The organism is Zhongshania sp. (assembly GCF_047636175.1).
GTDB lineage: Bacteria > Pseudomonadota > Gammaproteobacteria > Pseudomonadales > Spongiibacteraceae > Spongiibacter.
On record NZ_JBLIKC010000016.1, the window covers coordinates 57,672 to 103,374 of the forward strand.

At 48.2% G+C, this 45,703-nt stretch carries 38 protein-coding genes (1 of these 38 running past the window's edge); 18 read left to right on the forward strand and 20 right to left on the reverse strand.

The features are described from left to right. Together ACI955_RS10940 and ACI955_RS10945 are read right to left on the reverse strand one after the other, a co-directional pair. Window positions 1–551: the start of a Na/Pi symporter gene (locus tag ACI955_RS10940; protein ID WP_415243769.1), read on the reverse strand. The gene continues 619 nt to the left of window position 1, outside the view; the window shows 551 of its 1,170 coding nt (coding positions 1–551); its start codon is at window positions 549–551; its stop codon lies beyond the left edge, outside the window. A 342-nt stretch (window positions 552–893) separates the two neighbouring features. Further along, window positions 894–1,160 (reverse strand): FAD-dependent oxidoreductase, encoded by a 267-nt coding sequence (locus tag ACI955_RS10945; RefSeq protein WP_415243770.1) that lies wholly within the window; start codon window positions 1,158–1,160, stop codon window positions 894–896. Window positions 1,161–1,458: 298 nt separating this feature from the next. Here ACI955_RS10945 and ACI955_RS10950 point away from each other — a divergent pair, with 298 nt between their 5' ends. Continuing rightward, window positions 1,459–2,850, forward strand: coding sequence for an alkaline phosphatase PhoX (locus ACI955_RS10950; protein ID WP_415243771.1), 1,392 nt, complete (start codon window positions 1,459–1,461; stop codon window positions 2,848–2,850). Window positions 2,851–3,294: 444 nt separating this feature from the next. Here the strand turns inward: ACI955_RS10950 and ACI955_RS10955 are convergent, their stop codons facing one another. Next, the gene (locus ACI955_RS10955; RefSeq protein ID WP_415243772.1) at window positions 3,295–3,876 is read right to left on the reverse strand and encodes a TetR/AcrR family transcriptional regulator; all 582 of its coding nucleotides are present in this window, start codon (window positions 3,874–3,876) and stop codon (window positions 3,295–3,297) included. Between the two features lie 259 nt (window positions 3,877–4,135). Here ACI955_RS10955 and ACI955_RS10960 point away from each other — a divergent pair, with 259 nt between their 5' ends. The 3 genes from ACI955_RS10960 (at window position 4,136) to ACI955_RS10970 (ending at window position 6,978) form a co-directional block, all read left to right on the forward strand. Next, window positions 4,136–4,690 carry a carboxymuconolactone decarboxylase family protein gene (locus ACI955_RS10960; RefSeq protein ID WP_415243773.1) on the forward strand — a complete coding sequence of 185 codons (555 nt, stop codon included), beginning with the start codon at window positions 4,136–4,138 and terminating at the stop codon, window positions 4,688–4,690. Between the two features lie 227 nt (window positions 4,691–4,917). Then, entirely contained in the window at window positions 4,918–5,337 is a 420-nt protein-coding gene (locus tag ACI955_RS10965; protein WP_415243774.1) for a hypothetical protein, read from the forward strand. A gap of 324 nt (window positions 5,338–5,661) precedes the next feature. Beyond that, on the forward strand, window positions 5,662–6,978 hold the full coding sequence (locus ACI955_RS10970; RefSeq protein ID WP_415243775.1) for an ABC1 kinase family protein: 1,317 nt from the start codon (window positions 5,662–5,664) through the stop codon (window positions 6,976–6,978). Between the two features lie 162 nt (window positions 6,979–7,140). On the opposite strand, the gene ACI955_RS10975 is transcribed toward ACI955_RS10970, so the two are convergent. Next, the gene (locus ACI955_RS10975) at window positions 7,141–9,480 is read right to left on the reverse strand and encodes a TonB-dependent receptor (RefSeq protein ID WP_415243776.1); all 2,340 of its coding nucleotides are present in this window, start codon (window positions 9,478–9,480) and stop codon (window positions 7,141–7,143) included. Between the two features lie 451 nt (window positions 9,481–9,931). On the opposite strand from ACI955_RS10975, the gene ACI955_RS10980 reads away from it, so the two are divergent. The 3 genes from ACI955_RS10980 (at window position 9,932) to ACI955_RS10990 (ending at window position 14,192) form a co-directional block, all read left to right on the forward strand. After that, window positions 9,932–11,479, forward strand: a complete 1,548-nt coding sequence (locus ACI955_RS10980; RefSeq protein ID WP_415243777.1) for an alkaline phosphatase — start codon at window positions 9,932–9,934, stop codon at window positions 11,477–11,479. A gap of 11 nt (window positions 11,480–11,490) precedes the next feature. Continuing rightward, on the forward strand, window positions 11,491–13,302 hold the full coding sequence (locus ACI955_RS10985) for an alkaline phosphatase (RefSeq protein WP_415243778.1): 1,812 nt from the start codon (window positions 11,491–11,493) through the stop codon (window positions 13,300–13,302). A gap of 116 nt (window positions 13,303–13,418) precedes the next feature. After that, the gene (locus tag ACI955_RS10990; RefSeq protein ID WP_415243779.1) at window positions 13,419–14,192 is read left to right on the forward strand and encodes a hypothetical protein; all 774 of its coding nucleotides are present in this window, start codon (window positions 13,419–13,421) and stop codon (window positions 14,190–14,192) included. A gap of 201 nt (window positions 14,193–14,393) precedes the next feature. Here the strand turns inward: ACI955_RS10990 and ACI955_RS10995 are convergent, their stop codons facing one another. Then, the gene (locus tag ACI955_RS10995; RefSeq protein ID WP_415243780.1) at window positions 14,394–15,047 is read right to left on the reverse strand and encodes a class I SAM-dependent methyltransferase; all 654 of its coding nucleotides are present in this window, start codon (window positions 15,045–15,047) and stop codon (window positions 14,394–14,396) included. 331 nt (window positions 15,048–15,378) lie between these two features. Between ACI955_RS10995 and ACI955_RS11000 the strand changes: the two genes are divergently transcribed. Further along, window positions 15,379–15,912, forward strand: a complete 534-nt coding sequence (locus tag ACI955_RS11000; protein WP_415243781.1) for a hypothetical protein — start codon at window positions 15,379–15,381, stop codon at window positions 15,910–15,912. Between the two features lie 155 nt (window positions 15,913–16,067). On the opposite strand, the gene efp is transcribed toward ACI955_RS11000, so the two are convergent. The 12 genes from efp to ACI955_RS11060 form a co-directional block, all read right to left on the reverse strand. After that, entirely contained in the window at window positions 16,068–16,640 is a 573-nt protein-coding gene (gene efp, locus ACI955_RS11005; RefSeq protein WP_415243782.1) for an elongation factor P, read from the reverse strand. Window positions 16,641–16,688: 48 nt separating this feature from the next. Further along, complete coding sequence (gene earP, locus ACI955_RS11010) at window positions 16,689–17,837, reverse strand: elongation factor P maturation arginine rhamnosyltransferase EarP (RefSeq protein ID WP_415243783.1); 1,149 nt, start codon at window positions 17,835–17,837, stop codon at window positions 16,689–16,691. 40 nt (window positions 17,838–17,877) lie between these two features. Continuing rightward, window positions 17,878–18,327, reverse strand: a complete 450-nt coding sequence (locus ACI955_RS11015; RefSeq protein WP_415243784.1) for a PaaI family thioesterase — start codon at window positions 18,325–18,327, stop codon at window positions 17,878–17,880. 219 nt (window positions 18,328–18,546) lie between these two features. Continuing rightward, window positions 18,547–19,356 (reverse strand): enoyl-CoA hydratase-related protein, encoded by an 810-nt coding sequence (locus ACI955_RS11020; RefSeq protein WP_415243785.1) that lies wholly within the window; start codon window positions 19,354–19,356, stop codon window positions 18,547–18,549. A gap of 547 nt (window positions 19,357–19,903) precedes the next feature. Further along, window positions 19,904–20,392 carry a DUF1456 family protein gene (locus tag ACI955_RS11025; RefSeq protein WP_415243786.1) on the reverse strand — a complete coding sequence of 163 codons (489 nt, stop codon included), beginning with the start codon at window positions 20,390–20,392 and terminating at the stop codon, window positions 19,904–19,906. Between the two features lie 28 nt (window positions 20,393–20,420). Then, window positions 20,421–21,374 (reverse strand): ribosome biogenesis GTPase YlqF, encoded by a 954-nt coding sequence (ylqF, locus tag ACI955_RS11030; protein WP_415243787.1) that lies wholly within the window; start codon window positions 21,372–21,374, stop codon window positions 20,421–20,423. 156 nt (window positions 21,375–21,530) lie between these two features. Next, entirely contained in the window at window positions 21,531–21,974 is a 444-nt protein-coding gene (locus ACI955_RS11035; protein ID WP_415243788.1) for a hypothetical protein, read from the reverse strand. An 87-nt stretch (window positions 21,975–22,061) separates the two neighbouring features. Continuing rightward, on the reverse strand, window positions 22,062–22,994 hold the full coding sequence (gene pbpG, locus ACI955_RS11040) for a D-alanyl-D-alanine endopeptidase (RefSeq protein WP_415243789.1): 933 nt from the start codon (window positions 22,992–22,994) through the stop codon (window positions 22,062–22,064). A gap of 75 nt (window positions 22,995–23,069) precedes the next feature. After that, a complete protein-coding gene (locus tag ACI955_RS11045) occupies window positions 23,070–23,492 on the reverse strand; it encodes a hypothetical protein (protein ID WP_415243790.1) in 423 nt (140 codons plus the stop codon). A gap of 45 nt (window positions 23,493–23,537) precedes the next feature. Further along, a complete protein-coding gene (locus tag ACI955_RS11050) occupies window positions 23,538–23,984 on the reverse strand; it encodes a GNAT family N-acetyltransferase (RefSeq protein WP_415243791.1) in 447 nt (148 codons plus the stop codon). Between the two features lie 4 nt (window positions 23,985–23,988). After that, the gene (locus ACI955_RS11055) at window positions 23,989–24,804 is read right to left on the reverse strand and encodes a hypothetical protein (RefSeq protein ID WP_415243792.1); all 816 of its coding nucleotides are present in this window, start codon (window positions 24,802–24,804) and stop codon (window positions 23,989–23,991) included. Further along, a complete protein-coding gene (locus ACI955_RS11060; protein ID WP_415243793.1) occupies window positions 24,805–26,349 on the reverse strand; it encodes a 2-isopropylmalate synthase in 1,545 nt (514 codons plus the stop codon). It lies immediately after the preceding gene. Window positions 26,350–26,719: 370 nt separating this feature from the next. Here ACI955_RS11060 and ACI955_RS11065 point away from each other — a divergent pair, with 370 nt between their 5' ends. The 3 genes from ACI955_RS11065 to ACI955_RS11075 all read left to right on the forward strand — a co-directional run bounded on the left by ACI955_RS11065 (window position 26,720) and on the right by ACI955_RS11075 (window position 32,435). Further along, the gene (locus ACI955_RS11065; RefSeq protein ID WP_415243794.1) at window positions 26,720–28,204 is read left to right on the forward strand and encodes a succinylglutamate desuccinylase/aspartoacylase family protein; all 1,485 of its coding nucleotides are present in this window, start codon (window positions 26,720–26,722) and stop codon (window positions 28,202–28,204) included. Window positions 28,205–28,536: 332 nt separating this feature from the next. Beyond that, a complete protein-coding gene (locus ACI955_RS11070; RefSeq protein WP_415243795.1) occupies window positions 28,537–31,419 on the forward strand; it encodes an EAL domain-containing protein in 2,883 nt (960 codons plus the stop codon). Between the two features lie 326 nt (window positions 31,420–31,745). Then, window positions 31,746–32,435: a pseudouridine synthase gene (locus ACI955_RS11075; RefSeq protein WP_415243796.1), complete on the forward strand. Its 690-nt coding sequence runs from the start codon at window positions 31,746–31,748 to the stop codon at window positions 32,433–32,435. A 259-nt stretch (window positions 32,436–32,694) separates the two neighbouring features. Here ACI955_RS11075 and ACI955_RS11080 read toward each other — a convergent pair whose 3' ends face one another. Then, window positions 32,695–34,170, reverse strand: coding sequence for an amidase (locus tag ACI955_RS11080; protein ID WP_415243806.1), 1,476 nt, complete (start codon window positions 34,168–34,170; stop codon window positions 32,695–32,697). Between the two features lie 229 nt (window positions 34,171–34,399). Here ACI955_RS11080 and ACI955_RS11085 point away from each other — a divergent pair, with 229 nt between their 5' ends. From ACI955_RS11085 to ACI955_RS11095, 3 genes are all read left to right on the forward strand, one after another. Continuing rightward, window positions 34,400–34,651: a TIGR02647 family protein gene (locus ACI955_RS11085; RefSeq protein WP_415243797.1), complete on the forward strand. Its 252-nt coding sequence runs from the start codon at window positions 34,400–34,402 to the stop codon at window positions 34,649–34,651. A gap of 134 nt (window positions 34,652–34,785) precedes the next feature. Beyond that, on the forward strand, window positions 34,786–35,787 hold the full coding sequence (locus ACI955_RS11090) for a metal-dependent hydrolase (RefSeq protein ID WP_415243798.1): 1,002 nt from the start codon (window positions 34,786–34,788) through the stop codon (window positions 35,785–35,787). A 43-nt stretch (window positions 35,788–35,830) separates the two neighbouring features. Beyond that, window positions 35,831–36,823: an LLM class flavin-dependent oxidoreductase gene (locus ACI955_RS11095; RefSeq protein WP_415243799.1), complete on the forward strand. Its 993-nt coding sequence runs from the start codon at window positions 35,831–35,833 to the stop codon at window positions 36,821–36,823. 45 nt (window positions 36,824–36,868) lie between these two features. On the opposite strand, the gene ACI955_RS11100 is transcribed toward ACI955_RS11095, so the two are convergent. Together ACI955_RS11100 and ACI955_RS11105 are read right to left on the reverse strand one after the other, a co-directional pair. Next, the gene (locus ACI955_RS11100) at window positions 36,869–38,167 is read right to left on the reverse strand and encodes a mechanosensitive ion channel family protein (RefSeq protein ID WP_415243800.1); all 1,299 of its coding nucleotides are present in this window, start codon (window positions 38,165–38,167) and stop codon (window positions 36,869–36,871) included. Window positions 38,168–38,566: 399 nt separating this feature from the next. Further along, a complete protein-coding gene (locus ACI955_RS11105; protein ID WP_415243801.1) occupies window positions 38,567–40,741 on the reverse strand; it encodes a glutamine synthetase III in 2,175 nt (724 codons plus the stop codon). Window positions 40,742–41,128: 387 nt separating this feature from the next. On the opposite strand from ACI955_RS11105, the gene ACI955_RS11110 reads away from it, so the two are divergent. From ACI955_RS11110 to ACI955_RS11125, 4 genes are all read left to right on the forward strand, one after another. Then, on the forward strand, window positions 41,129–42,298 hold the full coding sequence (locus tag ACI955_RS11110) for an NAD(P)/FAD-dependent oxidoreductase (RefSeq protein ID WP_415243807.1): 1,170 nt from the start codon (window positions 41,129–41,131) through the stop codon (window positions 42,296–42,298). A gap of 99 nt (window positions 42,299–42,397) precedes the next feature. Continuing rightward, window positions 42,398–43,150 (forward strand): SDR family oxidoreductase, encoded by a 753-nt coding sequence (locus tag ACI955_RS11115; protein WP_415243802.1) that lies wholly within the window; start codon window positions 42,398–42,400, stop codon window positions 43,148–43,150. Window positions 43,151–43,186: 36 nt separating this feature from the next. Beyond that, window positions 43,187–44,848, forward strand: a complete 1,662-nt coding sequence (locus tag ACI955_RS11120) for an NAD(P)/FAD-dependent oxidoreductase (RefSeq protein WP_415243803.1) — start codon at window positions 43,187–43,189, stop codon at window positions 44,846–44,848. A 272-nt stretch (window positions 44,849–45,120) separates the two neighbouring features. Beyond that, window positions 45,121–45,663 (forward strand): DUF2058 domain-containing protein, encoded by a 543-nt coding sequence (locus tag ACI955_RS11125; RefSeq protein WP_415243804.1) that lies wholly within the window; start codon window positions 45,121–45,123, stop codon window positions 45,661–45,663. Window positions 45,664–45,703: the final 40 nt, after the last annotated feature.

Genomic DNA, 45,703 nt, shown 5'->3' on the forward strand with positions numbered 1-45,703 from the left:
GTACCGCTAGTTTGAATTTTTCCGAGCCAGGTGATTACCGTACTGCTGATTTTTTCCAAGAAACCAAACGCAATCTCCAGAGGTAAAAATATCAACACACAGAGCATATTAAAAAAGTCATGGACGGTTGCCGCAGAAAAGGCCCGTTGAAATTCGTTTTTATTAGTAATATGGCCCAGGCTAACAATCGTATTAGTGATGCTGGTACCAATATTAGCTCCCATTACCATGGGGATCGCTATACCTATCGGCAAACCACCCGCGACCATAGCGACTATGATCGAGGTTACCGTACTTGAAGATTGAATAAGTGCCGTAGCCGTCATGCCAATGATAAGACCCAGTAGCGGATTCTGGGCAAATTCGAAAAGCGCAGTGGCGTGCTCGCCAGTCGCTAATTTGAATCCGTCACCAATCACACTGACGGCAAGCAGAATAATATATATCAAGAACAGTAACTGCATCCATTTTAAGAACAGATACTTACCCGGCTCTTCCTGGGATTGATCTTTCTGGGACTGTTCGTCCAAGCTAAGGTCTAAATTCGACACAGTTTGCTAATCCTAGTGACTATTCATTAAAGGCTAAACGCATACTCCCAATATAATATGTCAGTTATGTTTCAATTAAATGTCAGCTAGGCAGATTATGCAATTAGGGTTTAATAAGAGGGTAGACTTTTAAAGAGCAAAGGATTTTAAAGAGAGGTGAGATTTATTGATGTTCTCACATTTTCTTTTTGGGAAGACTAAAGATGTTATCTTTGCCATTACTAACAATAGCTTCTCGGCCGGCTTGCTCGATTAAGCGCGGAATATAAAGCAGCCTTCCGAGCAATAAAATCAAAATAATGAAAAATCATTAACGCCTATTTATATTTTTAAGATCAACGCTCACGATCTTTCTAGCAAAGCCAATACCTCAGCCGCAGCGCGTTCCCCAGAGCGCACCGCACCGTCCATATAACCATATCCTAATTCCGCGCTCTCTGTTCCAGCCCAGTGAATCCTCCCAACAGGCTCACGCAATGTTGGTCCTGCCGACGTCAAGATGCCTTCGCTTAACGGCGTAATACAGCCGATGCTCCAAGGATCTGTCGACCAATCTTTCTCAACATAGCCCATACTTGCAAGTGCCCTAGGGCCAAAATACCGACTCAACTCTTTCGGTACTCATCTAGCCCGGTCGAACTCACTCACCATGGCTGGAACTTCAGCCGCAGATAAGAATGCCGTCAAGACTCCCATTGATGCATCTTGTGGTGAGTTATCAAAAACTAATTGCAGGGGCGAGCGATCTTTAACGACACTGCCATTAAAGCCGGCATCTCGCCAAAAGGCGCTGGCAGTGCTGCAATAAAATACGTGGTTTTCACAAAGGCAACTTCCCCGGCTGTCATCATTAGTTAATATAAATCAGGCAGCATGTGTGCTCTTCACTTCACAACAGGGATTTGGAATGTCTGCTATTGTCTCGCTAGAGCACCGTTTGAGCCGAAGAAATTTACTGCGTAACGCATTTTATCTGTCCACTGCAACAGCGGCAGCACCCCTACTAGCTGCCTGTGGTGGATCAAGCCGCAGCGTGTCGGTGCCTGAGTCAGCATCCGCGGCAAGCGAATTATTTATTCCTCATGGTCCCCTCGCCAATGTTGGCGCGCTTAGTCTAGACCCGCTGACCCAAATTAGAATCCCAGCAGGTTTCACGGTGCGTGCAGTAGCAAGTTCGGGCTTGCCGGTTATCACCCCAGGCGGGTCGTCCATTAACACTTTAGGCTTCAACTGGCACACCTCGCCCGATGGCGGTGCAACGTATGCATTAGACGAAGGCGGCTGGATATACACCTCAAACTCTGAAGTTTTGGCCCCTGGTGGCGGTGGTTGCAGTGCAATCAAATTCAATGCTGACGCCGAAGTGGTGGACGCCTACCCAATATTGACCGCCACCACCCAGAATTGTGCTGGTGGTAAAACACCCTGGCAGACCTGGGTTTCTTGTGAAGAAACCACCGCTGGCTTGTGTTGGGAGTGCGATCCCTTCGCTGAGAGCCAGGGCATAGCAAAACCGTCGCTGGGACTGTTCGCCCACGAGGCCATTGCAGTAGATCAAGAGAAAGGCATTATTTATCTTACCGAAGATAATAGTAGTGGTCGTTTCTATCGCTGGCTTGCCGACCGCAACGACATAGACCCGAATACCGGTCGCATGGCTATGGAAACCGGTAGCTTACAGGTGATGAATATTGCTGGTTTTGAAAATGGTGGTTACCCAGAAAAAACCGAAGATGTCCGCGAGTTACGGGCAGTGACCTGGGTCGATGTCATCCGTCCTGCGGAGCCACAAAGCACTGTACGCAGCGAACTAACAGAGGCAGATCAAACTGTCCCTGGCACTTTGTTTAACGGTGGTGAAGGACTTTGGTATTACAGCCTGCCAAATAATGTGAATCATATCCCCAGCGCTGGCAGTGTCGCTACTCGCGGTCTGGTATTTTTTACTTGCAAGGGCGACAATCGAGTGTGGGCGCTTGATGTTGAAAACCAGTTAGTCGAGCTTATCTTTGATAACGAACAAATAGAGCCCGATTTTAATGACGTCGACAATTTAACTGTCAGCCCCTGGGGTGATGTGGTCGTCGCCGAAGATCCGCCAACTGAGCCCTATTCGCGCATCATGGTGGTACTACCTAACGCAACATGTGTGGTATTGGTGCAGTGCGAGCATCCAGGTTCAGAAATATGTGGTCCAGCGTTTTCGCCAGACGGCCGTAAACTGTACTTTAGTTCCCAGCGCCGTGGTGCCGGTGAAACCTATGAACTGACGATTCCAGAGTCACTCATACCCGCTTAAATCCTCTACATTTAACTATTAAGCAACTTGCGGAGCTGGGGCCGAAGCCGTCAGCTACCGCGCTTACGGCAAGCAGTATTCAGGGTGCGGATGTTGATAGCTCACCGCGGTGTTTATTTATTTAGATGTCGCGTGGTGTAACACGTCAAATATACGAGGGTAAAATGCGTTTGTAAGGGTGTAATAAGTTTACTAAGGATTCGCGCAGGTCAGTCTGCACTCTCGCATATCCAGAAACAGGGCCTGGGCCCGTCTGATATTAATACAGTATTTGGTGCCTCTGGTGCGGCAAAATGGCTGGCAATTTACGATCTTGATCGCGCCATTTTTTCAGATTGGTTAGCTGATGCCTGTCACCCAATAAATCAACGCCGTTAAGGCGGGCAACACCACCACGGTTTGACACTGAGAGCTTAACTAAGGGAGAGATAATCGAACTCAAGCTTAGTCGATAAGTTGTTTTGCCTCAGCAGCAATGGTGCGCAAGGCGGTCTCTGTATACGCCCCACGACCAAGAACTCTAATCGAAAGCGCCAGCGCCAGCATGGCCTTGGCCTTTGACTGCGGATCTATGTCTTTACGAATATCGCCACGCATCTGCCCCACTTCAATAGTTCGCCGAAAGAAGCCCTCAATTTCCCGAAGGCCATTGGCAACAATAGTATTGACATCTTCACCATGAGAGCCGCTGTCTAGTACGGTATTAAACAGAAAACAGCCCTTGCGCTCGGTATCAGCCACAGTATTGGCAACGGTATTATCAAAAAAATTATAAATAGCGCTGCGCGGATCATCTAGGGCTTCAAGCTGCGCCAAGGTGGCCTTGCGATTTTCCTGGTCATATTTAAGCAGTGCTTTTACAAACAAGGCCCGTTTACCGCCATAGGCATTGTAAAGGCTTCCGCGGTTGACCCCGGTCTCCGCAATAAGATTAGCCATCGAAGCCGAGTCGAAACCTTTGCTCCAAAAGACCTGCATGGCCTTTTCTAAGGCAGTGTTCTCATCAAACTTTTTTTCCCACGGCATGAACGTCAACTCCGATTTCAATACGGCCCTTTTATAGCATGTTTAGATCAGGTGATACAAACTTAACAACAGCGGCTACCCAGGATAATATGCCTTATTATATACGATAAAATAATATATTTTAGCAGGCTCCAACATAGATATTCAGCACCCAGCCGTCCAATAAAATAAAAGTATTGACCGATCGGTCTAAACAATAATATGCTGGGCCAATCGGGATAAAACTTACCCGAAGCCGAGTAAAGAATTGGAGAGTACTATGACCACATTCACCTTACATACCCCAGACACCGCCCCCGAAGCCAGCAAACCACTATTGGCTCAATCGAAAAAATCCTTTGGCATGATACCCGGCCTACACGCCGTCATGGCTGAGGCACCCGGTCTACTCGAAGCGTACCAGCGAGTGCACGAGCTTTTTGTTAACTCCAGCTTTAACAAGGATGAACTCACCGTGGTTTGGCAGACGATAAATGTCGAACATGCCTGCCACTACTGTGTCCCCGCCCATACCGCCATCGCCAAATCAATGGGGGTAAGCGAAGATGTCTCGCTAGCGCTACGCAACGAAACACCGCTAGCCGATCCCCGTCTAGAGGCGCTGCGCGTGTTCACTCTGAGCCTTGTTCGCAACCGAGGAAATGTTGACAGCGACACCGTGGAGACTTTTATAAATGCCGGATTTACTCAACGTCATATATTGGAGGTGGTGCTTGGCGTCTCGCAGAAAATCATGTCGAACTACACGAATCATCTAGCGAAGACACCTGTAGATGCTCCGTTCAAAGAGTTCACATGGACAAAAGTGGCCTAGCAAGCTTAGCGCGTCCTTCTAGTGAACATTTAGCAAACAGAAGGGCGACGTATAGACGGACTTATTCATCAATTGAGTACGCTGAACGCAGCTACTGATCAGCCTTTAATAACAAGATCTGGTACTCATAGCCGGTGATAGACGGCAATGATTTAACTGCCGTGTTTTTCAATGCTAAATACTAAGCAAGGAGATAGGGAAGGAAAACCATTGATACCCACGCAGAGATGCCAGATACCTTATCTAAACCCTTATCACGCTCACTACTGATGCTGCGTCTCGGTGTTTTTGTGGTGATGTTCATGTGGACTCTGGACAAATTTGTTAACCCAGAACATACCGGAAAAATATTCAGCGCGTTTTACGGTGTGGATTGGTTAAATCAACACCTCTCAGCCGTAATTGGCGTCTTTGAGCTACTACTAATACTCGCTTTCGTCGCCGGTCTTTGGCGTCGCTGGACTTACGGCAGCGTATTAATCATTCACGCAGCTTCAACATTCATGTCTTATAAGCAATACATGGCTGCTTTTGACAACCTGCTGTTTTTTGCGGCCTGGCCCATGCTAGCAGCCTGCCTTGCCCTCTACTGGCTAAGAGACTGGGACACATTATTGGCTGTCCCTAGCCGCATTAATCACCTATAAGCTGGGAGCACAGCAAAAATAATATGACTTAAACACCGAAAATAACCCTGAGCTATCCATTAATATTGAGGGTATATTTAACAATGACTGTCAGGCGTCTACGATGTGCCAGTCATGCACGCATCAAAATATCTAGAGGCGCGTCACGGAAACCCAAGGCATGGGCGGGCGCGAGTCGGCTCCGTCCGGCAGATCAGCTAAGTTTTTATTCATGCAGCCCCCGTGCTATAAATGGCTGCTGCTTCATGAAATGACCGCGATAAAATAGTCTAGAACACTCGGAACAACGTATCAGTCTATTTATAGTTATAGGGCAATTGATTCATGGCAAAAAAGGCAGATACCGCGTCCATCCCCAAAGGGCGATTGAGTCGTCTTGGCCAACTCAGTTCTTTAGCCGGGCGAGTCGCTGGAAATATGTTCGCTAATGGTGTCACTGAAATAGCCAAAGGCAATCGACCTAGAATTAAGGATCTATTGCTGACACCGGGTAACGCTATCAAAGTAGCAGATAAGCTGGCGAAAATGCGCGGCGCGGCAATGAAAGTCGGTCAAATGCTATCGATGGATGCCGGCGATATGTTGCCTGCCGAATTAACAGAACTACTGGCTAGACTTCGCTCAGACGCCAAATCTATGCCCGAAAAAGATCTTATAAGCCTATTAGAATCGCAATGGGGAGAAGACTGGCAAAAGAAATTCAACCAATTCCCACTACAACCCATTGCCGCAGCCTCCATCGGACAAGTACATGAAGTCGTCACTCTAAACTTAGAACGTCTGGCCGTTAAAATTCAATACCCCGGCATTAAGCAAAGCATTAATAGCGACGTCGATAACGTGGCTACCCTCATAAAAATGACCGGCTTATTACCCAAAGGTCTAGATCTAAAGCCCTTATTGGCTGAAGCGAAAAAACAGCTTCACGATGAAGCAGATTATGCCCTTGAAGGACGGTATTTAGAGCAATATGCCGCTCTTATAGAACATGATGATGCCTTTGAGATGCCGGTATTTAATAAGGAGTTTAGTAGCGAGACTATCCTTGCTATGAGTTTTGTAGATGGCATACCGATAGAGCAATTGCGTAATGCCCCGCAAGAAACTCGCGATCAGGTTATGAGCGATCTGATGCGTCTCTTTTTTAAAGAATTATTCGACTTTCAGCTGGTGCAAACCGATCCTAACTTTGCCAATTATCAATATAATCAAGATACCAAAACGATAGTGCTATTGGATTTTGGGGCGACTCGCAGTTATACATCAGCGATGGCCGAAAATTATCGCCTGCTTATGCAGGGGGGCAGCCATCATGATAAGGCAAAGATCCGCCAAGCTATATTAGATATCGGGCTAATCAGGCCGGATTTGCCTGAAAAAGTTCAACAAAATATCACCGACTTAGCGTATATAGCCTGCGAACCTTTGTATAAAGAATCGCCTTACGACTTTGCTAATTCTGATCTATCTTTGCGATTACAGCAGCAGGGAATGCAATTAGGGCTAGAGAAAGAGTACGTTCACACCCCGGTGGCAAATGCGATTTTTTTACATCGAAAATTAGGTGGCTTGTTTTTATTGGCAATAAAACTAAAAGCAAAGGTGGATATGCAGAGTCTATTCGCGCCTTACAACAAATAATAATCTACCCAGAGGTACGAGCAAGGACTTGTTCAACATCCCCTATACAGCATGCAATATCGGGGTAGACCAAAGCAGGATTACTATCATTTTGGCGGGTGAGACAACAACAGTCACAGGACTTAAACGACGAAGACAGTATTCCCTATCTTCGTCGTAAGCTTAATAGGTATAGCGAGCGGTAATACCAAACGTTCGCTGCGGCAGTGTAAACGCCTGATAAGATCCTTCTGCTGCGCCTACTCGTGAATCCACCACGGTGTGGATGTTTGCAGGAGCAACTTGATTAATAACGACTTCATCAGTGATATTCCTACCCCATAGCGCCAAGTCAATAGAATCATTACGCCAACCAAAACGCAGATTTGTCATACTAGACGCCGGCATATCAAATCTAGGGTCTAGCGCTGAGCTGGCATTGGCCGAACTCGAATATAAATAATCTAAGCGGGAATATAGATCGCCACCAGAAAACGGCTTACGCCAATTCAAGGCTATATTGGCTTTAAACTTTGTGGCCGATGGCAAGGCTTCACCACTCAGATCGCACTGCCCTGCATCGTTGTCTGGCGTCCGCCCGTAATAGCATTGGCCACTGGTATATTTGTCATACAGAGTATCGATATAGGCCACATTAACAGTGGCCATGGTGTGCTCCGACAAAATCATAGTCGAATCGACCTCAATACCGTTTACCGTCACTAATTCAGCGTTATTAATAATAAACACCAAGCCTGCAAAGCTCGCATTTTGAAAGTCTTTATACTCTGTGTGGAAAATAGCGGCGTTAACGCGTGCGCGGCGATCGAGGAATTCTGTTTTGGCACCGAGTTCCAGATTAATCACGGTCTCTTCATCAAAGGGACGTAGCTCGTCACTGGCTGTACCATTTTGCAAACTAAATCCGCCCGATTTAAAACCCGATGATATCGCACCATAGAGCATGGTATCGCTGTTCAAAAAGTAACTCGCCGATACCGAACCAGTAAGCGCTTCAAAGCTATCGCTCTGATCAAAGTTATTACCGTCTGGGGTCACCAGACAAATCAAATTGGAATTGGTGGGCGGCACACAACCCAAAGCCGATAGTTGATTGCTTTGGTCTACCGTGCCGCGCTTGTCTTCATAGGAATAGCGAAGCCCTAGCGCGCCCTTCCACTTCTCATTAAAGTCAAAATCTAGTTTGGTAAAGAGACCAATATTATCGGTATCTTGAGTAATATAATAATCCCCGCGATCACCCTCTACACCAAACGCCGGAATGACTAAGGGCAGTAGGTTAATAGGCAGCGCACCACCAGCGATCAACTCATCAACAATGGCGTCACCGTAGGCTTCAACATCTTCAGTGGCAATAAATTCGGGCCGAGATTTATCTCCACGAATAAACTCATTAGTGAAATAAAAGCCACCAACCAGCCAATTAAAATCTTCGCCACCATCTGAGGCAATGCGAAATTCCTGTGAAAACGAACTACCCTGCTGTCTGTCGTAAAAGTCGGCGACTTTCAAGCTAAATTGTTCTACATCCTCTAAAGAACTAAGCCCATTGTAATCATCGTAGCTACTGATAGCAGTCACGGTATAGCCGTCACCGACATAACTTAGATTTAAAATAATATCGTTGGCATCACCCTCGTAAGAGCTGCCGTCACTGTATTCGATAAGCCTATCCGAAGGGTCATTGGGAATACTCACAGTACCGCCAGCGTTGCGGACAATACGCTGGCTCTCCTCACTTAAAAAGACGTCGCCGGTCAAGGTATTCATATCTTTTTCAGAATACCCGACAATAAGACGCGCACTCAACTTATCGGAAAAGTCTGCTTGGAGCTGGCCTCGGACAGCATAGCTATTCTGACCATCTGCATCGGGGCCGGCCGCATTTTCTATAAGTTCGCCGCGGCTAGTATCAACGACACTCAGACGTCCGGTAAGCCAATCGGTTAAAGGACCACTGACATAAGACTTTACTTGGCGTAAGTCATCACTGCCAAGATTCACTTCAACCATAGCTTCTAACTGCTCGGTCGGGCCCTGAGTCTGAATGCTAATAACACCGGCGGTCACGTTCTTACCGTGAAGGGTACTTTGGGGTCCTTTCAAAACCTCAACAGAGCTGACATCGACTAAATCGCCAATCCCAATACCGGAGCGAGATCGAAATGCGCCATCAATAAATAGGCCAGTCGCAGGCTCGAAATTAGGTATATTGCCGGCATTACCAATATTACGAATCCGGAAAGTGGTAGCCAGTGGGCTGATATTAGTGAGCACGATGAGCGATGGTACTTGGGCTGCAATATCGGTGACATCATTAAAGCCAATATCGAGGAGTTGGTCAGCGGTGATGGCAGAGACCGATACCGGCACGGTTTGCATGTCTTCCTGACGCTTTTGCGCGGTGACAATAACCTCCTCTAATTGCGCAGCGTATAAAGACGTCGATGATATTGCGCACGCAAGCGCAGAACTACAAAACCAATAGCTTTTATTCTTCATTTTTTATACCAGACAAGATCTGAAAAAGTACTAATCCGTGTCGACGGAAAATTACCTTATAATTATAGGATCGAATCTATCAAAAAATTTACACCGCGTAAACTTTTAAATACTTACGACTGTAAAGATCGACGACTTCGACCATCACCACCCAAACCCACTTGCAGGCCATCAAGGGCGATAGGCCTAAAGCCCTTTATCTGCTTACACACTCAACACCAAACGGTTCACGCTACTGTCATCCTGCCGTCTTAAAACCTCCATATAAGCGCCATCAAACTGTAAGCCTTTGTCTCTAATCTATGTTCCGGTAAGTAGTGCTAGCAAGCCATGCTCTTTTTTTGGGGATCTATTACCCGAGCACGACATACCCAATATAGGATAAATTATTTTTCAGACTAGGAACCTTAAAATGCTTCTAAAATCCGCTATATTGTCAGGGGTTTTGCCCATGATAATTGCAACACATGCCGCTGCGGCAGTATTACCTTCCCATCAGTCTAATAGCACTTGGTATACTGATGCGGCGGCCACAACCGCAACTAAAACCACCGCAACCACGCCGACAAAAGCAAAGAACGTCATTCTATTTGTGGGCGACGGTATGGGCGTGTCTACCCTTACTGCCGCGCGTATATTACAAGGCCAGCAAAACGGTAATCCCGGCGAAGAAGGCTATTTAAGCTTTGAAACCTTTCCGCACACCGCCTTGGTAAAAACCTACAATGTGGATGCACAAACGCCAGATTCTGCCGGCACCATGACAGCCATGATGTCAGGCGTGAAAAGTGATGCAGGTGTCTTGGGCGTTGATGAAAAGATTGTGCGTGGCGATTGCACTACCGTCAGCGGGAACGAGTTAATCACCGCTATTGAGCTAGCCGAAATAAAGGGTATGTCGACAGGTATTATCTCTACCGCGCGTATCACTCACGCCACCCCCGCTGCCGCTTACGCAAAATCAGCAGACCGCAACTGGGAAGACGACGGTGATATGCCCGCCGCTGCCAAAGACGCAGGCTGCCAAGATATTGCATCGCAATTAGTAAACTTTGAAGCCAACTTAGAAGCGCGCATTGCCAATAGCGATGTTGATGGCTTAGAAGTGGTCATGGGCGGTGGTCGCCGCAGCTTCCTTCCCAAAGAAGCCGCCTTTAATAGCAGCGATGCCGTCAGCAGCGTAGAGGGTGACCGGACCGACGGTCGCGACCTTACCGCTGAATGGAAGACACGCTACCCCGCTGGCAATTATGTCTTTGATCAGAGCAGCTTTGACGCTGTAGACGCCAGCACTGCCAGTAAATTGTTTGGTCTGTTCAACGAATCCCACATGCAATACGAACAAGATCGAGGCAATGATGTTGCCGGCGAGCCGTCCTTGACTCAAATGACCAGCAAGGCCATCGACATTCTGGATAACAATAACACCGGCTATTTACTAGTAGTGGAGTCTGGCCGTATTGACCATGCCCACCACGCCGGCAGTGCCTATAGCGCATTAACAGATGCCATTGAGCTATCGAATGCGGTACAAGCAGCAGTAGATGCAACTAACCCGGAAGAAACCCTGATTATGGTCACCGCTGACCACAGCCATGTGTTCACCATTGCGGGTTACCCCAAACGCGGCAATCCAATTCTAGGCAAGGTCGTCGGTGTTGGCGAAACTGAACCTACCAACGCCGCCGACGGCATGCCATACACAACGGTGGGATATACCAATGGCCTAGGCTTTCACGACCTTGGCGCAGAGACAGACGCCGACGCGGTATACTCAAAAGGTAATCAAGCGGGACGAGCAGATCTCCGCAGTATTGATACTGAATCGTCTGGCTTTCACCAAGAAGCATTAATACCCCTAGGTTCCGAAACCCATGCCGGCGAAGACATTAGCCTTCACGCCCGCGGCCCAGGTTCGCAATTTGTACACGGCGTTGTTGAGCAAAACATGGTGTTCCATATGATTAACCAAGCGCTCGATCTGCTGACCGGCGAATAAGGAGAACGGCAATGAAACACGTTAAAATAGCAATACTAAGCGTTGCGATAGCAGGTCTTAGCGCCTGTGGTGGCGACGACGGTAATAATGGTGCAGACGGCAACAATGGCATTAGCAGCCTTATTACCCAAACTGCACTGCCGGCTGGCGACAGCAACTGCCCCGGTGGCGGGGCTCAATTTGACAGCGGCCCAGACAGTAACAACAACAGTAATTTAGAAAGCAGTGAAATTATCGACACTAAGTTTGTTTGCGAGCCTTACACAGCGCCAGAATCTGTCGATCTTATCGGCAACACCCGCAACAACGCCTGGTTTAAAGATGCAGAAGCAAAAATAGCCGATGTCACCGCGCCTAATTTGACCCGCGGCGCGGCGAAAAATGTCATCTTATTTGTTGGCGATGGCATGGGTATTTCGACCGTCACCGCGGCGCGCATATTAGAGGGTCAGCTCAATGGCAAGCTGGGTGAAGAGCATAACCTAAGCTTCGATATGTTCCCTTACAGCGGTTTAGCAAAAACCTATAACGTCGACGCCCAAACGCCAGACTCTGCCGGCACCATGACGGCGATGATGAGCGGGGTTAAAACCGACGTCGGTGTGATTGGCGTGAACGAAAATATTGTTCGCGGTGACTGCGCTACCGTGGCTGGCAATGAACTAGTGACTGCGCTTGAGCTGGCAGAAATCGCCGGTAAGTCTACCGGCGTCCTATCTACTGCACGCATCACCCATGCAACACCAGCAGCAGCATATGCAAAGTCTGCTGATCGCAACTGGGAAGACGACGGTGATATGCCAACCGCCGCGAAAATTGCTGGCTGTGAAGATATCGCCTTGCAGTTAGTGAATTTTGAGTCAAATCTAGAATCCCGTATCGGTGGTATTAATGTTGATGGCATCGACGTGGTAATGGGCGGCGGTCGTCGCAGCTTCCTGCCCAAAGATGCTGCATTTAATAGTCCAGACGCAGTAAGCAGCGTGGAGGGTGATCGCACCGACGGTCGCGATCTAACGACGGAATGGCAAACACGCTACCCCCAGGGCAACTACATTTTTGATAAAACCGGCTTCAATGCAATTGATACCGAAAGCACCAGCAAAGTGCTAGCACTATTCAATGAATCGCATATGCAATACGAAGCTGATCGCAAAAATGACGTTGCTGGCGAGCCCTCATTGCGCGATATGACCGAGAAAGCCATTAAGGTCTTAGACAATAACAGCAATGGGTTTTTCCTCGTGGTTGAGTCGGGTCGTATTGACCATGCTCATCACGCTGGTAATGCTTATAACGCCCTGACGGATACGGTCGAGCTTTCCGAGGCCGTGGCCAAAGCCGTTGAGCTCACCAATAGTGATGAGACGCTAATCATCGTCACGGCTGACCACAGCCATGTGTTTACTATTGCGGGTTACCCCAAACGCGGCAATCCTATTCTGGGCAAAGTCGTAAACATCGGTTCAACATCACCCACGCTTGCCGCAGATGGTATGCCCTACACCACTGTTGGGTATACCAACGGACTAGGCTTTCGCGACCTCGGTGATGAAACTGATGCTGATGAGGGTTATAACTACGCAGTCGACACCGGCCGCCAAGACCTATTACTAGTCGACACCCAATCACCGGGGTTCCACCAAGAGGCCTTAGTGCCACTTGGATCAGAAACCCATGCAGGTGAAGATGTTGGTGTTTATGCAAAAGGGCCTAGCTCTGCACTGGTTAGCGGCACGAATGAGCAGAACCTGATATTTCATGTTATGAACTACGCTGCAGATCTTGTTAATAAAGCCAATAGTAATCAACTAGCGCCTTAATATAATAATAACTTAATAAGTGATAAGCCTTCTGGCGCCGGTGCAAGCCGGCGCCTTTATTAATAAACAGCAGACAAATTTTCACCAAAGTACAAACTTAGAATTGGAGATTTACTTTGAAGTTACGCACCTCTTTTTCAACACTATCACTGCGCGCAATCTTGGCAATGCCAGCTATCCTCACCGGCATGACAATACTCGTACCGGCAGCCTCCGCATCGACCTGCAATGCGGACACACCCATCAGCGCCCATTACCAAATTAGCAAACATACCGCGGACACCAAACCAGAGCAATTTGACCACATGGTGCTATGGCGTCGCGCCAATAGCGTTGCTGAGCAATACCCCAAAAGAGCCATTACCGAATTATGGGAGCGCAACCGCAGCAATAGCATCAAATTAAACCGCTACTTTGACGCCTATCAGCGCGGCATTGAATACGCACCAGGTGAAATTAAAGACCTAGGCGGCGACGACAATTGGAGTATGAAAAATCAGCTAGTCGCCAACTCCCTACTAGCCAAAATGACCCTGATAAAAACAATAGGCAGCGGCTGCGACCGCGAAGAAATCTACACCTTGAAAGACCTTCAGCAATCCATCACGCTTAATTGGCTACCCGCTTATAGACTCGTTAAATCGTACACCCGCAACGCTAAAGGCCAAACCTCCACTTGGTTGCTAACAGCGAAGAGCACCGACACCAAGGTCATCAACGTCTTTTTTGAGCAACACCTAAACTACCAAACCACAGACTACGCAGACATTGGCGACAATGAATCTGACCCGTTTCTGAGAAAAATGATTAATCTAGGGTTTATCGAGCACGGCAGTTCCGGCATGTATGATGCCCAAGGCAATGACATTGGCGGCGAACATCACCACTGAGCGCGGCTCCCGAAAAGTCACTGTCTAACAGCCATCACAACAGCCCTATTATGACTAAGGGGTATTGTCGAGGGGGGTTAAATAAGGGGCTAGAAGGAATCGACCGTCTGTCTACTTCGCTATTCTATTGTTCTATTACGGATGATGGTCGCCAATAATAACTCGGCGGCTACCGCAACATAGATCAGCCAAATTTTGCGGTTAAGTGCGTTGGTAACGCAGCACTTGGCCCCTGAATTCAACGCTTAAAAACCTGCTGGTATCCGGCTTGTGCTGACTGTGCACATATCCTAGAGTCACCATTCGCTTACTAAATGCGGCGTGATTAAACCGCGCAGGGTCGACCATAATCACTTCGCAGCAGGGTTTGGCATGACGCTCAATAAAATCTGACAGCAAGCTAATATGTTCGCGCTCATACAATATATCAGCGCCAATAATCACATCAAACTTACCTAAACCGTCAGTGACATCTTTCCAGTCAGTGCGTAAATAAGGAATTTTCACACCGTTATTTAAACGTACATTTTCTATCAGAAAATTACCGGCTTCAGGATGAATATCCGTCGCCGTAATATCGGCGTGACGCGCATTCAGCAGTAAACTAGATAAGGCCATGCCGCAGCCTACTTCTAAAATACGCTTACCTGCTATCTCGAAGGTCGCCATTTCATTGGCTAACACCGCACCAGAATCCCAGAGCACGCCAAACAAGGGCCATTGCGCCGATGAGATGCCGAGGGCCTCGGCTTCGCCTAAGGTATCTGCAAACTGTTGGTTATCGCGAAGGCTGCGAACATGTATATCAAAACCACTAACCTCGATGGTCTGGTAGCGAAGGCGAATAGATTCCACAACGTACTCCAGGCTGTGGGCATAAGCCGCGAACCAAGCTGATTCACAACAGCGCACACTTAACTATAAACACATCAACGATATAAGTCTCGTCAACTGAGGTCGCCGCCCAATAGGCACACCTTTAAGATGCTATAAGCATCATTCCCTATTTCTCGAAATTCCAAGTGAATGGCCCTCAGAAAACTGTAAAATATAGGAGCTTATTACCATCGTTAGATAGTGTGACTCCGTTCTCACTCACGGTGACTACGTATACCTCCTTGGCCTAATAGTCGGCAAGATTAACTCGGCTCTTCCACAACGCTCTCATTTGCCAAGGTGACCAAACATGAAAAAATTACTCGCTTACCCACTACTACTCGGGTCTGCACTACTGTCTATTAACGCGCTTGGCAATGTCGCACCCGCTTGGCAAATTGACGACATATCAAAATCAACCGGCTACACCACCGACGGTGAGAACGCCGCCAACCATCAGTTCGGTTTAGTAAAACACAGCAATACCTGCGGCAGCGATGAACTGTATGTGAGCTGGTCTAGCAACAGCAGCGATATTTGGTCTTTAGCGGGCCAAACGGTAACAATGGATGCCAATTTTGATGGTATCTCCATGTCTATACCCCTCGAGGTTGTGGCGATCCGACCCACGGCAGGAAATACCCACGAGGTAATCATGGGCCATGTCTTTGCCAATGCTGAATTACTTGATCTAATGGCGCATTCCGATGCAGTAAATATGTTTATGCCTGCGACTAGCGACGTGTCACATCATTTTACAAAAGGCAATGATCGGTTCTCACTCGCCGGTTTTAATGAAGCCCGCGCTAAAGCACTTAGCCGCTGTAATAGTAAGAGTTCATAGCCAAGACTAGCGGCTGACGTGATCGTCACTATAGTATTAACGAGCATAAAAAAACCGACTCTAATGTCGGTTTTTTTATGGCTAATATTCTTAGATCAACGCTTTATTAGATCTAAAAATAACTCAGCTTTAATAAGCCTTACATTGAGAGCGGCTTATACCGGTGCCTTGGCTCGGGATTTATATTCGCCGCTGCGGGTATCGATTTCGATCCAGTCGTCTATTTCACAGAAGTCCGCGACTTTGATTTCTGTACCGTTACTCAATTTAGCCAGTTTCATCACCTTACCGGACGTGTCGCCACGGGCCGAACCTTCGGTATAAGTAATTTGACGGACGATCATGGTCGGCAGATTAACCGAAATAAGCTTACCTTCAAAAAAAACTGCGTCGCAGATCTCCGTCATGCCATCAACAATATAGGGAAGCACGCTTTCTATGTCCTCTTCCTTGAGTTCGTACTGATTGTATTCTTCATCCATAAAGACATAGGTGGACTCAGCGACATAGGAGTAACTTACCGGTATACGCTCAAGGATAACTGGCTCAACTTTATCGTCACTCTTATAAACAGTTTCCGTGGTCGAGCCACTCAATAGGTTCTTCAACTTCATTTTTACTATGGCGCTATTCCGACCTGATTTAGTAAATTCCGCTTTCTGAACCATCCAAGGCTGGCCATCGATCAAAATTACACTACTGGGCTTCATTTCTTGTGCTGTTTTCATAGGTTTATCCAAATGGAAAATGATATAAGCCAGCTGTTTTTTGGCTGGCTATGATACCCAATTCTGATAGAAATCCACTAGTGATTGCGCAAGATTTTTTTGACTCTCTAAAGAAGTGCACCAATCCTCTGCATGGCCCGCCATTTGTACTCCTCCAGCGAATAGCTTGCCTCCGCCAGAGGGTGTTATTTGGCCGCTATTCCACGCTGTCCAACGAGCCACTAAAGTCGCTTTTTCGTCCACTCCGAGGCCGGCGGTATAGGAACTTAAAAAGGCGTCTAATTTTATTAAATGGGTATTGTCTTGCTGAGGGTAGATATGCCACAAAAAGGGCCGGCCAGCCCATTGAGCACGAACAAAAGAATCCTCGCCCCTAACCACATTAAAGTCGCAGTTCCAAAGCAGTCGGTCATAATCGCATTGACTCAAAAAGGGAATAAACTGAATAGCGACATTGCCCTGCCTATACACCCGAGCAAACTTAAAAGCGTCTTGTCCCAGCCACGCGCAAACACCCGGCACCACCCGACCCTCTGGCACCAAGATATGATAAGTAAGATCGCCAGCAGACATGGCATTCAGCCAACTAGACAGCGCGGGGTTCTCATAGCAAAACAAGGACACGAGCCTTGCGCCGGGAACCGCAGACACCGCAATACTCTCTAGAAACATCGCTCGGGCGCTGGCGCTGCGCTGAAATTCCCGTCGCCGCTGCAGCAGGCCAGCTTCCCGAAGTAAGCCACCAGTAGCAATATTAAAACCGGGAAAAAAGAAGAATTTCTGCAGGCTATTGGCTTGTAATGATGGCAACCCATGACACGCCGACACCCACTCCTCTGCGCTCAGATACTCTAAATTTAGCCACAGAGATGGGAGCTCTCGTACCGCCATTGCCCCAACATAGTCTGCGGGCAACTCACATGCAAAGGTTTCTAACACCACATCCGCTGGCAGCACATTCGCCGGCCACGGGGTTGACCATAAATGCAGCCACACGCCATCGACTAAACGCGGCAATTCGGCGGAAACATCAAGACAAGCGCCACCAGACACAAGATCAAAGGTGGTCAGGTCGTCAACCCATATTCGCACGTCGGCGTCATACTCTGCCGCCAGTTGCCGCGCCAAACGCCAACAAACCCCGGCATCCCCGTAGTTATCGACGATGTGACAAAATATATCCCAGCTAGTGCGCATTGCAGGCCTGCAAGAAAGAACAGCGAGTATCGTTAACGATCTATGCCTCAGCTAACTTTCGCAGGGTTGCCGTAAAGCTCGTCAGCACACGACCTTCCTGCTTGAGCACGCCGCGGATAAACCCCATACGGCCGGTCTCTTGAATTAACTCAATCTCAGCCAGTATAGGCAAGCCCACGTTACCACCGGCAACATATTGCAAGGTCATATCAATAGTCACCACCCGCCGCAGCGCCACACTGCGGTTTACATATAGGGGCAGATATAATACTTGCTCGGCGCGCGCTGCTAACAATCCGCCATGAAGGCCATTCTGACCATTTTGACTGTGGGTATTAGTTTCAAATAAGGCCTCAGCCTTGCCTGCAGCGACTTTGCGAAACTGATAGGGATCAAGAAGACTATCAAAGCTATCGCCTTCTGGCATGGGCATTGCCATCCAATCTGAAGATTCAATATCTGGGAAATATACTGGGTTTAGATCTGCCATCTCTCGTTAAAATCCTTGCCGCTAAAACCGGCAAGATAGCACAGTCTGGATCGTAAGTTAGCCACAAATTATTAGTCTCGATACGGTTTAGCCAGGGACTTACAGACGGTCTTACACGGCCCCTATAGTCACCTTAGGGATATGAATTATAAATTTTATAGGAAAACTTCTCTGCGCGCTCGCGCCACGACAAGTTGCTATCTAAGGAGCAGACGCCGCTTACCTTGCAGCTTTGACGCGGGGAAGTACCGGCTCACGCTTCTCTAGAAAAGCCGCTAAAGCTTCACGGTGCTCATCGCTATTGCGGCAGCGCTGGAAGTTTTTAATCTCTTCAGCAATATAGCTATCGCAACTCAAGGCCTCGGCATTTTTTAGATTATTTTTGATACAACCCAGAGCATTGGTAGGGCCATCTGCTAATTGTGTGGCAAGACTCTCGACCTCGCTGCACAGCGAATCAGCCTCGCAAACTTTAGTAAGCAGGCCATTTTTAAAAGCCTCGTGGGCGCTATATGTCGGGCAGAGTAAACAAAATTCGCGAGCTTTACCTGCGCCCATCCATTTACTTAGAAAGTAGGCCGCCGCAAAGTCACCAGACAAAGCGATTTTTGTATGGGCATACCCCAAGGTTGCGGTGTCATCCGCCAGCCGGAAATCGCAGGCCAAGGCCAGCGACAAGCCGCCGCCCACTGCCGGGCCACGAATCATGGCGATGGTCGGCTTGGGCATTTCGTGCAGTAACATGGCCGCTTCCGCACCAACCCTAAGCAAGACCTCGGTGGAATACTTGCGAGTGTGCTCTATCCCCAAGGCTAAATTTTTAATGTCGGCGCCAGAACAAAAGGCATCACCCGCGCCTTCAAGAACTACTGCCCCAATCGAATCGTCTTGCGCTGCGTCTCGCAGGCAGCGGTACAAGGAGGTCACCATTTCTTCATTTATCGCGTTCTTCAAGGCCGGACGGCTTAAAATGATGTGCAGTACTCTGCCGTGACGACGTGAATGAACGGAACCAATCTTATTACTCATTATTTTTATCCTATTAGCGTCTAGCTAAACCTACTGGAATAGAAGCCTATGGCCACAAAATACGTGACAATGTCACTAAAAACAATCTATATAGCAGCGCTATTTATAAGTAGGACTCGTGTGAATAGGCATTTTTCTACACCGCAGCAAATATGGTCGATTTGATCCCATTCTTGCTTGCTAACTATCGATGCCCACGCCCAACCGCCCTTTTATCATTGGAAAGTGGCACATTAAAGACAAAAAAGGATCAAGTTGAATGAGGAAGGCACGGCTTTAATGTGTCTACAGGCTTGTAATGCATCGCCGCGTTGACCATGAAGAAAGGGTTTTGCCGCAGCCTTTACTTAAAAGTATGACTGCCAGCGACTTAGGATATGGAGACGAGAATTCAAGGCAATGACGACCATCCGATCATCATTTAACTCTCACGCTAGCAGCAAATTTATGTCGACCCTGGGCGTCTATTTAACATCGGCTTAGTATTCGATCTTAAATAGACGCATCCTAATGACTGGATCTAGCCGCTATATTCAGCAAGGAAATACTAAGTTTCGTCGTCTTCGGTATCGTCATTGGTATTGCGAAGCTTTAACTGCAAACCCTTGAGGAAATTCCGCAAAATTTGGTCCTTACACTCACGGTAATGTTTGTGCTCTGGCTTGCGGAAAAAGGCACTCAACTCGTGTTTACTGATTTTAAAATCAGCTAAGGCTAAAATAGCCATCACGTCTTCTGCCTTTAGACTCAATGCTATTTTCAATTTCATGAAAATCATATTATTGGTCAAGCGCTTTTCTATAACCGGCTTTTGGCCGTCTTTGGCGCCGCGCATATCAGTGATTAAACCATTCAGAAAGGCTGCCATCAGGAGATCGCTGCATTCTTCATAGTCTTCATCGCCTTCTTTTTTAAGCCAGGCACTGACGTCTTCTCGCGAAACATGGTGATCCGCCAATCCGTAGATCGCAATCATCTTTGAGTCATTAAAATCAAAGATGTAACGTACTCGGCGCAACACATCATTATTTACCATTCTACTTTCCTATTTTCGTTCTTAACTTTCAATCATCGGAACGGCGAGAGCCCTCTTTAAACCGACGTTTTCGCGCTTTAATATCTTCTTCTTTCTTTGCCTTTTCCTCAGCCACGACCAAATTTTCGCGCTCAATCATGGCCGGGGTTTCAAGACTAATACGCCCTAGAGTACCGGCGCGCAACTCATTAATAAGCACTTCACATATTTTATGAAGGTTTATTCGACCGCCCGCCGTTAAGGCTCCGCGGCGCAGAGCTGCAGCTTCTAAAAAGGCTAATTCGGTATCGGGAACACTGTCGAGTTGGTAGCGTGCTTTAAGAAGTTCTGGGTAGGCCCGAATTAAATATTCGGCGGCGTAAAACCCCACATCATCAAACTCCATGGCGGTATTTTTAATCGCCCCAGTAACGGCTAAGCGATAACTACCATTGGGGTTTTCAATTTTTGGCCACAGAATTCCGGGGGTATCAAACAAGACAATACCGCTACCCAAATTAATTCGCTGCTGACTTTTAGTGACGGCTGGTTCATTGCCCGTTTTAGCAATCAAGCGATCGGCTAAAATATTGATCAGCGTCGACTTACCCACATTGGGAATACCGACAATCATGGTATTAATGGTTTTTAAACTGGCGTCTTTCGCCGGAAACATTTTTCGGCACAGTGGAATCAACTGCTTTATTTTGGACGGCTCATCGGTGGTGGTAGTAAAGGACTTTACGCCGCGATCTTGCTCAAGATAAGCCTGCCACTCTGCAGTGACCTTAGGATCAGCCAGATCGGCCTTACTCAGTACTTTAATGCAGGGCTTATCACGGCGCAATTTTGCGATGGCAGGGTTTTCACTGGAACTAGGAATCCTCGCGTCTAAAACCTCAATCAGCAGATCAACCTGAGGCAGTACCTCGGCAATCGCCTTTTGCGCTTTGTACATGTGTCCCGGATACCACTGAATCGCCATCGAATACGCCTTAATCATGAAAGGCGCTATTGTACGTTAAGCAGACCACATTGGGTAAACACGGTAGCTATTAAGCACAATTACTCAGAAATTGACCAATTCGTACAAACACTGCGACAGTATTCTGAGATAGGCGCCAGGCCGCGAGGCCGTCCAATACTCAAAAACACAATCCTATAGTAGCTCTGTTCTAGCTCGGTCACCCTCAGAGAATACCGCCACCAATGAATAGCGCATGAATGCACCACAGGTGGTCAGATAGTCGCGAATGCAATGCTTAACAATGTCAGCAAAGGGCTCGCCCTTAAATTTCCAATAATCAGATTCGGCGAGATACTGCGTCACCGACGACATATCACAGGCAATACCGTAAGCAGACTCCTGCTGCTTGGTATCGTCGGTCATCACAATACGCAGCACACCGTGGTCATCGAACTCAAAAATCAGATACAGCGAATCATCGTTAATATTTTCAGGCATAACGCTCACAGCTTTATCCACGCAGGCAATGATTAAGGGTTCTAACTCTGTTTCGAGCTGCGCCGCGCTATCTGTTACATAGATGTATTCTGCGCGCTTGCCGCTAGGCAGAACACTCATCTCCCAGTTCACTTTCATTGCTATAAACCCTTTCACATACTAATAAAAACAAGAAGGGCCTTCCTGCAAGCAGGAAGACCCTAGATTTTTGCACTAAACGATATGCTAACGGATACTTGCTGTGGTTCTCTCAGCCAGATATTCAGCCACTTTCTGCTTTTGATAAAGCTGCGCCGAACTCGCGACATTACCGCTCTTACCAGAAGCTAGCCACCGCTTAATGCGGCCAGCATCGCCAATCGGGCTGGTTTTACCAAAAGAATCCAGCATCACGAATAATAAGGATTTGCCGTCAACCTCGGCCTTCATTACCAAGCAGCGGCCAGCCTCATTCAGATACCCGGTTTTACTCATGCCAACGTCCCAGCGTTTGTAACGCACTAGCTGATTGGTATTCACATAAGCTAAAAGATAGGACGGCCGACGAAAATTAGCGGTGTGCGTAGCCGTCGTCGAGTACTCGGAAATTACGGGGTATTTGGCCGCCGCCGCGATCAATTTGGCCATATCTGCAGCCGTCGACACATTGTGATGTGACAGGCCGCTACTATCTACAAAATGGCTATTTTTCATGCCCAAGGCTTTGGCTTTGGCGTTCATTTTGGCAACAAAGGCGGTCATGCCGCCGGGATAGTTTCTACCCAACGACGCAGCCGCGAGGTTCTCTGAGGACATCAACGCCACCCGCAGAACTTCGCCACGAGGTAACTCGGAGTCAACCCGAATACGGGAGAAATAGTTATTAATCGCCTTGCGATCTGCTTGTGAGAAACGAATAACTTCACGTAAAGACTGCTTAGAATCTAATACCACCATCGCCGTCATCACTTTCGTTAACGAGGCAATAGGCTTTACGATATCAGCATACTTTTGGTACAAGACCTCACCACTGTCGGCATCTACGACCATGGCACTTACCGAGGCCAGCTGTAAATTGGCAGGATTAAGCTTCGTTTCCGGTTTGCCTAATGCCGCACCCGCCGCCATTGCGGGGGACAGCAATAGCGATAAAAATAGCGTAATCATTATTTTCGTCATTACGTCACCGTCTAACTATATTATTAAGCAGAAGTTATCATGGCCGACAGGGCAAAACTGCCGACTCAGTCAATATTACGCTAATTCCGACGACTCATCGCCCTTAAGACGCAGTGTGTCTAAAATCTGATCGACCGCAGATCTATCCATTTCACTATCTTCGTCAGCACAGGCATAACTTATCAGTAGCAAATGGCCACCACCGAGCAAGAACCACTCGCGAATATAATCACCGTCTTCTAGTGTCTCAAATTCCCAACCACGGTAATCATCGCCTATTTTGCACGCTTTACCTTCAGCAAGTGGCATACCAACTTCTTTGATTAACGCGTTTAAATCTTGCTCACTTGCCGGTTTGCCGTGCTCGGCCTGCAAACTGCTTAAACTAATACAGCCTAACTCGTCCTGATCAAAGATCAGAATACTATCTTCATCCTGCTCGGTACGCCATTCTTCAGGCAAACCAATGAACCACCAATCGGATTCAACTTCCTGCATAATTTTTGTCCCAATAAATTCGCTAAACGCTTCGATTTATTCTATTTACAATAACGGAAGATCGGCTGACATCAATACCGCGTCTTCGAAGCCGTCACCAAGCGGGTAATATTTCTTGCGAATACCATCCTCGGCAAAGCCTAGCTTACGATATAAGGCTCGCGCCACTGTATTGGATACCCGCGCCTCAAGCAAACAGCGATGCCCGCCAAACTGCTGCATCCACTCCAAACCTTCAATCAGTAAATGGCGGCCAACGCCGCTGCCACGGCTATTGGTATCGACCACAATATTTAATAAGCTAACTTCATCTAATACCAAGCTATAAGCGCTGATTGCTAATAATTCGCCTTCATCCCAATAACCCAGACAATGGTCATCTCGAAGGCTTCGCAACCAATTTATTCGCCCCCAGGGATGAGGATCAGATCGGGCTTCTATTAATAGACATTGCTCAAGATGTTGAATACCAAGCATAGCGACACGCGACATGATGTTATTCAGAACCTTGCGCTGGAAAAGAATAGCTACGCAGCTGCTGCCAAAGCGCGGCTTTCAAACTGCCATCCGCGAGCATCGCCGCCGGTGACGCACTAAACAATACCGTCAAACCGGCAGACGATAATACCGTATGTTCGAAATACGGCTTCATCTGCTCACCAAACACAATCACGCATTGGGCATTTTGACGCTCAGCGTGCGCCATAATATTACCAAGTAAAGCGTCTTTGGCTGCATCAACCCCCTGGGCTAAACCTAGATTTTTTGCAACCGGCCACTGAAATTTGGCACTGGAGAATGTCGGCGCCGCGTCTACTTTATGATGGATTTTTACCGCCACAGCAATATTGGCAAGCAGACGCTTTTCAGCGGGACTCAGTGGCTGAGTGCTGGTGTCGGCAACGAGCAGCAAGCCAATACCGGTGCCGACTAAATCAAGCTTGAACGCCGGATTGGATTGCAGTGCCGCATTCGCTAACGCCCCGCTATTTTGCCCAGTTTTACTTTCCGGGGCAGCGCGCTTCTGTGCCTTAGCATTAAGATTAAGGCCTTCTAAATCAGCAGCGATACGAGATCGACTCTGACTCGGACTGGCCGCAGTTTTTTCACTATCGCGCTGCGCGCCATGCTGCGCATATTCGTTTTCAATGTCATAGGATGCCCCGGCGCTAGAGTCGCTACCGTCGTAATCCGCAACAGGAAAATCCATCTCACACAGTGGCGAAGCAGCCGCGCCGTCTAGCAAGAAACGTGGCACGTAGCTGTCTACGCCCATCGCCTGCAAATAATCTAAGCGCAGTGCTTCGTTCACTTACACGCCCCGCTGTGGATGTGCTTTTAAAACACCCGCGTCTAATAAATTTAGAGCGTCGAGATAGGCCTTCACTGACGCCACAATAATATCGGTATCAGCACCGTTACCATTTACAATAGTGCCGTCCTTTTCAAGCCGCACCTGCACTTCGCCCTGAGAGTCCGTGCCGCTGGTGATGGCATTCACGGAATACAGTAAAAGATTGGCGCCGCTATTAACTAGCACTTCCAAAGCTTTGAAGGCAGCATCTACCGGGCCATCGCCTTCAGCCGACGCTTGCTGGGTGTCACCGTCGATACGTAGTTGAATATCTGCATGGGGGTTTGAGCCGGTGCGAGACAGTGCTTCCAAACTGACGAAGCTATAGCGTGACGTGAACTCAGCAGGCTGTACATCGCTCATCAAGGCCTGCAGATCTTCATCAAAAATTTCGTGTTTCTTGTCTGCCAATTCTTTAAAGCGGGTAAACGCCAAATTTAATGCCGCTTGATTATCCAGCGTAATACCCAATTCTTCGAGCCTAGCCTTGAATGCAGCGCGACCAGAGTGCTTGCCCAAGACTAATTTATTGGCGTTCCAGCCGACATCTTCGGCGCGCATAATTTCATAGGTTTCACGGTGTTTTAAAACCCCGTCCTGATGAATACCAGACTCATGGGCAAAGGCATTAGCGCCCACAATCGCCTTGTTAGGTTGAACAACAAAACCGGTTATTGACGATACTAAACGTGATGTGGCAAGAATTTGAGTGGCATCAACACTAACCTCAACAGGGAAAATATCTGACCGCGTGCGAACCGCCATCACCAGCTCTTCTAGGGACGCATTGCCGGCCCGCTCACCCAAGCCGTTAATTGTGCATTCCACCTGACGGGCGCCGTTCATAACAGCCGAGAGGGTGTTCGCCACCGCCAAGCCCAGATCATTATGACAATGAACCGAGAAAATGGCCTTATCGGCGTTTGGAATAGAGTTCATCAAACGCCCTACCATTGCACCGTATTCACCGGGCTCGCCATAACCGACGGTATCCGGCAAGTTGATAGTCCGGGCGCCAGCATCGATAACCTGCTCAATAATGCGACACAGAAACTCATATTCAGAGCGAGATGCGTCTTCGCAGGAAAATTCGACATCACCAATCAAATTACGGGCGTGCTTTACCGCTGCCACTGCACGCTCCACCACATTGTCAGGTGACATCCGGAGCTTATATTCCATATGGATCGGCGACGTGGCAATGAAGGTATGAATACGGCCCGACTCTGCCGGTCGCAAAGCCTCTGCTGCTCGATCTATATCTTCGGCTCCAGTGCGCGCCAAGCTGCATACTGTGCTGCCCTTTATCGCAGCGGCCACTGCCCGAACCGACTCAAAATCGCCCACGCTGGCTATGGCAAAACCCGCTTCGATTACATCGACTCCCATTTTCTCTAGCATCTTGGCTATGCGCACCTTTTCGTCGCGCGTCATAGACGCACCAGGGCTTTGCTCGCCGTCACGGAGGGTAGTATCAAAAATAATTAGCCGATCTTTAGCCATGGGGAACTCCTACAATAATCATTATTTGTCATCCGCTATCACCAGCGGCGCAAACTATGCCGCAATTATAGTCGGACATGAGGCCCAGTTGTTGGCTCTTTTCACCATCCACGGTGGTTTTTTGCCCCCAATACCGGCCAAACTAAGCAAAATTGCCAAGACCACCAAATGAACTTAGGCGAATAATAGCGTCAAACACCAAAGGCATACTGGAAGGATTTTGAGCAAGCATCAATTCATAGACGTTTCGACTGGTGATTTTGTATACAATTTATCGCGGGGCTGCGGCCTTACTTGAAGATAATAGCTCGCAACTAATAGGGAAGCCCATATCTTGCTCACCATCATAAACGGAGTCACCCGCGGCATCATGCAACACCTATTCATTATTTTAATGGCACTTGGGCTACAGTTAGTCATTCAGGCTGCAGTGGCAAACGAGCAGGCACCAAAATCGCTGAATGAGTCACACGCGCTTAATGCCAGCACCGTCAGTGAGATCAAAAACATAGAAGGCACTACTTTTACGTCTAATCAACGCAAAGATAGCGTGTTAAACACCGACTTTGGTAAAAATGCATCGGGGCAACCGTCCTCAGAAGTTGTCTTTACCCTACTTGGGCAAGACATTCTGCGAGGCAGTTTTGAACGCCTGTACTGGACCGCCGGCCAAGCTATCGCCGGGCTTGCTATGCCTACTCCGATTCTTGTCGCCGCCGGCAATAAACCCGGCCCCACCCTGTGCTTAACTGCCGCCGTTCACGGCGACGAGCTCAATGGCGTCGAGGCCATACGTCGAGTCATGTTTAGCTTGGAGAGCGACAAATTAAACGGCGTTGTAATCGGTGTACCCATTGTTAATATGCATGGTTTTAGACGCACCTCACGCTACCTTCCTGATCGCCGCGACCTCAATCGCTACTTTCCCGGCGACCCCAAAGGCAGCTCAGCAGGACGTATTGCCCACAGTTTTTTCAATGAAGTTATCACCCATTGTGATCGCTTGATCGATATTCATACCGGTTCTTTTCACCGCACCAACCTCACCCAGTTGCGCGGTAATTTGGGCAAAGAAAGCGTTTTTCAATTTAGTAAAATGTTTCATGACGTCACCGTACTAGATGGTGCTGGCGCGCCGGGAACACTGCGTCGAGCAGCGGTAGATGCAGGTATTCCGGCGGTAACTTTAGAGGCTGGCGAACCGCTTCGGTTACAGCTCAAAGAAGTGATTCAAAGTGTTAACGGTATAAAAGCGGTCATGCACCATTTGGGAATGATCGACCAAAAACCTAATCGTGCGCCAAAACAAAATGTCTTCTACAAATCTACCTGGCTGCGCGCAGATCAAAGCGGGGTATTCCTCACCGAGGCCAAGCTAGGTCAAAATGTGAAAAAAGGCGACATCCTGGGCACGGTAACTGACCCTATCACCAATCGCAGTTCCGTGATTAGAAGCAATGTAGATGGTCAAATTATTGGTCTAGCACTAAACCAAATGGTTATGCCTGGCTTTGCCGCCTATCACGTTGGTATTGCCACCGATCAGAAAAAAGTGGCCGCCGATAAAGTTGCCGACAGCGTGGTAGCCGAAGCGCTTGAGCCAGTTGCTGAGAACATGAAAGAAGTGGCCCGTGAAGCGGCGCAAACCGCCGCAAAAACCAGCAACGACCCCGCCACCGTCGGCGCGGCTGCTCGTAAAGCAGTTCAAAACGCAGCGCGCAATGCCTCTCAATTGGTAGATCAACCCGCGACCGAAGTTAATAAAAATGCAGCGCAACGTGGCGGGAACCGAGCCACAACAGAATCTATAATCTCTGAGCGCCCCAATGACGAGTTGGAAGAACATCCGGAATAGCGAGTGTAAAATAATAAGTGCGCGCCACCGTATCGAATCAGTGTAGGGCATACTTATTAATGGTAAAAGCCGTCGCTTTTCAAGCCAAGTGCTCTTAGAAATTAAAATCTCCGGTGCTATTCAGTTGCCGTGCTAAGGGCGTCACCCGGCCTGTGTTTCAGGTGAAGAGAGGCGCACTAATCAATGGTTAAAATCGCATATAGACGCAGCGTGACATTTATGAATAACTTACGGGGTAGCGATCCTTCTCTTCGCGATATAGAAGTAGTCCTCGCTAGCTACTTTGAACTGACAACAAACCTATGCCCGCATTAGGGAAATCTATTGTTTCCATGCTTGTGTCACTCGTTCTTGCGATTGGCTTACCACTAACTACACTCATTACTTGGAACATTTATTCCGAGTACCGCGGTAACGATGCCGCGGTGAAAAAACAAGCTGCGGCGATCACTAAAGCTATCGCAGTGAGGGCTGAAATTACGCTAAGTCAAACCCGCGTAAAACTGCAAGAAATTGCAAAGCGGCCTGAAGTACAGGCAATGAACACCAGCCAATGCGACCCATTTATTGTCGACTTGCGCAAAACACTGCAGACTTACGCCAATCTCTTTGTCTTAAAAACCCATGGCGAATTTATTTGCAGTGCTGTCAATCGCGATGCCAGCATCGATATAAAAACTGAATATCCTAAAGTGTATAACAGGATGATGGCCGGCGACGATCTTGAGCTGATATCACCAATACGAGGGGAGGACACCCAACGCTGGGTGGTATTTGCAGCCTACCCCGTAAAAGATATTAGCAATAAATTACTCGGTTCAATCACTGTCCCCATTGATCTCATTGAACTGGCGCCCGTTATCAACAGCGATACGTTACCGGCAGGCTCAATAATAAGATTAATCGATAGCGAGGGACTAATTCTCAGCAACTATCCCGATGCCGATGTAGTTGGCAAATACGATAGTGATATATCCTTTTCTAGCAACAAAAACCGATCAGGTAGTTCACTTATTATCGGTCTGGATGGTTTAGAAAGGGTTTATTCTTACACTCGACTGCATGGTACCGAATGGATTGTTTTTGCAAGCCTACCCACGGAGTGGGCCTTTGCCGACTTTCATTTTATTGGAACCCAGTTGCTTTTTTCCCTACTTGGCGTGCTTATGATTGCAGCTACACTGGGGTTCATTGTGGTGCGGCATATCGTCCATCCTATACATCAGCTTCAACAAGATGCAGAGCTTCTGGCGCAGGGTCACTACGATCATCGCTCGCAAGTTGATGGCAATAATGAAGTTGGTCAGCTTGCGGCTACCTTCAACAAACTTTCTCAGGCACTTGAGACACAGGAAAAGGAACGGCGACGCAACGAGCTTAAAATCAAGCAGCTCAACCGTGTTTATGCCATGTCCAGCCAGATTAATGCCCTTGTCATTCGAGTAAAGGATCTTGATGAGCTATTTTCTGTTGCCTGTAAGGTCGCTGCCGACGCCGGGGATTTTCGCATATCAGCAATCGTGACCGTAGATCCCGATAGTAAACAAGTCACATCAATTTTCTCTGCAGGCGAGGATGAAGATCTTTTAAATAATATCAAAGCTTATTTGTTATCGCCGGAGGGCATGCAAAAATCGATTGTATCAACCGTGATTGAAACCAGGGAAGCCATAATTACCAACAATACCAAAAGCGATTCTAGAATTATATATGGCCAGCAGTATGCCAGTGCTGGGATCAATTCAATGGTAATTATGCCGCTACTTATCGCAGGCGAAGCGGTCGGTGTATTTGCCTTATACGCTAAAGAAATAGACTTTTTCCAACACCATGAAATGGAATTACTGCTTGGCCTTACGCGCGATGTCGCTTTTGCCATTGATCATATAGAAAAGCAAAAACGCGTTAATTTTCTAGCATATTACGATGAATTAACCGGACTCGCTAATCGCGCTTTGTTATTAGAGCGCGTGGCGGCTTACTCACACAAAGCCAAGATCGGTGGCCACCAACTTGCCATCTGCCTGATCGATCTGGATCGTTTCAAAAGTATTAACGACAGCTTCGGCCGGCCGGTCGGCGACGAACTATTGAAACAGGTCGCACAATGGTTGACGAATAAAGTAGTAGATAACATTCTATTAGCTCGCATCGAGGCTGACTGCTTCGCGATAATACTCCCGCTAGTTAAACCAGATGGCCATCTGGAGAAATTAATAGAAAACACCATGGCTGCGTTTTTAGAACACCCCTTTAGGGTCGCTAGTAATATATTCAGAATTAGTGTTACGACAGGTGTCGCGCTATTTCCCGATGACGGTAACGATGCTGAAAATCTATTAAAAAACGCAGAGACGGCATTGAAAACGGCAAAAAGAATCGGTGTACATTATCTGCTCCATACTAACGATATGACATCAAAAGTCGCCGGTAAGCTCGCCATAGAAAACCGCCTGCGTAACGCCTTCGATAACAACGAGTTCATATTGCACTATCAGCCCAAGGTTAATATTTGCACCGGAAAAATGGTAGGCACCGAAGCGCTGATTCGCTGGAACGATCCACAGGTCGGCCTGATGCAACCAGACTCCTTTATACCTATTCTAGAAGAAATTGGTCTGATCTATGACGTCGGGCGCTGGGCAATACACCAGGCCATTGAAGATTATTTGACGTGGCGCGACGCTGGCATGGACTGCGTGCGTATTGCGGTAAATGTTTCCCCCTTGCAACTGCGCAATCGCTATTTTTGCGACGAAATTGAACAGGCAATCGCCGCTGATTCGCGAGTCGCCGATGCTCTTGAGCTGGAAGTCACTGAAAGTATGGTCATGGGGAATGTTGAACAAAGTATTCGGATTTTAACTACGATTAGAAACATGGGCATCCCCATCTCCATCGATGATTTTGGCACAGGATTCTCCTCACTTAGTTACCTTAGTAAGCTGCCGCTAGACACACTAAAAATAGATCGTTCTTTCGTTATAGAAATGCATACTCAGGAAGGGCGTGACATGGTGTCGACCATCATCCGGTTTGCACACGCTCTGAAGCTTAAAGTTGTTGCCGAAGGAGTGGAGACCGAGGAACAATTGCGTCAACTCGGCGAGTTTGACTGCGATCAAATGCAGGGTTATCTATTCAGTAAAGCCGTGCCGGCAGAGGTCTTTAAAAGTCTGTTTCTGTCACCTTCTCTAGTGAAGGCGAAATTATAGCCTGTGTTATTTTATCGTTTTTTTCTCTCCAAGCTGAGTTGAGCTGAGCTGAGCTGAGCGAGAATAACAATGAATACATCACTCAAAGCGCAGCCGACAACATGGCGAATTGAATACCTGTCTGCGTAGTGGCACATTAGGTGTTGGCGGGGAGTATCGCTGGTGTATAGCGATATATTAAGATTTGAACTGACAGTAGCAATCTTACGGCACAATCAACGACTTACTGACATTTTCGACTTAGACTACTTATCCGCAGGCTACAAATATTTATCGCTGGGCAGAGATAGCGTATAGTTTCCTCTTATTATTAGTGTTTTTTAATCATGCGGCTTGATAAATTTATTTGTAAAAGCACCACCCTAAACAAGCGAGACGCTATTGCAGAAATCGCGGCTGGTGAGGTTTGTGTTAATGGTGTTATTGAGACTAATGAAGCCACTCAAGTGCATGAGAACAACAGCATAATATTAAATGGTGAAAGACTGAGGGCCAGAGATTTTCGCTATATTGTGATGCATAAACCAGCGGGCACTATTTGCTCTAATATCGATGAATTTTATCCCTCGCTATTCAATTATTTAGACATTGAAAATGTTTCTGAACTACATATAGCTGGTCGTTTGGATGCTGAAACCACGGGTATGGTGTTAATCACTGATGACGGCCGCTGGTCATTTAATATCATGGCACCCACCACGCAGTGCAGCAAAATCTACCGTGTTGGTTTATCCCGCGCGATTGGCAATGATGTCGTCACTACATTTAAAAACGGCCTGAAACTACAGGGCGAAAAGCGATTAACGCGGCCAGCTATCTTAGACATTGTCAGTAGCAAGGAGGTACTTTTAAGCCTTACAGAAGGACGGTTTCATCAGGTTAAACGCATGTTCGCTGCTATTGGTAACCGCGTAACTTCGCTTCATCGAGAAAAGATCGGTGACCTTAGCCTAGATCTCGATATTGGCCAGTGGCGCCACTTAACTGCTGATGAAATCCAGTTATTTAATAGCTAGTTTTATTCTTGCCGATAGCAGCTTTAAGATGGCGCGCTATATGGCTTAACGCTGCATAGCAGAGCGGGTATAACAAACTCTGCCCAGCGCCTTGCTACAACTACGCACAGTTTATATGCATGATCTAAGCAGTTTGGTGAACCTAATCCTCAGGCATACCTGATCTCTCTGCTGAAAACACTCGACTTAAGTCAGAGCTGCGCATCACCTAAGGTGTTAGATCGCCATGTGCACCACTACTTGCGCGCAGCTTACAGTCTTATAGCGTTGCTAAAGCAGAAAAGCCAAGGTCTCTCTCCAGTTGAGCGGCCAAGCTAAATAGGGTTTCCTCGTCGTTCATCCGACCGGTGAATTGCATGCCCACCGGTAAACCATCGACGCTACTATGCAGTGGCACAGACATACACGGTAGCCCGCTTATATTGCCCATAATGGTAAAGGCCATTTTTTCTAATACCGGCGACGCCATCTGCTCCACCAGTCCAGAACGCATTAATAGTTTACCCATATTGAGACGATGGGACGCCAGCATTAGCAGCTCTTCAAGTTTGCTATTGGGCAATTGGCCGTGGGGCACGGCTAAAGTTGGTACAGTGGGGCATAGCATTACATCGTGACGCTCTAGTAATTTTCCCATGGCCAACTGGACATCGTGCCAGCCTTTTTTTGCACTTACCAAGTCGGCAGCACTCAGTGAGCGGCCGATCATCGCCATATTTTTAGTAGCGGGCTCAAATTTATCTACACACGCCCTGCCGTATAAAGTGCGGTAATAGTCGACCATTGCGCCAACCTCGGCGCAGACCACCACAAAGAAATCACGCCAAAAATGGCTAATATCTATATCTGGCTCTACCTCAATGACCTCGTGGCCAAGATCTTGTAATTGTTTGGCGGTTTTATTTAAGGCTGCTTCTACATCGGGGTGCAAGGCAGTGTTGAGCAAGGGCTTACGACTCAGGGCAATGCGCAGTGGCTTTGGATCGCGCTCGGTGGCGGCCAAAAAAGAGCCGCCAGGGAGAGCAATATTATAGGGCGCGCCAATTTCGTGACCGCTGCTGCAGTCCAACATCGCGGCGCTATCACGCACGCTGCGCGTTAATACATGCTCGGCCACCGCGCCCTGCCAATCTTCACCATGATCAGGGCCGAGGGGATTTCGTCCTCTGGAGGGTTTAAGACCAAATACACCGCACCATGAGGCGGGGAATCGAATAGAACCCCCGCCGTCGCCGCCGTGAGCCATAGGAACAATACCCGCCGCCACTGCCGCTGCACTGCCACCCGAGGAGCCGCCGGTGCTGTAACCCAATTTATGCGGATTATGGCAAACTCCGTGAGCCTTGGATTCAGTAGTGATAATAAGGCCGAATTCAGGGGTATTAGTTTTGGCGAATATATTTACCCCGCTAGCCTTGTAGCGACGCACTAACTCGCTGTCATAATCCGGCACTGCCGTCATGCCTCGACTGCCCATTGTGAGGGGTTCGCCCGCAAACGCTGCCAGTAAATCCTTTAATACGAAGGGCACCCCCGTGAAGGGACCGTCAGCAAGCCCATCATTAATGTGCTGAAATGCCCTGTCATCAAAGCGATGAATAACCGCATTAAGACGTGGATTAACCGCATTAACTCGCGCAATGGCAGCCTCTAATAGCTCTGACGACGTAAGTTCGCCCGCCTGTACCAACATCGAAAGACCCATTGCATCGTATTGACCGTATTCTTTAAACATCCCCACCCTCGCACTCTATTTATGTGGAACCAGTAAGCAACGCTCGACCATTAAACAGGATAAAAATGGCTTTGCTGTGTAAATAATTAAAATGCCTTTGGCTGAACAGCCAATTTCGCGCTACAGTATTGAAGCTGGGCAAACAAACGAACACCTTCCCAGAGCTAACACTCAATCAGTAAATGTTTCACGCAAGACCTTTAATTCATAACAATACAAGGTTGCAGCTATGCCACTATCCAAAGACATTCTTGACGAAATACGCGTCCTCACCCAGTTTAACCCGGCTTCCGCCCTGGAAGGTATTAAGGTACATCACACCGCAGATCACAGCACCATAGCCGCCACTGAGCGGCTATATGCAAAAGAGCTGATTACTCTGCCAGACGGTGGCTATCTCACCAACAGTGGCCAAGAAGTCATTCGCCATTTAGACAGTCTTGTTACCGTTCTACAGTGTAAAGAAGCCCTAGTTGCGTAACGATATTAGTCTCTGTGGTCGGTAAATAGGTTCGTTCTAACTATTGCCGACCATGGACAAGCCTGTCCGCATTGCGTGATTCCGTCACCGGTTTTCAGATACACTTCCGACTCGCCCCGATTACAGAGTAAATTATGGATCCCCTTACCCAAGGTTTACTTGGCGCAGTCGCCGTTCGCAACTCGGGCAATATCAACGCAAAACGCGGGACGGTGCTTATACTCGGCTTTTTAGCTGGCATGGCCGCCGATTTAGACGTGCTAATTCGCTCTAAAAGCGATCCCTTACTATTTTTGGAATTTCACCGCCAGTTCACCCACTCACTGATTTTCATCCCCTTGGGCGGTCTCATCTGCGGCTTGGTTTTATACAAACTGATGGGACGACGGAACACCACTCTTAGCTGGCAACAATCTGTGTTGTTTTGCACTCTGGGCTACGCCACACACGCCCTGCTCGACACCTGCACCACTTATGGCACCCAACTGTATTGGCCATTTAGCAATGCCCGCGTGTCATGGAATGTGATGTCGATTATCGACCCTCTATACACCCTACCCATTGCTGGATTACTGATTCTAAGTGTGCGCAAACACTGGCGATGGACGGCACCCCTAGCGCTCTTCTGGGTGCTTGCCTACCCCAGCCTAGGATGGTTGCAGCGAGATCGCGCAGAGGCGGTAGGCTACCAATTAGCAGCAAGCCGTGGTCACTTGGTTCGCAGCCTGGAGGCAAAGCCCTCCTTCGGAAATATCTTGCTCTGGAAAATAGTCTACCGCACCGATGAAGCCTATTACATTGACGCCGTGCGGGTCGGCCGTAAACCTAAAGTGTTTACTGGCGATAGTATTCCCTTGCTCAAACTCAGTACAGATCTACCTTGGCTGGTTGCCAATAGTCGTCAAGCGACAGATATAGAGCGCTTTCGATGGTTCTCGCAAGGCTATATTGCCCTAGACCCCAACGACCCTAATCGTATTATCGATATTCGCTATTCTTTGCTACCCAATGAACTAGATGCGCTATGGAGTATCGAGCTATCGCCAGACTCACCAGACAGCGCGGTGAGCTATCAAACCCATCGCGCTGACGGCAGGGCAAAACTAAATCAACTGTGGCAAATGCTGACTCACTAGCTCAACGTCAATATTGCTGTACACAACTAATACGGATTCACCCATGGTTAAGCTTGCAGTCCTCGATTTATCGCCGATAACCGCCGATGGCAGCGCCAGCACGTCGCTAAAAAACAGCTTGTCATTGGCTCAACATGCCGAACAGTGTGGTTTCAATCGTTATTGGCTCGCCGAACATCACAATATGCAGGGCATCGCCAGCGCGGCTACCGCGGTGGTTATCGGTCATATTGCCGCCGGCACCAAAACCATTCGAGTTGGCGCCGGCGGTATTATGCTGCCCAACCACGCACCGCTCATTATTGCTGAGCAATTCGGCACCTTAGAAGCGCTATTCCCAAACCGTATTGATTTAGGTCTTGGCCGAGCGCCGGGAACGGATCAAGCAACCGCTTATGCCATGCGTCGCAACTTAAATGCCGACGTTGATCAGTTTCCCAAAGATGTGGTTGAACTAATGGGGTATTTTGGCGAACCGCATGCGGGGCAAAAGATCCATGCAGTGCCGGGAACTGGGCTCAACATTCCCTTTTGGATTTTAGGCTCCAGCCTCTTTGGTGCACAATTGGCAGCCTCGCTTGGCCTGCCTTACGCCTTCGCGTCCCATTTTGCGCCCGAACAAATGCTTAATGCGATCGCCGTATACCGCGAACGCTTCCGCCCCTCGGCCCAACTTAGCAGACCCTATGTCATGCTTGGCTACAACGTTTTCGCCGCCGACACCGACGCTCAGGCACACTATTTAGCAAGCTCAATGCAGCGCGCCTTCGTTAATTTGCGACGCGGCCAACCGGGGAAGCTCCAGCCCCCGGCAGACAACTACCTCTCGCAATTATCAGCCAGCGACCAGATGCTGCTCCAGCAAATTATCTCCTGCTCGGCCATTGGCGCTGCAGATAAAGTACAGCGGGAAATGCAAAAATTTATCGACCTGACCCAAGCTGACGAGTTAATGATTACCTCACAGATTTACTCCCATGAGGCCCGCCTCCATTCTTATGAAATTGTGTCGTCACTGCAGTCGCAACTGAGCTAGTGTCGGCCGGCTTTAAGCCGTCTGGCGACATATGAAGTGACAGGTTTATTTACCAATACTCTCGTTGAGTACCCGCACCTCGCGCTGAGGAAATGGAATCTGGAAGCCGTTGTCACGCATCGCTTCGAATATCATCAGCAGTAAATCGCCACCGACACGGTTTTTACCATCATCTATACCAATCATCCAAAACTCGACAAACATATTTACGCCGGAATCACCAAAGCTGTCTATTTCACAATCTGGACGCTCTTCAAAGGCAATATCCTCACCGCTAATCACCTGTTCATGTGACGCCACGGTTTCCTTGATTATTTCCACCAATTTACGAATATCAGAATCATAGGCTACCGAGAAATCAACACGGTAACGCTGTTTTTTATTTTTATGGGTCCAGTTAGTAAAGCTCTCAGTCACAAACTTTTCGTTTGGCACCATGATGTCTTTACCATCATAGGTCTCCAATGTAGTCGACCTAAGCGTCAGCTCACGAACAACCCCGGCTCTGCCATCCTCAAGCTCAATGTAATCATCAAGCGCAATCGAGCGATCAAGCAGAATAATAATGCCCGAAATAAAATTAGACGCGATCGCCTGTAAGCCAAAGCCCAGACCAACACCGAGGGCGCCACCAAATACCGCCAAGGCGGTTAAATTAACCCCCATGACCTGTAATAGCAGTAAGAAAATCACCACAAAAATTGCGACTTCCAAAAGCTTTGCAGCCACTTCCTTAGTGCGAAAATCAAGTTTAGGCTGTCGTCGAATGATCTCTTGACCGGTACTACTTGAAACTCGTCCCAACCAAAACAACAGCGATCCAAACAAGACCACCCTGATAATGCCATACACCGAAATCTGGATATTACCGACGGTCAATTGCATGGTTTCCAGAACCGCTATGATCGGTTCAAGCACATTCAATAAATGTAATAACAGCAGTGGCTGACCAACCCAGCGGAATACAAAAATGATGAATTCATTTTTAACGTAGTCACGCACTATCGACCTGTAAACCACCATCATGGCGACCACCAAGGCTGTGCGTACCAACCAGGACTCACCAAGAAAGTTCTGGCTCAACTGAACAGCTAAACTCAAGGCCAAAATGGCGAGCACAGGGAAAATAAAAACACCCAGCTTGCCAGTGAGTTTGCGTAGCGGCTTGAGTGGCGCATTTGCAAACCGTGGAACAAGCTTACGAATATAAGTGCTTATAAAAAATGTTAATGCAAAAATCACCAATACCAGCGCAAGCTGGGTATAGGTTTCCGTTTGCAGCGCTGCAGTCACCACCTGATTACCAAGATCTGTAAAACCCTGCTTATAATTCTGAAAATTCACGCTAGCCACTCTTGTTATTTGTTATCAGCAGGCAGAATCTCACACCTTCCACCCTTTTAGAATATACATTTTTTACCCGCCACCGGCTGCGCCTAACTAAAAAAGCATCACCTAATGGATCTGGTCTAGGGTAGCTTTAAAAAAACGAGAATTATTGACTGCAACCGCCCAAATTAAGTAACTCCAGCCGTATTTACTCAGCGGCGAGTCCCGTAATGCACTGTAACTCTCGGCAAGGCTCTGGGGACAAAAGATCAAGCCCAGCAAGTGCGACCACAGACAATATATTTTTAGTGTCAATGGCGAGAGTAATACCCTACAACGCAAAAACGCCCTCGTGTGAGAGCGTTTTTACGTGATGACGTAACACTATTATGGCCAGTAAACGCCGCGATAGAATTATTTAATAAATAGCATTTCAGCGTACTTAGGCAGTGGCCACAAGTCATCAGCAACCAGTGTTTCTAAAGCATCTGCATGACTACGCACTTCAAGCATTAAGCTACACAAGGTGCTTGCTGAATACTGCATATGCGCCTCAGTGGTGTCAAAGTCATGTACCTCTAATGCGGAACTTAAGGCCGCGACCGACGCCATCATGGCATTGGCTTCTTTAGCAACAGCAGCAGCAACTCCGCTGTCGAAAGTAATATTCAATGCTGCCATTGAAGACGCGGTACCAGCTAGCTGCGACAAGTACTCAATAGCCGCTGGATAAATACTAGTAGTGGCCATATCGACAACCAACTTGGCTTCTACTTCAATCGACAGCAAATACTGCTCCGAATAAACCTCAAAACGGCTTTCTAACTCAACTGGCGTTAATACCCCAGTGCTAGAAAACAGCTTAACAATAGACTCTTCACGCAGTGCAGGTAGCGCATCAGCAGAGGTCGGCAAGTTTTTCAAGCCGCGGTCTTCAACGGCCATGCGGTGCCACTCCGCCGAGTAACCGTCGCCACCAAAAATAACATTGCTGTGGCCGTCCATCAGCTCTTTCAAAACTTTGACTGCGGCGACTGACTTGCTGGTACCCGTTGCCAATTCGATTTCAAGCTTGTCGGCAATCCAGTTCAAGGAATCAGCTAACATAGTGTTCATCGCCACTAGCGGACCGGCAACTGAGGCCGAAGAACCTACCGCACGAAATTCAAACCGGTTGCCAGTGAAAGCGAACGGAGAAGTTCGGTTACGGTCGCCAGGGTCGCGTTCAAACTTAAGAATTTGGCTCAAGCCCAAATCCATCAGACCACCAACTTCAGACGTCAGCAACTTACCTTCTTTGATATCGTTGAATACACCCTCAAGCTGGTCGCCTAAGTAAACAGATAAGATAGCCGGAGGCGCTTCGTTTGCACCTAAGCGATGGTCATTCGATGCAGATGCGATAACCGCGCGCAGAAGTGGGCCATAAAGGTGCACTCCCCGAATTACCGCACCACAAAAGAGCATGAAGTTAATGTTTTCATGGGGAGTGCTGCCTGGATCAAGCAGGTTACCTTGGGTTGCATTACCTACTGACCAGTTCACGTGTTTTCCAGAACCGTTAATACCGGCGAAGGGCTTTTCGTGTAATAGACACATAAAGCCATGACGTTTTGCAGTCAATTTCAGCACTGTCATTAATAGCTGCTGATGATCAGACGCGACATTGGCAGCTTCAAAATAAGGCGCAAGCTCAAACTGGCCGGGAGCCACTTCATTGTGATGAGTCTTGGCTGGTATGCCTAGGCGGTAAAGCTTGTCTTCAAAGTCTTGCATGAAGATCTGAACGCGCTCCGGTATTGCCGCAAAGTAATGATCATCAAACTGCTGACCTTTAGCCGGCGCTGCGCCAAACAAAGTCCGGCCAGCCAACAGCAAGTCTGGACGACTATTGGCAAAATTAGAATCAATCAGGAAATATTCTTGCTCGGCACCACAGCTGGAGTTCAGCGCCGCAATTTCAGTTTCTCCCATCAGCGCTAAAACCCGCTGACCCGCTTTATTCATTGCAGAATTTGAGCGCAGTAAAGGGATTTTTTTATCTAATGCTTCGCCTGTCCAGCTCATGAAAACACTAGGAATCATCAGCGTTGAGCCGTTATCGGTATGCATAATATAGGCAGGACTGGTTGGATCCCATGCGGTATATCCGCGCGCCGCATTGGTCATCCGCAGACTACCGTTGGGAAAAGAAGAGCCGTCTGGCTCGCCTTTAATTAACAAGCTCCCGGTAAATTCGGTGATCGCATTACCGTCTGCATTAGTAATAATAAAACCATCATGCTTTTCAGCAGTGGCATTGGTCATAGGGTAAAAAATATGCGAGAAAAACTTAACGCCTTTACTAAGCGCCCAATCTTTCATGGCAGCAGCAACAACATCAGCGGTGGCTGGAGCAAGTGGCTCACCAGTTTGTACTGTAGTTTTGATGGCTTTAAATGCGTTTTTGGAAAGGGCTTCCTCCATTTTCGCAAGATTAAAGACATCACTTGCCCAGATCTTGCTGAGAGGTTCAGGCATCGTAACGTCTGTGGTTTTGCGATTTACTATTTGAGAAATAGCTTGAACACGCGCTTGGTTGCGACTCATTAAGGAGACCTCGCCTTATTAGTGGGAAATTAAGTAATCGGTGTCGCTCGAGTTAACTGAGAAGACCAAGAACTGAAATAATTAGCTAAATCACTAGCAAAATCCGCACCAGCCTACCGGAAAAATGCGTTGTGAGAGCAAATATTTTCATTTAGGACAAGGCAACCACCTGAACTGCAAGCGTGTAAGGCCGCGCTTGGCAAATACACTCTAGTGCCAAGGCGTTGGCGCATATAAGACAGCAGATTTTATCGGTATACTGCGCATCTTTTATAGTATCAGCCCAATTCCAGCTCATACCAAACCACCTACAGCGAAGCCCACACCGTGCCTACTAGCGCAAATACATACGACGTGATCATTCTTGGTGCAGGGGCATCGGGTTTGATGTGTGCGATCACCGCAGCCCAACGCGGTCGCCGCGTCCTAGTACTAGAAAAAGCCAATAAAGTGGGCAAAAAAATACTTATGTCCGGTGGCGGTCGATGCAATTTCACCAATCATTTCGTCGAGGCCGACAACTTCATTTCTGTCAATCAGCACTTTTGTAAAGCTGCCCTAACCCGCTATACCCAGTGGGATTTTATCGGTATGGTTGAAAGCTATAATATCCCTTATGAAGAGCGCCGCCACAGCCAGCTTTTCTGTCTTAATTCGGCCAAAGACATTCTAAATATGCTGCTAGATCAATGTGCCGAAGCCGGCGCAGAAATTCGCACCCATTCTGAACTTATCTCAATAGCGCCTTACCACGGAGACACAGCGGACTCATCCCGCTATGAACTAACGGTAAATCAGCAAGATACCGAGCAAAAATTCCACTGCCACTCTTTTGTGGTCGCCTCCGGCGCGCTCTCCATTCCCACCCTTGGCGGCAGCGGCATGGGTTACGATATTGCCAAGCAATTCGGCTTAACGCTAACTAAACGCCATGCCGCCTTGGTCCCCTTCATGTTTAGCGATGCCATGAAACAGTTCTGTGAAAAGCTCGCCGGCTTGGCCTTGGAGGTTGAACTCTCCACCAATAAAGTCAGCTTTACCGAAAACATTCTATTTACTCATCGCGGCATTTCTGGTCCCGCAGCGCTGCAGGTCTCAAATTACTGGAACCCCGGCGACGTCATCACTGTAAATATACTGCCCGGAGTTAGCGCAGTTGACTGGCTAGTTAGCGCCAAACATAGCCAGGCTAAAAGCCTGCTAAGAAACGTGCTAAGCCATAAATTATCCAAGGGCTTAGTGGCCGAACTGCAGTGGCTGTGGTGGCATGAGCACGCTGATAAACCGCTGGGGGAGTTTTCTGATAAACAGCTCATAGGCATCGGCGGAAAACTTAATAACTGGCAGCTAAAACCGTCTGGTACCGAGGGCTACCGCACCGCAGAAGTCACCCGTGGGGGTGTCGATACCGCCGGTATCAGCTCAAAAACCATGGAAGCCAAAGACCAAGCCGGACTTTACTTTATTGGTGAGGTAGTTGACGTGACTGGCTGGCTTGGGGGCTTCAATTTTCAGTGGGCATGGTCATCCGGTTATAGCGCGGGTATTGCGGTTTAAAACTAACACCTTGCAATTAGCTCAAAGCCCTGTGATAAATCTAGCTATGCTGCAGCGCCGTAAAGATCAATATCACTCTTGGCCTTAGGTATCAAACATATGCAAACTTCTGACACATTGCCAATCACCATCGTTATTGGCGCGAGCGGCGCCCTCGCGTCCGCCTGCATTCATGCCGTCAGTGCCATGGACGATACCTCGCAAATAGTGGCTATTAGCAGAGGTCGCCCAGCCGCCTCCGACACTGACCGACTTAGCTATTTACAGTGTGACAATTCCGAAGCGGAGATTGGCAAATGCATTGCCGAACTCTCCCCGCTACGCGGCAAAATTAACCGCGTCATTATTTGTAATGGTCGCCTGCATGACGAGAATATAAAACCAGAGAAGCGCCTAGAAGACATCAGCGCTGAGAACATGATGGCCATTATGCAAATCAACACCCTCATCCCCATACTGTGGATGAAAGCCTTAGCGCCATTATTAAAATCACCTCAAGCCTGCGTCATGGCAGTGTTCAGTGCGCGAGTCGGCAGTATCACTAACAATCATCTTGGCGGCTGGTATAGCTACCGGATGTCGAAAGCCGCCTTAAACATGGGCATTCGCAGCGCTGCTATCGAATACGGCCGGCGCGCAAAAAATGTCCGTTTACTCGCCTTTCATCCCGGCACCACCGACTCGGCCTTGTCGCGGCCGTTTCAGGCGTCCGTACCAGAGGGGAAGTTATTCTCTCCCGCCTTTGTAGCAGACAGTCTTCTTGAGCTAATGCAGCAGACCTCCAACACTATTGAAGACTCGCCAGCAGAAGCCGCATTTATCGACTGGGAGCACAAAACTATTCCGTGGTAGAATAGAGCGCTTTCCAGTACACCACGACGCCTCTTAATGCTCAGACTCAACGACTTGAAACTGCCGCTCGACCACGAAGAAGCGGCTCTACGTAAATCCATTCTGACCAGACTGGGTATAGAGGATACGGATCTTCACTCAGTAGCCATATTCAAGCGCAGCTATGACGCCCGCAAAAAAGGCGATATCCAATTAATTTATCAATTAGATATCGAGGTAAGCAAAGCCTGCGAAGCCATATTATTGGCGCGTTTTGAAGGTAAGTCCTTCCTTGGTGCCAGCCCCAATACTGAATACACACTACTTGCACAAGCACAGGACGACTTCCCGGCAGCAGATCAGCAGCGGCCGCTGGTTGTCGGCTTTGGCCCCTGCGGCATTTTAGCGGCCTTAGTACTTGCGCAAATGGGACTTAAACCCATTATCTTAGAGCGCGGTCAAGACGTCCGTCAGCGCACCAAAGACACCTGGGGGCTGTGGCGCGAGGGCAAACTCAACACCGAATCCAATGTGCAATACGGTGAGGGCGGCGCGGGCACCTTCTCTGATGGCAAGCTTTGGAGCCAAGTAAAAGATCGGCGTTTTCTCGGTCGTAAAGTCATGACCGAATTTGTTAAAGCCGGTGCACCCGAAGAAATCATGATGGTCAGCAAGCCCCATATTGGGACCTTTAAGCTGGTTAAGATGGTGGAAAATATCCGCGCTGAAATTACCCGGCTAGGCGGCGAAATTCGCTTTAATAGTAAAGTAGAAACCATTCATCGCGAAGCGTCTAGCGACGACCAAGGCCAAATCACCGGATTAACCTTAAGTAGTGGCGAACACCTGCCAACGCGCCATGTGGTGCTGGCTATTGGCCACAGTGCCCGCGATACCTTTGAAATGCTTCTAGATCAGGGTGTTTATATAGAGCCCAAACCCTTTTCTATCGGCTTTAGAATTGAGCACCCGCAGTCGGTTATAGACGCAGCGCGATTTGGTGACCAAGCCGGCCACCCCATTTTAGGCTCGGCCGACTACAAGCTCGTTCACCACTGCAAAAATGGCCGCAGCGTATACAGTTTTTGCATGTGTCCCGGTGGCACGGTGGTCGCAGCCACCTCAGAAGAAGGCCGTGTTGTCACCAACGGCATGTCGCAGTACTCCCGCAATGAACGCAATGCCAACTCCGCGATTGTGGTAGGTATTGAGCCAGAAAAAGACTATCCCGAACACATATTAGCGGGTATCGATCTACAGCGTTCGCTGGAGGCCTTGGCGTATCGACTGGGCGGCGAAAATTACAATGCACCGGCGCAGCTCGTTGGCGACTATTTGCGCAACACGCCATCAACCGACCTCGCCAGCGTTACACCCTCGTACAAACCCGGTGTTTCTCTGGGCGATCTATCAAAAGCGCTACCCGATTTTGCCAATGAGGCCATTCGTGAAGCAATCCCCGCCTTTGACAAACAAATCAAAGGTTTTGCCATGAACGACGCCATTCTCACCGGTATAGAAACCCGCACCTCATCGCCAATATGTATTAAACGCGGTAAAGATTATCAAAATCTAAACACCCGCGGACTTTATCCCGCAGGGGAAGGTGCAGGCTACGCTGGAGGTATATTATCGGCCGGCATCGACGGCATAAAAATCGCTGAAGCCGTCGCCATTGATTTGCTAAAGCTGGATATCGACATCCCCGGCGGGCGCTAAGCCAACTCGAACACTAGCAACTCGCCTGCCGTCGCCGCTGAGCCCCCGTAAACTTCACCACATTGGCGATATCGTGCTGACTTCGGCCGTCATCGTCGGCTAGCCCCCCGCCACGAGTAAACCCACCGCCAAATCTACCTAGTCACTAGTCAAACACGCTGGCACCCAATTCAAAAATGACCACAATAAGCCCAAGCTCCGCAGACGCTAATAGCTTAGAATAGGCACTGCTACCCAATCACATACTCACAAAGGCATAGGGAGGTTATTGCATGATATCTCTGCAAGAGCAGCTTCTTAAAGCAGGCATGGTCGACAAGAAGAAGGCCAAGCAACTTAATCAAGAAAAGCGTAAGCAAGTTAAGCAGGCCAAGGCTACTGGCAAAGTCATTGTTGACGAAAGTAAAGAAGCTGCCAAACGCGCCCTTGTCGACAAAGTCGAGCGCGATCGTGAACTTAATCGTCAGCGCCAGGCCGAGGCCAATAAGAAAGCCATTAAAGCCCAAATCATTCAGCTGATAACGCTGAACAAGATTGACCGTAGACGCGGCGAAATTGCCTATCAATTCACTGATGGCAAAAAAATCAAAAAACTATACGTCGACGCACTCTTGCAAACGCAGTTAATCAAAGGCGTGATTGCCTTGGTTAAATTAAGAGACGGCTATGAGTTAGTACCTGCGGCCATTGCCGATAAAATCACCCAGCGCGATGACAGCGCGGTGCTAGTGCACAACACCAAAGTCAGCAACGATGCCGTGGAAGAAGACGATCCTTACGCAGCCTACCAAATCCCCGACGACCTAATGTGGTAACGCACTATCTTACATACTGACACCAGCCAACCCGCAGATG

Bases quoted from the DNA above. Each gene is read 5' to 3' on its own strand.
- ACI955_RS10950 (WP_415243771.1), top strand. From the start codon at position 1,459: ATGTCTGCTATTGTCTCGCTAGAGCACCGTTTGAGCCGAAGAAATTTA.
- ACI955_RS10955 (WP_415243772.1), bottom strand. From the start codon at position 3,876: ATGCCGTGGGAAAAAAAGTTTGATGAGAACACTGCCTTAGAAAAGGCC.
- ACI955_RS10960 (WP_415243773.1), top strand. From the start codon at position 4,136: ATGACCACATTCACCTTACATACCCCAGACACCGCCCCCGAAGCCAGC.
- ACI955_RS10965 (WP_415243774.1), top strand. From the start codon at position 4,918: ATGCCAGATACCTTATCTAAACCCTTATCACGCTCACTACTGATGCTG.
- ACI955_RS10970 (WP_415243775.1), top strand. From the start codon at position 5,662: ATGGCAAAAAAGGCAGATACCGCGTCCATCCCCAAAGGGCGATTGAGT.
- ACI955_RS10975 (WP_415243776.1), bottom strand. From the start codon at position 9,480: ATGAAGAATAAAAGCTATTGGTTTTGTAGTTCTGCGCTTGCGTGCGCA.
- ACI955_RS10980 (WP_415243777.1), top strand. From the start codon at position 9,932: ATGATAATTGCAACACATGCCGCTGCGGCAGTATTACCTTCCCATCAG.
- ACI955_RS10985 (WP_415243778.1), top strand. From the start codon at position 11,491: ATGAAACACGTTAAAATAGCAATACTAAGCGTTGCGATAGCAGGTCTT.
- ACI955_RS11000 (WP_415243781.1), top strand. From the start codon at position 15,379: ATGAAAAAATTACTCGCTTACCCACTACTACTCGGGTCTGCACTACTG.
- efp (WP_415243782.1), bottom strand. From the start codon at position 16,640: ATGAAAACAGCACAAGAAATGAAGCCCAGTAGTGTAATTTTGATCGAT.
- earP (WP_415243783.1), bottom strand. From the start codon at position 17,837: ATGCGCACTAGCTGGGATATATTTTGTCACATCGTCGATAACTACGGG.
- ACI955_RS11015 (WP_415243784.1), bottom strand. From the start codon at position 18,327: ATGGCAGATCTAAACCCAGTATATTTCCCAGATATTGAATCTTCAGAT.
- ACI955_RS11020 (WP_415243785.1), bottom strand. From the start codon at position 19,356: ATGAGTAATAAGATTGGTTCCGTTCATTCACGTCGTCACGGCAGAGTA.
- ACI955_RS11025 (WP_415243786.1), bottom strand. From the start codon at position 20,392: ATGGTAAATAATGATGTGTTGCGCCGAGTACGTTACATCTTTGATTTT.
- ylqF (WP_415243787.1), bottom strand. From the start codon at position 21,374: ATGATTAAGGCGTATTCGATGGCGATTCAGTGGTATCCGGGACACATG.
- ACI955_RS11035 (WP_415243788.1), bottom strand. From the start codon at position 21,974: ATGAAAGTGAACTGGGAGATGAGTGTTCTGCCTAGCGGCAAGCGCGCA.
- pbpG (WP_415243789.1), bottom strand. From the start codon at position 22,994: ATGACGAAAATAATGATTACGCTATTTTTATCGCTATTGCTGTCCCCC.
- ACI955_RS11045 (WP_415243790.1), bottom strand. From the start codon at position 23,492: ATGCAGGAAGTTGAATCCGATTGGTGGTTCATTGGTTTGCCTGAAGAA.
- ACI955_RS11050 (WP_415243791.1), bottom strand. From the start codon at position 23,984: ATGTCGCGTGTCGCTATGCTTGGTATTCAACATCTTGAGCAATGTCTA.
- ACI955_RS11060 (WP_415243793.1), bottom strand. From the start codon at position 26,349: ATGGCTAAAGATCGGCTAATTATTTTTGATACTACCCTCCGTGACGGC.
- ACI955_RS11065 (WP_415243794.1), top strand. From the start codon at position 26,720: ATGCAACACCTATTCATTATTTTAATGGCACTTGGGCTACAGTTAGTC.
- ACI955_RS11070 (WP_415243795.1), top strand. From the start codon at position 28,537: ATGCTTGTGTCACTCGTTCTTGCGATTGGCTTACCACTAACTACACTC.
- ACI955_RS11075 (WP_415243796.1), top strand. From the start codon at position 31,746: ATGCGGCTTGATAAATTTATTTGTAAAAGCACCACCCTAAACAAGCGA.
- ACI955_RS11080 (WP_415243806.1), bottom strand. From the start codon at position 34,170: ATGTTTAAAGAATACGGTCAATACGATGCAATGGGTCTTTCGATGTTG.
- ACI955_RS11085 (WP_415243797.1), top strand. From the start codon at position 34,400: ATGCCACTATCCAAAGACATTCTTGACGAAATACGCGTCCTCACCCAG.
- ACI955_RS11090 (WP_415243798.1), top strand. From the start codon at position 34,786: ATGGATCCCCTTACCCAAGGTTTACTTGGCGCAGTCGCCGTTCGCAAC.
- ACI955_RS11095 (WP_415243799.1), top strand. From the start codon at position 35,831: ATGGTTAAGCTTGCAGTCCTCGATTTATCGCCGATAACCGCCGATGGC.
- ACI955_RS11105 (WP_415243801.1), bottom strand. From the start codon at position 40,741: ATGAGTCGCAACCAAGCGCGTGTTCAAGCTATTTCTCAAATAGTAAAT.
- ACI955_RS11110 (WP_415243807.1), top strand. From the start codon at position 41,129: ATGTGTGCGATCACCGCAGCCCAACGCGGTCGCCGCGTCCTAGTACTA.
- ACI955_RS11115 (WP_415243802.1), top strand. From the start codon at position 42,398: ATGCAAACTTCTGACACATTGCCAATCACCATCGTTATTGGCGCGAGC.
- ACI955_RS11120 (WP_415243803.1), top strand. From the start codon at position 43,187: ATGCTCAGACTCAACGACTTGAAACTGCCGCTCGACCACGAAGAAGCG.
- ACI955_RS11125 (WP_415243804.1), top strand. From the start codon at position 45,121: ATGATATCTCTGCAAGAGCAGCTTCTTAAAGCAGGCATGGTCGACAAG.